This window comes from Flavobacteriaceae bacterium (assembly GCA_003443635.1).
Classification (GTDB): Bacteria; Bacteroidota; Bacteroidia; order Flavobacteriales; family Flavobacteriaceae; genus AU392.
Map to the genome: position 1 here is coordinate 2,941,244 of CP031964.1, position 57,671 is coordinate 2,998,914.

Annotated in this window: 52 protein-coding genes and 1 tRNA gene (1 of these 53 cut by a window edge); 22 read left to right on the forward strand and 31 right to left on the reverse strand. The window is 30.8% G+C overall.

All coding sequences use genetic code 11. From position 1 onward, the window contains the following. Positions 1 to 245: 245 nt before the first annotated feature. Positions 246 to 1,829 carry a SulP family inorganic anion transporter gene (locus D1817_13540; protein ID AXT20861.1) on the reverse strand — a complete coding sequence of 528 codons (1,584 nt, stop codon included), beginning with the start codon at positions 1,827 to 1,829 and terminating at the stop codon, positions 246 to 248. Positions 1,830 to 1,939: 110 nt separating this feature from the next. On the opposite strand from D1817_13540, the gene D1817_13545 reads away from it, so the two are divergent. The 5 genes from D1817_13545 to D1817_13565 all read left to right on the forward strand — a co-directional run bounded on the left by D1817_13545 (position 1,940) and on the right by D1817_13565 (position 6,898). Then, a complete protein-coding gene (locus D1817_13545; protein AXT20862.1) occupies positions 1,940 to 3,676 on the forward strand; it encodes a hypothetical protein in 1,737 nt (578 codons plus the stop codon). Between the two features lie 34 nt (positions 3,677 to 3,710). Next, entirely contained in the window at positions 3,711 to 4,304 is a 594-nt protein-coding gene (locus D1817_13550) for a phosphopantetheine-binding protein (protein AXT20863.1), read from the forward strand. 42 nt (positions 4,305 to 4,346) lie between these two features. After that, positions 4,347 to 4,691, forward strand: a complete 345-nt coding sequence (locus D1817_13555) for a VOC family protein (GenBank protein ID AXT20864.1) — start codon at positions 4,347 to 4,349, stop codon at positions 4,689 to 4,691. Positions 4,692 to 4,830: 139 nt separating this feature from the next. After that, positions 4,831 to 5,889, forward strand: a complete 1,059-nt coding sequence (locus D1817_13560; GenBank protein AXT20865.1) for a branched-chain amino acid aminotransferase — start codon at positions 4,831 to 4,833, stop codon at positions 5,887 to 5,889. Between the two features lie 205 nt (positions 5,890 to 6,094). Continuing rightward, positions 6,095 to 6,898: a hypothetical protein gene (locus tag D1817_13565; protein ID AXT20866.1), complete on the forward strand. Its 804-nt coding sequence runs from the start codon at positions 6,095 to 6,097 to the stop codon at positions 6,896 to 6,898. Here the strand turns inward: D1817_13565 and D1817_13570 are convergent. The 4 genes from D1817_13570 to D1817_13585 form a co-directional block, all read right to left on the reverse strand. Beyond that, positions 6,870 to 8,243 carry a hypothetical protein gene (locus tag D1817_13570; protein AXT20867.1) on the reverse strand — a complete coding sequence of 458 codons (1,374 nt, stop codon included), beginning with the start codon at positions 8,241 to 8,243 and terminating at the stop codon, positions 6,870 to 6,872. The genes D1817_13565 and D1817_13570 overlap by 29 nt on opposite strands. Before the next feature lie 12 nt (positions 8,244 to 8,255). Beyond that, complete coding sequence (locus D1817_13575) at positions 8,256 to 8,720, reverse strand: hypothetical protein (protein ID AXT20868.1); 465 nt, start codon at positions 8,718 to 8,720, stop codon at positions 8,256 to 8,258. Between the two features lie 192 nt (positions 8,721 to 8,912). After that, the gene (locus D1817_13580) at positions 8,913 to 10,091 is read right to left on the reverse strand and encodes a hypothetical protein (protein AXT20869.1); all 1,179 of its coding nucleotides are present in this window, start codon (positions 10,089 to 10,091) and stop codon (positions 8,913 to 8,915) included. Then, positions 10,088 to 10,468, reverse strand: a complete 381-nt coding sequence (locus D1817_13585) for a BlaI/MecI/CopY family transcriptional regulator (GenBank protein ID AXT20870.1) — start codon at positions 10,466 to 10,468, stop codon at positions 10,088 to 10,090. The genes D1817_13580 and D1817_13585 overlap by 4 nt, the downstream gene beginning before the upstream one ends. A gap of 91 nt (positions 10,469 to 10,559) precedes the next feature. Between D1817_13585 and D1817_13590 the strand changes: the two genes are divergently transcribed. Next, positions 10,560 to 11,597: a hypothetical protein gene (locus D1817_13590; GenBank protein AXT20871.1), complete on the forward strand. Its 1,038-nt coding sequence runs from the start codon at positions 10,560 to 10,562 to the stop codon at positions 11,595 to 11,597. A 12-nt stretch (positions 11,598 to 11,609) separates the two neighbouring features. Here the strand turns inward: D1817_13590 and rsmG are convergent, their stop codons facing one another. Continuing rightward, positions 11,610 to 12,239 carry a 16S rRNA (guanine(527)-N(7))-methyltransferase RsmG gene (gene rsmG, locus D1817_13595; GenBank protein ID AXT20872.1) on the reverse strand — a complete coding sequence of 210 codons (630 nt, stop codon included), beginning with the start codon at positions 12,237 to 12,239 and terminating at the stop codon, positions 11,610 to 11,612. A gap of 142 nt (positions 12,240 to 12,381) precedes the next feature. Here rsmG and D1817_13600 point away from each other — a divergent pair, with 142 nt between their 5' ends. Next, the gene (locus D1817_13600; protein ID AXT20873.1) at positions 12,382 to 13,482 is read left to right on the forward strand and encodes an acyl-CoA desaturase; all 1,101 of its coding nucleotides are present in this window, start codon (positions 12,382 to 12,384) and stop codon (positions 13,480 to 13,482) included. A gap of 12 nt (positions 13,483 to 13,494) precedes the next feature. After that, entirely contained in the window at positions 13,495 to 14,682 is a 1,188-nt protein-coding gene (locus D1817_13605) for a pyridoxal phosphate-dependent aminotransferase (protein ID AXT20874.1), read from the forward strand. A gap of 106 nt (positions 14,683 to 14,788) precedes the next feature. On the opposite strand, the gene D1817_13610 is transcribed toward D1817_13605, so the two are convergent. The 4 genes from D1817_13610 to trkA form a co-directional block, all read right to left on the reverse strand. Then, positions 14,789 to 15,049: a hypothetical protein gene (locus D1817_13610; GenBank protein ID AXT20875.1), complete on the reverse strand. Its 261-nt coding sequence runs from the start codon at positions 15,047 to 15,049 to the stop codon at positions 14,789 to 14,791. Positions 15,050 to 15,195: 146 nt separating this feature from the next. Beyond that, a complete protein-coding gene (locus D1817_13615; protein ID AXT20876.1) occupies positions 15,196 to 15,453 on the reverse strand; it encodes a hypothetical protein in 258 nt (85 codons plus the stop codon). A 174-nt stretch (positions 15,454 to 15,627) separates the two neighbouring features. After that, on the reverse strand, positions 15,628 to 17,121 hold the full coding sequence (locus tag D1817_13620) for a TrkH family potassium uptake protein (protein AXT20877.1): 1,494 nt from the start codon (positions 17,119 to 17,121) through the stop codon (positions 15,628 to 15,630). A gap of 11 nt (positions 17,122 to 17,132) precedes the next feature. Continuing rightward, a complete protein-coding gene (trkA, locus tag D1817_13625) occupies positions 17,133 to 18,482 on the reverse strand; it encodes a Trk system potassium transporter TrkA (protein ID AXT20878.1) in 1,350 nt (449 codons plus the stop codon). Between the two features lie 119 nt (positions 18,483 to 18,601). Between trkA and ubiE the strand changes: the two genes are divergently transcribed. After that, on the forward strand, positions 18,602 to 19,333 hold the full coding sequence (gene ubiE, locus D1817_13630) for a bifunctional demethylmenaquinone methyltransferase/2-methoxy-6-polyprenyl-1,4-benzoquinol methylase UbiE (protein ID AXT20879.1): 732 nt from the start codon (positions 18,602 to 18,604) through the stop codon (positions 19,331 to 19,333). A gap of 1 nt (position 19,334) precedes the next feature. Further along, a complete protein-coding gene (locus D1817_13635; protein AXT20880.1) occupies positions 19,335 to 20,051 on the forward strand; it encodes a PorT family protein in 717 nt (238 codons plus the stop codon). A gap of 2 nt (positions 20,052 to 20,053) precedes the next feature. On the opposite strand, the gene D1817_13640 is transcribed toward D1817_13635, so the two are convergent. Further along, positions 20,054 to 20,779, reverse strand: coding sequence for an RNA methyltransferase (locus tag D1817_13640; GenBank protein ID AXT20881.1), 726 nt, complete (start codon positions 20,777 to 20,779; stop codon positions 20,054 to 20,056). Between the two features lie 166 nt (positions 20,780 to 20,945). On the opposite strand from D1817_13640, the gene D1817_13645 reads away from it, so the two are divergent. The 5 genes from D1817_13645 (at position 20,946) to D1817_13665 (ending at position 28,552) form a co-directional block, all read left to right on the forward strand. Next, positions 20,946 to 23,489 (forward strand): outer membrane protein assembly factor, encoded by a 2,544-nt coding sequence (locus D1817_13645; protein ID AXT20882.1) that lies wholly within the window; start codon positions 20,946 to 20,948, stop codon positions 23,487 to 23,489. Positions 23,490 to 23,600: 111 nt separating this feature from the next. After that, complete coding sequence (locus D1817_13650) at positions 23,601 to 24,668, forward strand: class II fructose-bisphosphate aldolase (protein AXT20883.1); 1,068 nt, start codon at positions 23,601 to 23,603, stop codon at positions 24,666 to 24,668. Positions 24,669 to 24,861: 193 nt separating this feature from the next. Further along, positions 24,862 to 25,716 (forward strand): acetyl-CoA carboxylase, carboxyltransferase subunit beta, encoded by an 855-nt coding sequence (accD, locus tag D1817_13655; GenBank protein ID AXT20884.1) that lies wholly within the window; start codon positions 24,862 to 24,864, stop codon positions 25,714 to 25,716. 131 nt (positions 25,717 to 25,847) lie between these two features. Further along, complete coding sequence (locus tag D1817_13660) at positions 25,848 to 26,117, forward strand: 30S ribosomal protein S15 (GenBank protein ID AXT20885.1); 270 nt, start codon at positions 25,848 to 25,850, stop codon at positions 26,115 to 26,117. A gap of 179 nt (positions 26,118 to 26,296) precedes the next feature. Then, positions 26,297 to 28,552: a polyribonucleotide nucleotidyltransferase gene (locus D1817_13665; protein ID AXT20886.1), complete on the forward strand. Its 2,256-nt coding sequence runs from the start codon at positions 26,297 to 26,299 to the stop codon at positions 28,550 to 28,552. A gap of 73 nt (positions 28,553 to 28,625) precedes the next feature. Here the strand turns inward: D1817_13665 and D1817_13670 are convergent, their stop codons facing one another. Next, complete coding sequence (locus D1817_13670; protein ID AXT20887.1) at positions 28,626 to 29,324, reverse strand: hypothetical protein; 699 nt, start codon at positions 29,322 to 29,324, stop codon at positions 28,626 to 28,628. A gap of 118 nt (positions 29,325 to 29,442) precedes the next feature. On the opposite strand from D1817_13670, the gene D1817_13675 reads away from it, so the two are divergent. The 3 genes from D1817_13675 (at position 29,443) to D1817_13685 (ending at position 32,252) form a co-directional block, all read left to right on the forward strand. Beyond that, positions 29,443 to 30,405: a hypothetical protein gene (locus D1817_13675; GenBank protein AXT20888.1), complete on the forward strand. Its 963-nt coding sequence runs from the start codon at positions 29,443 to 29,445 to the stop codon at positions 30,403 to 30,405. Positions 30,406 to 30,518: 113 nt separating this feature from the next. Beyond that, positions 30,519 to 31,382, forward strand: coding sequence for a sigma-70 family RNA polymerase sigma factor (locus D1817_13680; GenBank protein ID AXT20889.1), 864 nt, complete (start codon positions 30,519 to 30,521; stop codon positions 31,380 to 31,382). A gap of 207 nt (positions 31,383 to 31,589) precedes the next feature. Continuing rightward, the gene (locus D1817_13685; GenBank protein ID AXT20890.1) at positions 31,590 to 32,252 is read left to right on the forward strand and encodes a ribulose-phosphate 3-epimerase; all 663 of its coding nucleotides are present in this window, start codon (positions 31,590 to 31,592) and stop codon (positions 32,250 to 32,252) included. On the opposite strand, the gene D1817_13690 is transcribed toward D1817_13685, so the two are convergent. The 17 genes from D1817_13690 to mraZ form a co-directional block, all read right to left on the reverse strand. After that, the gene (locus D1817_13690; protein AXT20891.1) at positions 32,249 to 33,103 is read right to left on the reverse strand and encodes a hypothetical protein; all 855 of its coding nucleotides are present in this window, start codon (positions 33,101 to 33,103) and stop codon (positions 32,249 to 32,251) included. The two genes, D1817_13685 and D1817_13690, sit on opposite strands and share 4 nt — an antisense overlap. A gap of 201 nt (positions 33,104 to 33,304) precedes the next feature. Next, positions 33,305 to 36,106, reverse strand: coding sequence for an insulinase family protein (locus D1817_13695; protein AXT20892.1), 2,802 nt, complete (start codon positions 36,104 to 36,106; stop codon positions 33,305 to 33,307). 309 nt (positions 36,107 to 36,415) lie between these two features. Further along, positions 36,416 to 36,492: transfer RNA gene (locus tag D1817_13700), tRNA-Arg, on the reverse strand. Between the two features lie 35 nt (positions 36,493 to 36,527). Beyond that, a complete protein-coding gene (locus tag D1817_13705) occupies positions 36,528 to 36,977 on the reverse strand; it encodes a GatB/YqeY domain-containing protein (protein AXT20893.1) in 450 nt (149 codons plus the stop codon). Positions 36,978 to 37,116: 139 nt separating this feature from the next. Next, positions 37,117 to 39,039 carry a cell division protein FtsZ gene (gene ftsZ / locus D1817_13710; GenBank protein AXT20894.1) on the reverse strand — a complete coding sequence of 641 codons (1,923 nt, stop codon included), beginning with the start codon at positions 39,037 to 39,039 and terminating at the stop codon, positions 37,117 to 37,119. Between the two features lie 74 nt (positions 39,040 to 39,113). Then, complete coding sequence (ftsA, locus tag D1817_13715) at positions 39,114 to 40,439, reverse strand: cell division protein FtsA (protein AXT21292.1); 1,326 nt, start codon at positions 40,437 to 40,439, stop codon at positions 39,114 to 39,116. A 4-nt stretch (positions 40,440 to 40,443) separates the two neighbouring features. After that, a complete protein-coding gene (locus tag D1817_13720; GenBank protein ID AXT20895.1) occupies positions 40,444 to 41,163 on the reverse strand; it encodes a hypothetical protein in 720 nt (239 codons plus the stop codon). Next, positions 41,153 to 42,505 carry a UDP-N-acetylmuramate--L-alanine ligase gene (locus D1817_13725; GenBank protein AXT21293.1) on the reverse strand — a complete coding sequence of 451 codons (1,353 nt, stop codon included), beginning with the start codon at positions 42,503 to 42,505 and terminating at the stop codon, positions 41,153 to 41,155. Before D1817_13725 ends, D1817_13720 begins: the two co-directional genes overlap by 11 nt. Then, the gene (gene murG / locus D1817_13730; protein AXT20896.1) at positions 42,505 to 43,596 is read right to left on the reverse strand and encodes an undecaprenyldiphospho-muramoylpentapeptide beta-N-acetylglucosaminyltransferase; all 1,092 of its coding nucleotides are present in this window, start codon (positions 43,594 to 43,596) and stop codon (positions 42,505 to 42,507) included. Before murG ends, D1817_13725 begins: the two co-directional genes overlap by 1 nt. Further along, a complete protein-coding gene (locus D1817_13735; GenBank protein AXT20897.1) occupies positions 43,596 to 44,795 on the reverse strand; it encodes a cell division protein FtsW in 1,200 nt (399 codons plus the stop codon). Before D1817_13735 ends, murG begins: the two co-directional genes overlap by 1 nt. A 12-nt stretch (positions 44,796 to 44,807) precedes the next feature. Next, complete coding sequence (gene murD, locus D1817_13740) at positions 44,808 to 46,142, reverse strand: UDP-N-acetylmuramoyl-L-alanine--D-glutamate ligase (GenBank protein AXT20898.1); 1,335 nt, start codon at positions 46,140 to 46,142, stop codon at positions 44,808 to 44,810. Continuing rightward, the gene (locus tag D1817_13745; protein AXT20899.1) at positions 46,143 to 47,375 is read right to left on the reverse strand and encodes a phospho-N-acetylmuramoyl-pentapeptide-transferase; all 1,233 of its coding nucleotides are present in this window, start codon (positions 47,373 to 47,375) and stop codon (positions 46,143 to 46,145) included. A gap of 1 nt (position 47,376) precedes the next feature. Next, the gene (locus D1817_13750) at positions 47,377 to 48,837 is read right to left on the reverse strand and encodes a UDP-N-acetylmuramoyl-L-alanyl-D-glutamate--2,6-diaminopimelate ligase (protein ID AXT20900.1); all 1,461 of its coding nucleotides are present in this window, start codon (positions 48,835 to 48,837) and stop codon (positions 47,377 to 47,379) included. Next, positions 48,834 to 50,783: a PASTA domain-containing protein gene (locus D1817_13755; protein AXT20901.1), complete on the reverse strand. Its 1,950-nt coding sequence runs from the start codon at positions 50,781 to 50,783 to the stop codon at positions 48,834 to 48,836. The genes D1817_13750 and D1817_13755 overlap by 4 nt, the downstream gene beginning before the upstream one ends. Positions 50,784 to 50,845: 62 nt before the next feature. Then, positions 50,846 to 51,163, reverse strand: a complete 318-nt coding sequence (locus tag D1817_13760; protein ID AXT20902.1) for an S-adenosyl-methyltransferase — start codon at positions 51,161 to 51,163, stop codon at positions 50,846 to 50,848. 5 nt (positions 51,164 to 51,168) lie between these two features. Next, complete coding sequence (rsmH, locus tag D1817_13765) at positions 51,169 to 52,077, reverse strand: 16S rRNA (cytosine(1402)-N(4))-methyltransferase RsmH (GenBank protein ID AXT20903.1); 909 nt, start codon at positions 52,075 to 52,077, stop codon at positions 51,169 to 51,171. Next, the gene (gene mraZ / locus D1817_13770) at positions 52,052 to 52,522 is read right to left on the reverse strand and encodes a division/cell wall cluster transcriptional repressor MraZ (protein AXT20904.1); all 471 of its coding nucleotides are present in this window, start codon (positions 52,520 to 52,522) and stop codon (positions 52,052 to 52,054) included. Before mraZ ends, rsmH begins: the two co-directional genes overlap by 26 nt. A 352-nt stretch (positions 52,523 to 52,874) precedes the next feature. Between mraZ and D1817_13775 the strand changes: the two genes are divergently transcribed. Both D1817_13775 and D1817_13780 read left to right on the forward strand, forming a co-directional pair. After that, complete coding sequence (locus D1817_13775; protein ID AXT20905.1) at positions 52,875 to 53,639, forward strand: alpha/beta hydrolase; 765 nt, start codon at positions 52,875 to 52,877, stop codon at positions 53,637 to 53,639. A gap of 12 nt (positions 53,640 to 53,651) precedes the next feature. Next, positions 53,652 to 54,248, forward strand: coding sequence for a YihA family ribosome biogenesis GTP-binding protein (locus D1817_13780; GenBank protein ID AXT20906.1), 597 nt, complete (start codon positions 53,652 to 53,654; stop codon positions 54,246 to 54,248). On the opposite strand, the gene D1817_13785 is transcribed toward D1817_13780, so the two are convergent. Beyond that, the gene (locus tag D1817_13785; GenBank protein AXT20907.1) at positions 54,240 to 55,913 is read right to left on the reverse strand and encodes an alkaline phosphatase family protein; all 1,674 of its coding nucleotides are present in this window, start codon (positions 55,911 to 55,913) and stop codon (positions 54,240 to 54,242) included. The two genes, D1817_13780 and D1817_13785, sit on opposite strands and share 9 nt — an antisense overlap. Positions 55,914 to 56,034: 121 nt before the next feature. Between D1817_13785 and D1817_13790 the strand changes: the two genes are divergently transcribed. Then, positions 56,035 to 56,772: an ABC transporter permease gene (locus tag D1817_13790; protein AXT20908.1), complete on the forward strand. Its 738-nt coding sequence runs from the start codon at positions 56,035 to 56,037 to the stop codon at positions 56,770 to 56,772. Next, complete coding sequence (locus D1817_13795; GenBank protein AXT20909.1) at positions 56,772 to 57,539, forward strand: ATP-binding cassette domain-containing protein; 768 nt, start codon at positions 56,772 to 56,774, stop codon at positions 57,537 to 57,539. The genes D1817_13790 and D1817_13795 overlap by 1 nt, the downstream gene beginning before the upstream one ends. Here the strand turns inward: D1817_13795 and D1817_13800 are convergent, their stop codons facing one another. Further along, positions 57,540 to 57,671, reverse strand: partial view of a DUF389 domain-containing protein gene (locus tag D1817_13800; GenBank protein ID AXT20910.1) — the 3' end only. It continues 1,338 nt past the right edge of the window; only the last 132 of its 1,470 coding nucleotides appear in the window; its start codon lies beyond the right edge, outside the window; it ends in the stop codon at positions 57,540 to 57,542.

A 57,671-nucleotide genomic window follows, 5' to 3' on the forward strand; every position in this document is an offset into this window, starting at 1 on the left:
TAAATTGATTTTCAATCTATTTCATTTGTCTGACATCAAAATTACTATAGTAAATTCTTTATCACAAACCAGGCATACATATCAATACAGTTTAGGCAGTCCCTGCTTTTTAACCAATTTTTTATCACATTAACTTGATTGCTTATAATATTTACAAAATAATTAGTTGAGTTTAAATTTGAAACATTAAGGTTAATTTTCTATGTCTATTCGTGTAATTAAACGCCTACGATGTATTTTATAAATCACTTTAATGCTTTTGCCATCACATGATAACGAGGGTCATCAATACTTTCTTCAATGACATTAGCTAATTTAGGAGAAGCTTTTACCATTAAAACTTGGCAATCTTCACTAAGGTGTTTTATATGTAATTCTTTACCGGCTGTTTCATATTTTTCAACCAAATTAAATAGCGCTTCTAATGCTGAATGATCACTTACACGAGATTCCATAAAATCAATTTCCACCTTTTCTGGATCATTTTTTACATCAAACTTACTATTAAATGCTTGAATACTGCCAAAAAATAAAGGGCCCCAAATTTCATAGACTTTAGTCCCGTCTTCTTTAATATACTTTCGAGCACGAATACGTTTTGCATTCTCCCAAGAGAATACCAGTGCACTAATAATCACCCCAGAAATTACGGCAATAGCTAAATCAAAAACAACAGTAAGAGCAGACACAGCTACTAATACAATTACATCTGTAAATGGGATTTTATTAAGTATTCTAAAGCTACTCCAAGCAAAAGTTCCAACTACGACCATAAACATCACTCCTACTAATGCAGCAATAGGTACTTGCTCAATTAAACCAGAAGCAAATAAAATAAATGCTAACAACGCTAAAGCTGCTACAATACCAGATAATCGGGTACGACCACCTCCTTTAATGTTAATAATAGACTGTCCGATCATTGCACAACCTCCCATACCTCCAAACAATCCAGTAATAATATTTGCGCCTCCTTGTGCCATACATTCTCGATTAGAATTCCCTCTGGTTTCGGTAAGCTCATCAATTAAATTAAGAGTCATTAAAGATTCGATCAATCCAATTGCTGCTAAGATTATTGCATAAGGTCCTATAAATATTAAAGTTTCCAAATTCAATGGAATTTTATTAAAGATGTCAAATTGAAATTGCGGCAAACCTCCTTTAAGCCCTTCTCCCCCTCCATCACGGATAAAACTCCCTACGGTAGCTACATCTATATTACTGAAAATCACGATTCCTGAAACTACTAATATTGCTACTAAGGCATCTGGTACTTTTTTAGTAAGCTTTGGTAATCCAAACATAATTCCCATTGTTAAACCTATCAATCCAAGCATTGTCCAAAGTTCTGCACCTTGCATCCAAACTTTTTCACCGTTATCTAAAACTTTAAATAGGTTTAACTGAGATAAAAATATCACAATTGCCAAACCATTAACAAAGCCCATCATTACGGGATGAGGAATCAATCTCACAAATTTTCCAAGTTTAAAAACACCTGCAAGCATTTGTATACCTCCCATTAAAATTACAGTTGCAAATAAATAATATAGACCTAAGCCTTCACCAAGAGCATTTCCTTCTGATACCAGGTTCACCATCACTACAGCTAGAGCTCCAGTCGCACCACTAATCATACCTGGACGTCCACCAAAAATTGAAGTAATTAAGCCAATCATAAAAGCAGCATACAACCCTACTAAAGGGTCTACACCAGCCACAAACGCAAAAGCTACAGCTTCAGGCACCAAAGCCAAAGCTACAGTTAATCCACTTAAAATGTCATTTTTAGCATTTGCTGCACGTTTTCTAATAAACTCAGTCATAATGATTTGTTTTAAGAAGCCGCAAAAATACAGTTATTCTAAAGACAAGCAAGTTCATATTATTATAAATTCATTAAGTTTGAAAGAAATTAAATTTAGCTTATACTTTTATGAAAAATATATTCCTTTTCGGTTTATTATTTATCGTTTCTTGTTCCTCTAAAGATACCACAAACGATATTGATTTCACAACTGTTTTTGAAACTTCTAATGGATTAGAAACCGCCACATACGAACAAACTATTACCTATTATAATAACTTGGCTAAAACTTATTCAGAGATACAAATACAAGCTATTGGTGAAACAGATTCTGGTAACCCATTACATATAGTCATTCTAAATCCTCATAGAGAATTTGATTTTGAAACTATAAGGAAGAACAAACGTATTCTTTTAATTAATAATGGTATACATGCAGGAGAGTCTGATGGTATTGATGCTACGATGATGCTTTATCGAGATATTGCACAGGGTAAGATAGAAGCTCCTAAAAATACGGTTTTAGTAACAATTCCTATTTATAATATTGGAGGAAGTCTGAATCGAAATTCTACTAGTCGTACTAATCAAAACGGACCTGTTTCCTATGGGTTTAGAGGAAATGCAAAGAACTATGATCTTAATCGTGATTTTATAAAAGCAGATACTAAAAATGCACGTACGTTTGCAAAAATATTTCATTTAGTACAACCTGATGTATTTATAGACAATCATGTAAGTAACGGTGCAGATTATCAATATGCTCTCACTCATTTATTCACACAACACAATAAGTTAGGAGGGCAATTAGGAGATTTTATAAATACAACGATTCATCCAGAGTTAGAGCAAAAATTAGAAGCAAAAGATTGGGATATCACACCTTACGTTAATGTATTTAATACAACTCCAGAAACTGGGTTTTCTCAATTTATGGACTATCCACGTTATTCTACTGGCTATGCTACACTATTTAATACTTTAGGAATGATGGTAGAAACACATATGTTAAAACCTTATAAACAACGTGTAGAAGGCACTTATGAGTTAATGAAAAGCATGATAGAGATTACTGAAGAACAATCTGAAATCATTGCAAAATTGCGAAAAACACCTTGGAAAGCTTATGCAGAAAAAGGCATTTATCCTCTAGATTGGGAAATTGATACTACAAAAAGTACAACTTTTGATTTCAAAGGTTTTGAAGGAAATAGAATCCCAAGTGAAATCACTGGGCAGCAGCGTCTAAAATTTGATCGCAATAAGCCTTTTACTAAGCCAGTAAAATATCAAAATCATTTTATATCTAATAAAGAAATATCTATCCCTAAAGGATATATTATTCCTCAAGGCTGGCATAATGTAATTGATTTATTAAAGCTTAATCAGGTAGATATGACTGTCTTAGAAACTGATACCATACTCATTGTTGAATCTTATAAAATAGATACGTATCAAACCAGAAGAGCACCTTATGAAGGCCATTATCAACATTTTAATACTACCGTAGAAAAAAAGGAAAAAGAAGCTTCTTTTAAGGCTGGAGATTATCTTATTATGACAGATCAATATGCGTTTCGTTATCTTATAGAAACTTTAGAACCTTCAGCACCAGATTCTTTTTTTAATTGGAATTTTTTTGATACTATTTTACAACAAAAAGAAGGATTTTCTCCTTATGTTTGGGAAGATAAAGCTAAAGAGTTACTCGATAATAATGCAGCCTTAAAACAAGAATTTGAAACAAAGAAATCATCAGATGCAGTTTTTTCAAACAATTGGTACGCACAACTCGATTGGTTACATAAACATAGTGACAATTACGAAAAAGCACATTTACAATATCCTATTTATCGTATTAGATAATTTTGTGATATTTTTATAAGGTATAAAATTAATTATGGGATTAGATTCAGTTGAGCTATTAATGTCAGTGGAAGATAAATTTGGAATTCAAATTCCTGATGCTGAAGCAGAAAATATTGCAACTGTTCAACAAATGGCTAATAGTGTATTTGAAAAAATAAAATTAAAACCAAATAAAAAATGTCTTTCTCAAATAGTTTTTTACAGAATAAGAAGAGCCTTTGAGAAATTTGATAGTTCTAAAAATGATATTACACTTGACACAAGGATGTGTGATTTATTAAGTGTTTCAAACCTAAAGAAAGACTGGGTTACTTTAGGTGTTAGAATTGGATTAAAAATACCTGACTTGGTAGATTTAGATTTCGATAAAACATTAAACAAGGAAGTCAAATTTCTCGGTTTTAAAATGTATGATAGAACTGAACCTATCGCCGAAAATACATTAAAGAAATTCACTCATTGGGTTATTTCTATGAATCAAGATGAATTGATAAATATTGAAAATATTTCAAGTAAGTATGAGATTGAGAGAATAATTTGTGGAATGATTGAAGATAAGATAGGTGTTCCAATAAGTGAGATAGAAATGCATCATTCTTTCACTTCAGATTTAGGGATTGATTAATGATTAATCCAAGTATTATTTTTAATAGATTTAATTTAGAAAATGATTAAAAATAACCATATAAACTATATTGAATTTAAAGCAACAGATCTTGAGAAAATAAAAGCATTTTATAATCAGGTCTTTGGTTGGGTGTTTACAGATTATGGCCCAACGTATTGTTCCTTCTCAGAAAGTGGTCTTGACGGTGGTTTTGAAAAAACAGATGATGTTATAACTAATGGGGCACTTGTTGTTTTATATCATGAAAATCTCATTCAAATAAAAAATAAAATTATAGAAGCTGGTGGATCTATTTCAGTAGATATCTTTTCTTTTCCAGGTGGTAAAAGATTTCATTTTACCGATCCTTCAGGTAATGAACTTGCGGTTTGGTCTGACCAGTAATTTTTTCAAATTTCTATATTATAAATTCTTATAATATTAGTATTTATAAATATTGAATATTCCTTTTTTATGTATCTTCGATTTCTCAAAATTTAAATTAAAAAGGTATCGTTTATCATACCTATATTACATCAAAAAAATGGATATAAAAATCACAAAAACAAAGCAATCAAAATTAAACGATATTGATTTTAATAACATTCCTTTTGGTCAATATACTTCTGATCATATGTTTGTAATGGACTATGCAGATGGACAATGGAGTGATTTTAGAATTGTACCTTATCAAGGGTTTACTATAGAGCCACAATCCAAGGCGTTACAGTATTGTCAATGTATTTTTGAAGGAATGAAAGCAACAATGGGTAATGATGGCATTCCAAAATTATTGCGCCCTGAATTAAATATTGAACGTTTTAACTTATCGGCAGAACGTATGTGTATGCCTACTATCCCTGATGAGCTGTTTTTACAGGCTTTAAAAGCAATTGTAGCAACAGATATTAATTGGATTCCTTCGGCAGAAGGAAGTGCTTTGTACGTACGTCCAACCATGTTTGCTACAGAGAATACTCTATCTGTAATTCCTTCTAGCACTTATACATTTTGCATATACACTGCTCCAGCACAGCCTTATTTCTCAAAACCAGTGAAATTAGTAACTGAACAAAAATATATACGTGCAGTTCCTGGAGGTACTGGAGAGGCTAAAACTGGTGGTAATTATGCAGGATCATTACTCGCTAGTGAACAGGCTAAGCTAAAAGGGTTTGACCAAATTATTTGGTTAGAAGGTCCAGATTTTAAGAAGATACAAGAAGTGGGTATGATGAATTTATTCTTTGTAATTAACGATACTGTTATCACTCCAAAACTTACTGGAGCTGTTTTAAAAGGAACTACACAAAGGTATTTTATCGATATCCTTAATGACAAGAAGATAAAATTAGAAGTTCGTGATATTTTTATGGATGAAATTGTTGATGCCTATAAAAATGGGAATTTAAAGGAAGCTTTTGGATCTGGTACGGCGGCAGTAGTTTCTCATATCTCTGAAATCACACATAACAACACGCATATGATATTTCCTAATGCCGGAAAAGAAGGTATAGGCAACATGCTATACAATGAAATAAGTGGATTACGATCCGGGAGAATTGAAGACACACGTAATTGGTTAACTTCTGTAGAAATATAAATACCTCTACACATGCTAATATGGTAAGTGTTCTAATTGTATTGTTTAAACAATCATTATAATTATCTTAAAATATATACCTACAATATCTCATATACAGAATATTATAAGTACATATTTTTGATTTTATTAAACATAGAATAGTTAGTATTTCAAGAGAGTTTTTATTTTAATATACTTCTAATAAGTCTATAAAAAGTTAAATATGAATGCGTATTATTTTGATATAGAAAAAATTGCTAAGTATTTAAGTAATATTCAAAAACACATTGCTTCAGTTTATAAATGGAGTGTTAACTTGGATGGTTTATTACGATTGGATGTAATTTCGATAGAAGAAGTGTATGAGTTAAATCAGTATACTTTATACGAAAAAGAAATAGCATTAAAATTTATTTTAGAAAAAAAATTACAAGAATATTATAATACAAATCCAAAGCAATTTGAAGCTTTATGTATGTGGATTATTCAAGAATGGGGAGGTATAAAAGGAGCTAAATCTCATATAACAATGCCTCGCGTATATGAATTTATAAAGGCAGAAAAGCCAAAGTATGAAGCTCTCCCTAGTGTTTCTAAAGTAGGAATGTTTATGTATCTCAATAAAAATATTATTTATGATACACGGGTAATTTATGCTTTAAATTGGATTATTTTATCTCAAAATGCAGGCACTCATTTTTTTCCAATCCCAGGAGGTAGAAACTCAAAAATGAACGCCTTCAATATGGAGGTTTTAATTAGACTCTCCAAAGCTAAAAATTATAAACCTCAAAAGCGTTCAAATTTAAATAAACGAAATTATATTGAGATAATAGATGAAGCGCTATTTATTAAAGAATCTGAAGCCTATTATGAAGCGATTAAATTAATAGCCGCAATAAATAAAATATTATGGAAAGATGAAAAAGCACAGTATCCATTTTATACAGAGATGCTATTATTTTCTTCTGCTGATATCGAAATTTTTCATGACATCACTAATACTGTAATTTTAAATTTTGAATAATTTTTGAATCGACCCAATAAATGTTTCCTCTACTGGTATAAAAAAAATAATTTCCGTCTGGTGATATCCCCGGAGCAAATTCACTTCCTGAGGTATTTATTTTTTCTCCCATGTTTTTTGCTTTAGTCCAAGATCCATTTGCATTTTTAAAGCTCACATATAAATCAGAATTTCCTTTACCTTCTGGTCTATTCGATGAAAAAATCACATAACCCTCATCAGGGGCAATTAGCGGATCATAATCTCTATGTTTCGTATTAACTGCATCACTCAGCGGAATTGCTTTTTGATATTTCCCATTTTTAAACTCAGAATAAACAATATTGCTTGAACGACTAGGCCCTGTAGAAAAAAACAATGTTCCTTTTTTAGATATTGTAGGAAACCAATCTGCATATTCTGTATTAACATCTTCGCCTAAATGAATAGGTTTTCCCCATTTTTCTCCTTTTCGTTTCACCATCCATAAGTCTATACCTTTTATCGAATCTCCTTCTTTTACAGGCCTATTAGAACTAAAATACATTGCAGAACCATCACTTGTGATAAACGGATCTATTTCTCTGTAATCTCCTAGAATATCAGCAGGTTCCGGTGTTGTCCATCTTTTATTTTTTAGCTTGGAGACCATAATAGTCCCTCCATGATACACACGAGATTCTACTGTATAATAAAATTCTTTTCCATCAGGCGAAAAAGTGGAACTATGTGTAGAATTTTCTGTAGAGACAAAATTATGCGCAAATATTTTAGGTTCTAATCCTGGTTTATCTTGACCTAAAAATTCTCCGCTAAATTCATAAGTTTTAATTTTATTTTTATCCGCACCTTTTGCAATAAGAAATTCTGCTATTTCGGTAGAGCCTTGTCGTATCGCTATTGCTAAAGGAGTATTACCGCTATCGTTTAAAACATCTACATCTGTTATGTCATTAACCAACTGCTTAACAAAGTCTAAATCACCATTTATTACTGCCCTATGTAAAGGGGAAGTTCCAACATTAATATTGGCATTTGCTGCTAAAAGCTTTTTAAATAATTCATCATTTCTAAATTGTACTGTAACAAACAATGGAGTATGGTTTTGATTATCACCAACATTAACATCTATACCACGTTTTATTAAAAAATCAAGTGTTTTTTCTTGCCTACATCCAATTGCATAATGTGCCAGTGTTCTTCCTCTTCTATCTTTTACATTAATATCTGTTGTTTTTAATAATGAATCCAGTTTGCTAATATTACCTTCACAAACAGCTCTTTGAACAATCCGATCCTGAGCTATCATAGTCAATGAAATCATGGCAAAAGTTACTACTGCTGAAATTTTAATTATTCTTAACATGTTTTATATATTTTAAGGGATCAATATAAATTCTACAGAAGTAGATAATTCTGAATTGACCGGTTTTCCATTTTTCTTAGCTGGAATAAATTTTAATAACTTAATGCTATATACAAGGTTATCTATTATAGGTTTATTTATTTCCAAGACTTCTTTATCAGGTATAAGTCTACGTGCAATTGCTGTGTTTGCAGGCTTGTTAGTTTTTCTCATACTAGTTTTTACATTTTCCACAGCTCCTGATTTGTTTACTGTCCAGGATACATTTACTATTCCAGCCCTATTTACATTCTCTTCACTTTTTGGGTAAATCATATAATGAGATATCACCCAACCCATATCGTTTTCACCTTCATATATAGCATCTGTATCAGGTATAACATTTTTCTTTTCAGAAGAAGAGCTACAGGCTAACATAATAGTTATAAGAATTAGAAGAAAACCTCCCTTTACTTTATTAGTTTGTTTTGTTGTCATGTCTATTATTTAATTATTATAATTCAAATCTACTATATTTTTAGTAATTCTACTAAAAATATAGTAGTAATTAACACTAATTAACTTTGAATCGATAATTAAATAATTACATGTCAACCAATTAATAATTATTTTAATAATTAATACTGAGCTACGAGGAAGCTTTGGTCAAACCTTTAAATATGAAGAATTTTATTTTTTTAGATCAAAAACAACAACACCATTTTCTCCGTTTTCTCCATATTTCTCTGCTGCTTTATCTCCTTTAATAATATTAATATTTCCTATATCTGACTGATTTAGATTCTTAAAAAAAGCATATGAAACTATGCGTTCATCATAACCATCTTTTAAAACATATAATGGTAGAATTCCTATATCTTCAGGCCCATTTCTTGTTAGTTTTATAAAAGGTTTGTTATCATTAATAGAAAATGTTATATCTCCTTTTAATTTATTTTCATCTCTTGTATCTTGTTCTCTCAGTTTAACAGGTTTTACATTATCGCTTGTTTCTAGAAAAGAACTAAATATCAATATTAAAAACATTAGTGGTAAAAAAAGTATTGCTTTTAAATACCTACTTTTTTTATTTACTTTATTTTTAGCCATCATTTTAAATCTCTTTTTTAAGCTTATATTATTACTTAAATAACTTCCTATCTGTAATGAAGCTCCAGTTCGAACTTGAAACAACAACTGTTGATAATCTAATTGATTATATCCTTTTTTAAGAACTTGTTTATCTGCCATATATTCATGCTCAGCCTTAATTCTTTTCCTGAAAAGCCATATAGCCGGATTAAACCAATACACAATAGTTAATATTTCTAGAATCAAAACATCAATAGAATGAAACTGATCTCTATGAAATTGTTCATGAATTATGAGGGCATCTAATTCATCATCTTTCATATTATGGTTTCCAATAAACAAAATATTAAAAAAAGTGAATGGAGATAGTTTTTTATGTACAGTAACTACTTGAAACCCCCAACGTGCATATTTATTTGACTTAAAGTAAAAATTAATCAAAGTAAATATTCCAATTAAAAAGCGAGAAGAGAAGAGAATAACTCCAGCAATGTATATGATTAAATATATACTAATTGAGTTTTTAGAGGTTATTGTTGAGATTCCTTCTTTAAAATTTAAGGATTCTTGTAATGCTTTAATTTCAATAGTTAGAAAATCTCCAGATATAAGAGAATTATTTATCGGAATGAATATAAAGCTGCAGGAAAATAATATACACGCAAAGCCAATAAACCTGTTTAACTGATGATTAGATCCATGCCTTATTACCCAATGATACAATGTATAAAGGATGATAAGGGATATACTGGATTTCAACAAAAAGCTTTCCATCATTTTTTGTTTTTATCTTCAATTTTATTTTTAAAATGTTCAATTAACTCTTCCATTTCTTTGGTTGACAGTTCTTCTTTACTACTAAACTCAGAAACCAAATTTTTAAAAGAATTAGAAAAATATTTTTTAATAAACGATTTCATAAATCCATTGGTATACTCTTCTCTTTTAATCAATGGATAATATTCATGAGTATTTGCTATTGGTTTTCTTCCAACAAACCCTTTTCTTTCCAATATTTTAAATATGGTGGCTACAGTTGTATATGCAGGTTTCGGTTCTTCATACTCCTTAACAACATCTCTAATCACTCCTTTTTTGATTGACCAAAGAATTTTCATTGCTTTTTCTTCTGCTTTAGTTAACTCTAAATCCATATTATTTTATTAATAAAATTCAAATCTACTAAATTCATAGTAGATTTACTAATTTAATAGTATGTTTGTAGAATAAATTTAATTTAAACAGATGAGACGTTTAAAATATTATTTTGTGTTTTTACAATTAATAGCATTTATTAATGTTGCTAAAGCTCAATCTATTTTAGGCTCATGGGTAAGGATAAAAATGGAAACTTATCAAGGAGGTATAACAACTCAATTAGAAGAAACCAATAAAAATTATTTAAAATTTCATTTTAAAGACGGTAAAAATTTATCTATATCTACTCATTATGCTACAAATAGTTCAAATAGTCCCAGCACACAATACAGGATAAAAAATAATATTCTAGAATTTGGTTTTGACAGGAAATATTTAATAGAAAAAATTGATGCAATTAATTTAGTTATAGTAGAGTTTGAAGATGGTGAATTAGCTCCAAATTCAATTAAATCTATTTTTATTAGAGAACAAAAATACTTAGATAAGCTTCCACTGGCCATAGAAGACATAATCATAGGTAAAAATGATACTTTATATATAGAATCTAAAAAATTATATCCGCAATTTAAAACAATTGACCCTGATTTTCATGCACATTTAAGTAATCAAATGAACAGTTATTATCCCGTAGGAGAGAATTACTTTTTTGCTACATTCAATATTCATCCAGATGGTGAAATTGATCAAATTAAAATACTTCATCATATAAATAAATCGACAGACAAAAAAGCGATGAAGGCAATTAAAGCTTCTGGTAAAATGTGGAGTTTACCTAAATTAAATGGCAAAAAAGTGACCATTATCAAATTCATTGAGGATCGTTATGTCAAAAAAAGAGGTAATGATATTTCTAAAATTAGTTTTAATAAGTTGTCACATGTTCAAAACTCAAAATACTCTCCTGAATATTTATATAATTTTCATTTCTTAGCACGTAATTTATTAAATAACGAATATAAAAAAGCTCTAGAATTCATCTCTAAATTAGAAGAGATCAAGCCTAATGAAGCTAATTTATATTATTTAAAATATCTATGTTACCTTGAATTAGGAGATGAACAAAAATCAAATGAAAATTTATTATTACTAAAAAAGTCTAAGCTTAGATATCTAGTAAAATAAGCTTAAACGTAATTACTTTTTATACTTTAGCGGTAAATGCACTACTTTTTTTGTGTCAAAAAAATCTTCTTCAAAATAATTGTTCAGATCATAAAGCGTAGCTTTGGGGAAATCTTGTAATTCTTCGGTTAAATCTCCTCCTTTTAAATATAAGATTCCATTTTTAAGTTCGTGATTACTCTTTTTAGTAATTTTTCGTTTTACCCAGTTTACAAAAGTTGGCATTGCAGTTACTGCTCGGCTTACAATAAAATCATAAGTATCGTTTACAGCTTCAACACGTGTATGCGATATTTTTATATTGGTCAACCCTAATGTTTCAGAAACAATCTTAACTACTTTTAATTTTTTATTAATACTATCCACTAAATGAAAATGACACTCTGGGAATAATATTGCCAATGGTATACCTGGGAATCCACCCCCAGTGCCTACATCCATAATTTTTGTTCCAGATTTAAATTGAAGTATTTTAGCTACCCCTAAAGAATGTAAAACATGTCTTAAGTATAGTTCTTCAATATCTTTTCGGGAGACAACATTAATTTTTGAATTCCAATCTAAATACAATTCATACAACCTCGAAAACTGATTTTGTTGTATTTTTGTTAAGTTTGGAAAGTATTTTAAGATAAGTTGCACAAGCGTTAAATTTTCGCAAAAATAGCGTTTTATATGTATAATATTTGTGTTCTACGAGAATACCGATTCATTATTTAATTATATTTGCTGCTTATTATAAAAATATAGTCAATTACGACGTTAGCTTAGTATAAACAAATTTATGAAAGAGCACGCAATATCATTTTCTAGAGTTGACTCCGCAAAGTTTTTCAGAACTCTTAATAAACGAGTGAACAACTATTTTAAAGATAATAACATTAAAAGAACAGGTAATTGGAAACTATGGATGAAAACTATAGTTATGTTTACTTTGTTTTTATCTCCATATTTTTTAATCTTAACTTTAAACTTACCAGGTTGGTCACAACTACTTTTAACAATTGTTATGGGCATTGGAATGGCTGGTGTTGGAATGAATGTAATGCATGACGGAAATCATGGATCTTATTCTAACAAAGAATGGATAAATCGTTTAATGGGGAGTAGTATATACATTCTTGCTGGAAATACTTACAATTGGAAAGTACAACACAATGTATTACACCATACTTATACTAATGTCCATGGACATGACGAAGATATGGATGCTGGTCGTATTTTACGTTTTACAGAACATTCTGAATGGAAATGGTATCACAAGTTCCAACATTATTATTCTTTTTTATTATATGGTTTATTAACTATAAACTGGGCAATTACTACCGATTGGCAGCAAATGAAACGCTATATGAAACGAAAATTATCGTATGGTAAATTCCCAAATCCAATAGCTAATTGGAGTAAATTAGTAATTTCTAAAATACTTTATGTTTCAGTTTGGATTGTTTTACCAATGCTTATATTAGAAATAAGCTGGTGGAAAGTTTTATTAGGCTTTTTTATTATGCATTATACAGCGGGATTGATTTTAAGTGTAGTATTTCAACTAGCTCATATAATTGAAGAAGCAGAAATGCCTTTACCAAACGCTGATGGTGCTTTAAAAAATACATGGGCTATACATCAATTAAAAACTACCGTTAATTTCTCTCCTCGTAATAAAATTGTAAATTATTTTACTGGAGGATTAAATCATCAAGTAGAACATCATATATTTCCACACATATCTCATATTCATTATGGAAAAATAGCAAAAATTGTAAAAGAAACTGCTAAAGAATTTAACTTACCATACAACGAATATAAAACAACTAGAAAGGCTATTATTGCACATTTCAAGCACTTAAGACTTATGGGTATGAAACCTACTTTGAGTGTGTAAAACACTTTTTATATGACTAATCAACTCTCTGATAGAATAAATAATTTATCTACTTCTCAAACTTTAGCAATGGCTGTTAAAGCCAGAGAATTAAGAACTGAAGGAAAAGATATTATTGGACTTAGTTTGGGTGAACCTGACTTTAATCCACCTTCATTTATCAAAGATGCTGCTATTACAGCAATAAATGAAAATTACAACTCATATACTCCTGTTGATGGGTATGCAGAATTAAAAGATGCCATTATCACTAAATTTAAACGGGATAATGATTTAACTTATAACCGTTCACAAATAGTAGTTTCTACTGGTGCTAAACAAGCTTTAGCGAATGTAGCTGCAGCAATGATTAATCCTGGTGATGAAGTATTATTACCTTGTCCATATTGGGTAAGCTATAGTGATATCGTTAGTTTTAATGAAGGTATTCCTGTTGAAGTTAAAACTTTAATTGATACAGATTTTAAAATTACCCCAGAACAATTAGAAGCAGCAATTACTCCAAAAACAAAAATGCTTTGGTTTAGCTCGCCATGCAATCCAAGTGGGTCTGTATATAGTAAATCGGAACTAAGAGCACTTGCAGATGTTTTACAAAAATACCCTGATGTATACGTAGTTTCAGATGAAATTTATGAGCATATTAATTTTATAGGAGGGCATTTTAGCATCGCACAATTTGATGATATGTATGACCGTACTGTAACTGTAAATGGTGTTTCTAAAGCTTTTGCTATGACGGGATGGCGTATTGGGTTTATTGGAGCTCCAGATTGGATAGCTCGTGCTTGTAATAAAATGCAAGGGCAAGTTACTAGTGGCGCGAATAGTATAGCACAGCGTGCTGTAATTTCTGCTATGGAAGCTTCACCTAGTAAAATACAATATATGATAGATGAATTTAAAATTCGTCGAGACTTAATACTAGGCTTATTAAAAGAGATTCCTGGGTTTAAAACAAATACCCCTGAAGGCGCATTTTATGTTTTTCCTGACATTTCTGATTATTTTGGAAAAACAATTAAAGGAAGAACAATTAATAATGCTAATGATTTCTCTATGTTTTTATTAGAAGAGGCTCATGTTGCAACTGTTACAGGTGAGGCGTTTGGGAACCCAAATTGTATTCGCATATCGTATGCAGCATCTCAAGATCAATTGATCGAAGCTATAAAACGTATTAAAGATATTTTTAATTAAAAAACACTCTTCTTCACAAAAAAGCCCACAATAGATTAAAAATTTATTGTGGTTTTTTTATCATTTAAATGTTTATAAATGAAGACTAATTCAATTACAAAAAATACTAAGGAAGTATTACTGATAGCAATGTCACTAATACTATACTAATTGCTATAAAAACAATGAATCTTATTTTTGTGCGTTGTTTTCTCTCTTCTATTAAACGTGCTTTAATTTGTCGCAAAACATGAGGTCTAGATTTAGGGAAATCATATTCAGGTTTTCCATTATATGAATAACCGCCTAAAAAAGTGTTTTTTCTTCTATGTTTTTTCAATAAATCTCTATTATTTTTTAAAACAATATTTGCCGATCCAAAACTCATAATTTCTAAATTTTAAAGATGTAACATTTAATTTTTAAGAATAGAATCCCTGTTGGCAAATTTGCCAATATATTCTATATATTATAAAAGTGATATAAATTCATTATATCACAGTTAAAGCTCTAAAGTGTAATTATATATACTATTTACAGAAGTATTATTAGTAATACTGTTGTAAAAACAGAAAGTTTTAAAATAGTCTCTATACTTGAAGTGATTTGGTACCTTTTACTTTTAATACTCTGTTTGGTACCGAATATTGATTTTGGGCTAGAATTGAAGAAATTTCCAGTAATTCCTTGTTTATAATTTGAATTTAATAGTCCTTCATTTTTAAATTCAAAAGCAACTTTTTTCTGCCTGGGTAATGGTTCAATTTCTTGAGCTGTTAATACTAATTCCATAATTATTTGTTTTTAATTGATTACACTTATATGACGCTCATTAAAACAAAATGTTACATGAAATCTATATTTATCCATTTAAAAATTAATTCTAAAATCTCGAGAAATATTATAAATACTGGTATTTTTGAAGATCAAAATTTCTTTTAAAACATGGAAAAATAATACAATAGACTATCTATTTCTCCAAAAAAATGGAGTTAAAAGTATTAAAACAGTAAACAATTCTAACCTACCTATAAGCATTAAAAAAGAGCTCCACCATTTCCCTATTGCTGGCATATTATAAAAGTTATCTACCGGTCCAAAATCGCCTAAAGCTGGTCCGACATTACCCAAACAAGATGCAGCAACTCCCACAGCCGATTCAAAATCTAATCCAATTATTGAAAACACTAAGGCTCCAACAATAAAAGATAGCATATATACTATAAAAAACGCTAAGATATTGAATACAATTTTTTCTGAAATTGCTTTTTTGTTATAACGTACCGGTAGTATAGCACTAGGATGAAGAGCGCGTTTAAATTCTAAAATACCATTTTTAACCATTAGTAAATGCCTTACTATCTTGACGCCTCCAGATGTGCTTCCGGCTGATCCTCCTAAAAACATAAGTCCAAAGAAAAAGACTACCATAAACGATGTCCATAAGGTATAATCTGCAGTTACAAACCCTGTAGTAGTAACAATAGATAAAACTTGAAATAAACTGTGTCTAAAAGCGCTCTCAGCCTCTCCCCATACCATAGGGTGAGATATAGAAGATACGGAAGGGTCTACATAAAAATAAATAATTATCGCAGCTATAATTGTAAAAGCCCCTATAAATTTCAAGTATAGTTTAAACTCTTCATCTTTGATAATACGCTTTACTTTTCCTTTGAATGCAAAATAACTTAATACAAAATTAGTTCCTGCTAAAAACATAAATATGACAACTATATACTGTATTACTGGTTGATTATTCCAGTGTGCTAAACTTGCATTTTTTGTTGAAAATCCCCCTGTAGATAATGTTGTCATCGAATGATTTAAAGCATCAAAAAATGACATTCCAGCTATATTAAGTAAAATTGTTTCTGCCGCAGTATAACCAAAATAAATTAACCACAAACGTTTTGCAGTATCAGTAATTCGAGGGTGTAATTTGTCTGCGCTAGGTCCTGGAGCTTCAGCAGCAAACAACTGCATTCCTCCTATTCCTAACAGAGGTAAAATTGCAACTGCTAATACAATAATTCCCATACCACCTATCCAATGCGTCAAACTCCTCCAAAACAAGACTCCTTTAGGCACAACTTCGATATCATTTAAAACAGTTGCTCCTGTCGTGGTATATCCAGAAATTGTTTCAAAAAAAGCATTGGTAAAATTTGGGATCGCTTCTGTAAAAATATATGGTAGAGTTCCTGAAAGTGCCATTACCAACCAACCAAACGCTACTACAATATAGCCTTCACGTTTGTTCATTTCTTTTTTATGATTCCTTGTAGAAACCATAGTTATTACACCTATTACTCCAACTAAAATCCCAGAAAACAATAAACTTATACTAACTCCATCTTTATAAATAGCACTGATTAGAGCACTTAATAGCATAAACCCTCCGTTACATAAAAGTAACAGCCCGAAAAAATGAAAAATAATTTTATAGTTAAGCTTCATTCAGAGTTTAATCAAAGGAATAATCGTTCAACTTTTTTAATAGAATCTGGTAAACAGCATACTACAACACAGTCACCCGCTTCAATTTTAAAATCACCCAATGCAATAAGTCCATTACCATCTCTAATTACACCACCAATAATTGCAGAACGCGGAAAATTGATTTCTTTTATAATTTTATTACAAATTTTAGATTTAGATTTCACTACAAATTCTAATAATTCGGCATTCATATTATTAAGCTTAGTCATTGCAACTACATCTCCTTTTCTAATGTATCTAAATATATTATTTGCAGCAAGTAATTTTTTATTAATTAAAGTATCGATCCCTATAGAATGGGATAATGCAAAATAATCCATATTCTCTACAAGAGCAATTGTTTTTTTAACTCCTTTAGATTTTGCAACTAAACATGACATAATATTAGTTTCAGAATTACCTGTAACCGAAATAAAGGCATCCATATCCTGAATATTTTCTTCATCTAATACTTCTACATTTCTTCCATCTCCATTAATTACTAAAGCGTTCGATAAATCATCAGCTAACTCAAAAGCTCTATCTTTATCTTTTTCAATAATTTTAATATTAAATTTATTGTTAAGTAATCCTCGGGCAGCTTTAAATCCAATTTTCCCTCCTCCTAAAACCATAACATTTTTGATCTCTGTGTTACTCTTACCCGTTAGTTTACACAGCTCTTCATCTCCTCCTTTTGAAGTGATAAAAACAACATGATCGCCTTCTCTTAAAATAGTATCTCCTCTGGGAATAATAGTATATTGAGTGCCATAACGTTGAATAGCAATAGGAACAAAATGGATCTCTGGAAATAATTTTGCAGCTTCTTTTACCGATTTATCTACAAACAAGGCCGTTCTAGATAAATTTAAACCGAGCATGGTTAAAGCTCCATTTTCAAATTCATAAGTATCATTAAATGCAGATTGACTTAATAACAATTCAATTTCTGACGCTGCTAAAGATTCTGGAGATATTAATTCATCGATACCAAACTTAGTAAATCCTACTTCGTCTTTTTGATTTATAAACTCTGTATTAGAAATCCTTGCAATAGTGCGTTTAGCTCCTAATTGTTTAGCTAGCACACATATGGTTATATTGGTTGTTTCAGATGATGTTACTGCAATTACTAGATCTGAAGATTTTACCCTAGCATCCTTTAAGTTTGCAATAGAGGTTGCATCTCCTTTTATAACTCGTATATCTAAATGATTATCGGCGTAAGTTAAATTGTCTTTTTTTGTATCTATTAAGGTAATTTCTTGCGATTCGTAAGACAATAATTTTGCTAAATGAAACCCTACTTCTCCAGCCCCAGCAATTATTATTTTCATTGGTAATTTTAATTATAAAGCATAGCAAATATACTTTATTTTTAGGGATTTGAATATGAATTCCATTTCTTTGCATCCAAATAAAAATAGATCTTTATAAATTATAGACTCATTTTTTAATGGCAGAAAAAGTAAAACCTTATAAGGACAGTAATTTATCTAAAAAAGAGCAAGTTACACAAATGTTCGATACTATATCGAAAAAATACGATGGTTTAAATCGTGTCATTTCTTTTGGAATAGATATAAAATGGCGTAAAAAAGTTGTAAAGCTTGTAGCTCAAAAAACTCCAAAAACTATTCTAGATATTGCTACTGGTACTGGGGATTTAGCAATAAATCTTACTGAGACCAATGCTAAAAAAATTATTGGATTAGATATAAGTCCAGGCATGTTAGATGTTGGTAAACGAAAAGTGAATGAAAAAGGTTTAGATAAAACTATTGAAATGGTTATAGGTGATTCTGAAAACCTTCCGTTCGAAGACAATACTTTTGATGCAATAACAGTAGCATTTGGTGTAAGGAATTTTGAAAATTTAGAAAAAGGATTAACTGAAATATTACGTGTATTAAAACCAAAAGGTATTTTTGTGATTTTAGAAACCTCCATTCCATCAAAAACACCATACAAACAAGGTTATAAAATTTATACTAAAGGAATTTTACCGTTAATAGGAAAACTGTTTTCTAAAGATAAAGTTGCCTATTCTTATTTATGCGAATCTGCATCTGTTTTTCCTTATGGGGAAGCGCTCAACAATATTTTACTTAAAATTGGGTTTATTAATGCGAAAGCATTACCTCAAACATTTGGTGTTGCTACTATTTATACATCATCTAAAGCATAATATGAAGAGAGTATTTGTAATCTTATTTTTCATCACAATAGGTCAAACCGTAAATGCTCAACTTTTTAGTAAAGAGCGTATTAGAAATAATATCGACGGATTAGATCAACAACTTCTATCTTGGGGATATTTCATTGGATTTAACTCACTCGATTTTAATTTTGATTATACTAGAGATATTAGAGATATCCAAGTATTAAAAACCACAGGGTTTAATGTTGGGCTTATTGGTGATTTACGTATTAACGAATATTTAAATTTAAGATTAGAACCAGGTTTAACAATTAGCACTAGGGAACTTAATTTTAGCCCTTCAAACTTTGCTGGATCAGAGTTTAGCAACAATGATTTAATACGAGAAGTACAGTCTACCTACATCTATATTCCTTTACTATTAAAAGTCTCTACAAAACGTTTAAATAATTTCAAACCGTTTGTTGTAGGTGGTTTTTCTACAGCTTTAAATTTGTCTAGTAATGAAGATAATTTAGACGATAATAGTTCTGGTCAATTCAGAACAAAAAAAAATGTACTATTTTATGAAATAGGTTTTGGTATTGATTTTTATTTACCTTGGTTTAAGTTTACGCCATCACTACGTGGTGTCTTTGGGATTAATGATGAGCTTGTTAGAGATTTAGATCCAAATAGTCCTTGGACAGGTAACTTAGATTCAATTAAAACTCGAGGTATTTTTATTAATTTTACTGTACAATAAAATTAACGTCTAAATTCACTCAATAAAACTGCAGCTGCATTAGCTACATTTAAACTTTCAGTTTCTTGAATATTACCAAATCTTGGTATAGTAATTCGTTTAGTTATTTGAGCTTCTATCATTTTGGATATGCCATTAGCTTCATTTCCTAGTACTAGTATTCCAGAGTTTGATAAATTTAAATTATACACATTATTTCCATCCATAAACGCTCCGAAAACGGTTGCTGTTTTTTGAGATGATAAAAAAGCTTCTAAATCCAAGTAATTTATATTCACTCGAGTAATAGACCCCATTGTAGCTTGAACTACTTTTGGGTTATAACAATCTACTGTACCAGTATTACAAATTAAATCTTTAACCCCAAACCAATCGCATAATCTAATAATCGTTCCTAAATTACCTGGATCCCTCACATTATCCAAAGCAACAATAAGATGGTTTTCATCTATAACAGTTTTTTTTGTAGGTATTTTAAATACAGCTAAAGCTGTATTTGGAGCTTTTAAAAAACTAATTTTTTTCAAGTCATTGTCAGAAATTTGTGTTCTTAAAACATCTGTAACATTAAATTCTAACGTAGTTGTATATAAGTGATCTAATTCAAATTTTGAATTTAGTAATTCTTGAATTGTTTTTTTTCCTTCTGCAACAAAGCGTTGATATTGTATACGGTACTTTTTTTGCTTTAATTGCGTTATAAGTTTTATTTGGTTTTTACTTAACATATAAGCCAAAGTATCGTTTTCGTTTTAAAGCACACAAAAAAAATGAAAAAAATTATGCGAAACCTAATTTTGATTAATAATATCAACATATTTTTAAAAGGAAATAATGTACTTTTGAGTTTTAAACCTGTACTGCTTTTCAAAATTTAATTTACCTGTTTAATAGTTGAAACAAACATTTACAAAAATATCAGTTTTTACAATAATTTTAATTATTGTCACTTCCTGTAGTGTTGTAAAGCGTGTTAAGAATACAGATCATTTATTAACTAAAAGTAGTGTCTCAATTAATGGAAAAAAAGTAAAAAACGAGGAGATAAATAGTCTCATACTTCAAAAACCAAATAACAAGCTTCTAACTTATCCTCTCCGTCTCCATATTTACAATTTAGCACGAGAAAATCGTGATTCTCTTTTTGAAATCTGGTTAGATAAAAAACCTAAACGAAGAGCACGCATAACCGACACTACTTCTAAAGAAGAAATAGAAAAAATAAAAAAATCTGCATTAGGATTTAATGGTTGGCTAAGAAAAACTGGTGAGGCTCCAGTAATTATAGATTCTTCAAAAATTAAACGATCATTAAGTCGGTTAGAAGGTTATCATTTAAGAAAAGGATGGTTTCATGCCGAGGCTTCTTATAAAATAACTGTAGATCCAAAAAAGAAAAAACGAGCATCTATAGCTTATGAGGTAGAAACAGGAGACCCTACATTTATAGATACTGTTACCACAAATATATCTTCTCCGATTATTGATTCTCTATATCAAAAAACAAAAAACAATAGTAAATTAATAAGTGGTAAGCAATGGAGTGCCGCTGACCTTGAAGAAGAACGAGATCGCTTGGTTAATGAATTTAGAAACTCAGGAGTTTATCATTTCTCACAAGATTACATACAAATTGATACAGATACAATTGATTCTGTTGTAAAAGCACCTGTAGAAATAGAAATTAAAGATAGAGTGATTAGAAATGAAGACTCAGTTACTCGAGTTCCTTTTAAAACTTATAAAATAAAAGATATAAATATTATTACTGATGATTCTTTTGAAAATAGAAGTAAAAAATTTCAAGATTCAGTGATTTATGATAATTACACTCTTTATAGTTACGGTAAATTGCGATTTCGACCTAAAGCAATAACTGATGCTATATTCATTTCTAAAGATTCTGTTTTTAAAGATAGTGATCGCGCAAGTACTTATCGCTTTTTAAATCAATTAAACACTTTTCAATATCCGAACATAACCTATAATGAGAATGTTCAAGACACCACATTAACAGCTAATATTTATCTAACACCAAGGAAAAAATACAAATTAGGATTTGAACCTACTATATCTCAAAACGACATTCAATCATTAGGATTCGCTTTTAATGCATCACTATCTATACTCAATGTCTTTAGAGGAGCCGAAACTTTACAACTTTCGGCATTAGGTAATATTGGAGCTTCAAAAGATGGGTCTGGGGTAGATGATCAATTTTTTGATATTAATGAAGTGGGTATTAATGCACAATTACGAATTCCTAGGTTTTTCTTTCCAATAAATACTGGCAAAATAATTCCTAAAAACTTCTCCCCTAGCACAAATATTACTCTTGCTTTTACAAGTCAAACTAATATAGGGTTGGATAGACAAACTTTTAATGGTGTTTTTAATTATAATTGGAAACCTAGATCAGTAGTTAAAAATAGTTTCGATCTTTTTAATATTCAATTTGTTCGAAATCTAAACCCTGATAATTATTTTAACGTCTTTCAAAATTCGTTTAGTCGCCTTGAAGATATAGCTTTAAACACATTTAACACACCTGCAGAATTTATTAATGTAGATATAGATGGAAATCGTACTTTAATACAAGAAAGAACTGTAGATTTTATTACTCTTGCTTCTCAGGATCTAAATTTTCAAAATTCAAATCCAAATGATTTTCAAATCGTAAATAACATAAGAGAACGAAGAGAGCGATTAATTGAAAACAATCTAATTCTAGCTTCTAGTTTCGAGTATTCAAAAGATAATCGAGAAAGTACAACTGATGAAAATTTTTCTATTTTTAAAACACGCTTAGAGTTGTCAGGTAATGTTATTTCTGCTGTCTCTGATTTATTTGGGTTTAACGGAAACGATATTTTTGGAGTTGAATACTCTCAATATGCAAGAGCAGAACTTGACTATATAAAGCGCTGGAGCTTGGGAGGCAACAACGTTCTAGCGATTAGAAACTATGTTGGCCTCGCTATTCCATATGGTAATTCTACTAGTATCCCTTTTACCAGAAGTTTTTTTGCTGGAGGTGTTAACGACAATAGAGCTTGGACTGCTTTTGATTTAGGCCCTGGAAGCTCTAGTAGTAATGATGAGTTTAATGAAGCAAATTTTAAACTTGCTTTTAGTATTGAAAACCGTTTTAACTTATTTGGAAGTTTAAAAGGGGCACTTTTTGTTGATGCTGGCAATATATTTAATGTATTGGATGAAGTAGACGATCCTGCATCAACATTTACTAATTTTAAAGATCTGGAAGATATTGCAATTGGTAGCGGGTTTGGCCTTAGATATGATTTTGGTTTTTTTATTTTAAGAGGCGATGTTGGTTTTAAAACTTATGATCCTTCCTTTGGAGATAGCAATCGCTGGTTTAACGAATATAATTTTGGAAATGCTGTTTACAATATCGGAATTAATTATCCATTTTAAAACAATTACATTTTCATTAATTTATCTTCTTCAATTTACAAAAAATCATAATCGTACTATTTAAAATTTGATTATTTTTACGCCCTTAATTATATTACAAAAACAAAAAAAATGGAGCATAATATAAAAGGAGGAGTCGCTACTGGCAGAGAGGTTCAAGCTATTTTTAAACTTGCTAAAGAAAAGAATTTTGCACTACCAGCAGTAAATGTAGTAGGTTCTGATAGTGTAAACGGTGTTTTAGAAACTGCAAGAGATTTAAATGCTCCCGTAATTATACAATTTTCAAATGGTGGAGGTCAATTTAATGCTGGTAAAGGCCTAAGTAATGAAGGAGAAAAAGCAGCAATTGCTGGTTGCATAGCTGGAGCGAAACATGTACACTTATTAGCTGAAGCTTATGATGTACCTGTAATACTACACACAGATCATTGTGCAAAAAAATTATTACCTTGGATAGATGGTCTTTTAGATGCTAGCGAAGTTCATTTTGCTCAAACAGGTAAGCCTTTGTATAGCTCACATATGATCGATTTATCTGAAGAGCCTATTGAAGAGAATATTGAAATTTGCAAACAATATTTAACCCGTATGGCAAAAATGGGAATGACTTTAGAAATCGAGTTAGGGATCACCGGAGGCGAAGAAGATGGTGTAGATAATACAGATGTTGATGATTCTAAATTATATACTCAACCTGAAGAAGTTGCTTATGCTTACGAAGAATTAAGTAAAGTAAGTGATCAATTTACTATAGCTGCGGCTTTTGGTAATGTACATGGAGTTTATAAACCAGGAAATGTAAAATTAACACCAAAAATTCTTAAAAATTCTCAAGAATATATTTCAAAAAAATATGGAGTAGGTCATAATCATATTGATTTTGTATTTCATGGAGGTTCTGGGTCTTCCGTTGAAGAAATTCGTGAAGCTATAGGTTATGGCGTAATTAAAATGAACATCGATACTGATATGCAGTTTGCATTTACTGAAGGCGTTAGGGATTACATATTAGAAAAGAAAGATTATTTATATACTCAAATTGGAAACCCTGAAGGTGAAGATATTCCTAACAAAAAATATTATGATCCAAGAAAATGGCTGCGAGAAGGTGAAAAAACATTCGTCATACGTTTAAAGAAAGCTTTTCAAGATCTTAATAATATAGATACTTTATAAAATAATTTGAGTGTTTTGCTAAAATTAAAAACAAAACATTAATTTTGACACTAGGTTTTTAGCTGTTTTTTCTTGTGTTAAGTTTATTGTAATACTTTAAAAATAATAGCTTTGACCTTTTACGCTAACTAAAACTAATTTATAACTTATTATACTATTAAAGTAAGTTATAGAATTTAAAATATCAAACTATATGTCTTGGTTTAAGAGAAAAGATAAAGGTATTCATACTCCAACTGAAGCAAAAAAAGATACTCCAAAAGGATTATGGTATAAATCTCCAACTGGTAAAATAGTCGGAACAGAAGAATTAGAAAAAAACTTTTATGTCAGCCCTGAAGATGGTTATCATGTAAGAATAGGAAGTAAAGAATATTTTGAAATTCTTTTTGACGATGATTTTAAAGAACTCAATCCAAATCTTACTTCTAAAGATCCATTAAAGTTTAAAGACAATAAAAAATACACAGATCGTCTTAAAGATGCTCAGGAAAAAACAAATTTAAAGGATGCTGTACGTACAGCAGTAGGTAAATCTAAAGGTAAAGATTTAGTGATTGCTTGTATGGATTTTAGATTTATTGGAGGATCAATGGGTAGCGTTGTTGGGGAAAAGATTTCTCGAGCAGCAGAATATTCTTTAAAAAAGAAAATTCCATTTATGATTATTTCTAAATCTGGTGGTGCTCGTATGATGGAAGCGGCATTATCATTAATGCAATTGGCTAAAACATCAGCCAGATTAGGTCAATTAGCAGATGCTAAAATCCCTTATATTTCTTTAGCCACAGACCCAACTACTGGAGGGACAACAGCTTCTTTCGCTATGCTAGGCGATATTAATATTAGTGAACCTGGTGCTTTAATAGGTTTTGCAGGCCCACGAGTTGTACGTGATACTACAGGTAAGGAATTACCTGAAGGATTCCAAACATCAGAGTTTGTACTAGAGCATGGCTTTTTGGATTTTATTACATTACGTAAAAATTTAAAGGATAAAGTAAATCAATATATTGATTTGATTACAAATCAACCCTTAAGAGTATAATAAAAAAAGCGACTATATCTAGTCGCTTTTTTTATTTCAAACTCTAACTTGTAAGTTACTAAAAATTACTATATTTGCCGCTTGAAAGAAAAACTTTCATATACATAACAATCATTTACAATAATATTAGAATGTATTTAACAAAAGAAGATAAAGAGAAGATCTTTAAAAAACATGGTAAAGATGCAAAAAATACTGGTTCTGCAGAAGGACAGATTGCATTGTTTACAGAACGTATTAATCACTTAACAGAACACTTAAAACAAAATCGTAAAGATTATAATACTGAGCGTTCTTTAGTAAAATTAGTGGGAAAGCGTCGTGCGCTTTTAGATTATTTAACTAAGAAAGATATCTTAAGATATCGTGCAATAGTAAAAGAATTAGGATTAAGAAAATAATAAAAAGAGGCTTTATGCCTCTTTTTTGTTTCAATATAAAACTCTAGCGGGAGAGTTTAAATTACGCATGTATAATTAAGCAGATTCTGAGCTTATTCAGAATATATAGTTTTTCATTGGTCATACAACAACTACACAACAACACAACGACCATTGTTTAATTAGAATTAAAATTATTTATGATTCCAAAAGTTTTTAGAGAGGTCATAGACCTAGGTGATGGAAGAGAAATTTCTATCGAAACCGGAAAATTAGCAAAACAGGCACATGGTTCTGTTGTTGTTCAATCTGGAAAGTGTATGCTATTATGTACAGTTGTTTCCAATTACAAACAAGCTGATGTAGATTTTTTACCTTTAACGGTAGATTATCGCGAAAAATTTGCAGCAGCTGGACGTTATCCTGGAGGATTCTTTAAAAGAGAAGCTAGGCCAAGTGATGGAGAAGTACTAACAATGCGTTTAGTAGATCGTGTTTTACGACCATTATTCCCAAAAGATTATCATTCTGAAACACAAGTAATGATACAATTAATGTCTCATGATGATGATGTAATGCCAGATGCCATGGCTGGATTAGCCGCTTCTGCTGCAATTCAATTATCAGATTTCCCTTTTGAGTGTGCTATTTCTGAAGCACGTGTAGGTCGTATTAATGGTGAGTTTATAATTAACCCAACTAGAGCGCAATTAGAAGAATCTGATATCGATATGATGATTGGAGCATCTGCTGATTCTGTGATGATGGTTGAAGGTGAAATGGATGAAATTTCCGAAGAGGAAATGACAGAAGCCATTAAATTTGCTCACGAAGCGATTAAAGTACAATGTGCTGCACAGTTGAAATTAGCTGAAGCCTTTGGTAAAAAAGAAGTTCGTGAATACGAACCAGAAAGAGAGGATGAAGACCTAGCTAAAAAAATTCATGATATGGCATACGACAAAGTATATGCTGTAGCTAAAGCAGGTTCTGCAAAACATGAAAGAGGGGCTGCATTTGCAGAAATAAAAGAAGAAATTAAAGCTACTTTTTCCGAAGAAGAGTTAGAAGATTTTGGTGGGCTGGTATCTAAGTATTATAGTAAAGCTGAAAAAGCTGCTGTTCGTGATTTAACTTTAAACGAAGGACTTCGTTTAGATGGTCGTAAAACTGATGACATTAGACCCATTTGGTGTGAAGTAGATTACTTACCATCTACTCATGGTTCATCTATATTTACTCGTGGGGAAACTCAAGCATTGGCAACTGTTACTTTAGGAACATCCAGAGAAGCAAATCAAGTAGATATGCCATCTTATGAAGGTGAAGAAACATTTTATTTACATTATAATTTCCCTCCTTTTTCAACTGGAGAAGCTAGACCAATAAGAGGTACATCACGTAGAGAAGTAGGTCATGGTAATTTAGCACAACGTGCTCTAAAAGGAATGATTCCTGAAGATTGCCCATATACTGTTCGTGTAGTTTCTGAAGTATTAGAAAGTAACGGATCGTCATCTATGGCAACTGTTTGTTCTGGTACTATGGCACTTATGGATGCTGGTGTTCAATTAAAGAAACCAGTTTCTGGAATAGCTATGGGGTTAATTTCTGATGCAGAGTCTGGAAAATATGCTGTATTATCTGATATTTTAGGTGATGAAGATCATTTAGGAGACATGGATTTTAAAGTAACTGGTACAGCTGACGGTATTACCGCTTGCCAAATGGATATTAAAGTAAAAGGATTGTCATATGAAATTCTTGTAAATGCTTTAAAACAAGCACGTGATGGACGTTTACATATATTGGGTAAATTAACAGATACCATAGCAGCTCCTAATGCAGATGTGAAATCTCATGCTCCAAAAATGGTAACTGCACGTATCGCTAATGATTATATTGGTGCTTTAATTGGTCCTGGAGGAAAAGTAATTCAAGAGCTTCAAAAAGAAACTGGATGTACAATAGTAATTAATGAAGATCCAGTTACAGAAGAAGGTATCGTTGAAATTTTAGGAACTAATCAAGATGGTATTGATGCTGTATTAGCCAAAATTGATTCAATTACATTTAAACCAGAAAAAGGTAGTGTATATGAAGTTAAAGTAATTAAAATGCTTGATTTTGGTGCTGTAGTAGAATATGTTGAAGCTCCAGGAAATGAAGTATTATTACATGTAAGTGAATTAGCTTGGGAGCGCACTGATAATGTAACCGATGTAGTTAATTTAGGAGATGTACTTGATGTTAAATATTTTGGTATAGATCCAAAAACACGTAAAGAAAAAGTATCTCGTAAAGCAATTTTACCAAAACCTGAAGGTTATGTTGCAAGGCCTCCAAGAGATAATAACAGGAATGGTGGACGTGATAATCGTGGCAATAGAGATAATCGTGGACGTGATAATCGTCGCGATGATAGAAAACCAAGAGAAGAAAGAAAAGAAGATTAACTTTTTTTCACTTATATTTTATATTATAATACAAAAAACCCTAATAGAATATTATTCTGATAGGGTTTTTTTATTACCCTTTAAAATTCCAATTGATAATTGGAAATGAGCGTTTATCATTTTTATTCCAAAGGCCTAATTGAATACCTCTATGGTTTTTTGCTTTATTAAAAACTCCTATTTGAACCCCTACTCCTTTAGTTTCAATTTCATTAAATCCTCCTAATTGCAATCCATTAAAATAATTAACTGTATTTCCAAAACCAATTAAAATACCATTAGATTTATATGCCTCATTACCAAGAGTGCTAATTATTAGTCCATTTGCTCTCTCTATATGATTAGAAATTCCAGCTATAGCTATCCCATCATTCTTTCTGCTATAATGTAAAAAGCCTGTAATTGTAATTCCATGAGAATCTATAAGTTCAAAAGAACCCGTAGTTAAATTAAAGCCATATATTTTTTGATTTACAGTTCCTGTTCTTATAAGAAATTCATAATCTTTATCTGATGTTGATAAAGGTGAACGTGGTGCCAAAAAATAAAATGGTGATAATAGAAATACTTCAGTATGTAAACCAAACGTCCTTCTTGTATTTCCATAATTAGTTTCGTTAATGAGATCAGTTGGAAAAGCACTTAAAGATATTCCAGCTATATCTGTGTTTTTAGCATATGAAATCCAAACAGGAAAACGAAATTTTTGTTCTTGACCATAAAAATCGGTATAAGAAAACATAATTGTAATAATTAAAATGATTTTTTTCATAATTGATTATTTTAAATTCAATTCAAATTTATTGTTATAATCACATCTTAATATATATAAATCATGAAAAGTAAAATATTTTTTTGTGATTTTCACAAATTATAAGTACTTTTAATATATGTTTCAAAATACTTTACTTCAAGAACTACAGAAGGCTTTACCAACTAACACCTCATTAATAGATGCTGTAGCCACAGCACTAGATATAAGTTATGATGCCGCACATAGACGTACAAGTTTAAAGAGTAAATTTTCGTTAGATGAAAGTATCATACTATCTAAATACTACAATCTCTCTCTAGACAAACTATTTGAAACTTCGTCCAAAAACTATGTAGCCCTAGAAAAAACTAAGCTTATAGAAAATGAATTGGATTTAGAACAGTATTTCAAGCATTCTCATCAGTCATTACAATTGCTTCTTAAGGATGTGGATAGCCATATTTTATATTCAGCGAAAGACATCCCTTTGTTTTACACTATTGGTGATGACTTGTTAAGTAGATTTAAAATATATGTATGGTTAAAATTATTAGACAGTAATTTTAAATCAGATAATTTTGAACAATTTGCACCTAGTGTATCATTAATACAATCAGGCAAGATATTAGGTAATTTATATGACGGCTTAAATATTACTGAAATTTGGGACATTACGACTATAAATAGCACCTTAAAACAAATCCATTTTTATTTCTATGCCGGACAAATATCTACTGATTGTGCTTTGCTATTATGCGAATCGTTACATCAATTAATTAATAAAATAACATGTAAAATAAAAACTTCACCTTACCAATTATACTATAATGAACTCTTATTAATGAATAATAATGTCCTAGTCACAACTCCAAGACAAGAGTTACTTTATGTCCCGTTTTCATTTTTATCTTACTTTTTAACTGGCGATAAACTAACTTGTAAACAAGCCAAAAATTATTTTGACAAACAGTTATTACATTCTAAATTATTAAATACTGCGGGCGAGAAAGAACAACAAATATTCTTCAATAAAATACACAATAAAATTAGTGCTTTAGAACAACTTATTAAGGCAACACAAGTTTTGGATTTTGAGTAACTTTAAAATAAAAAAATTAATAATTTATTTTTTTTGTAACATTAATTACTATTATTACGTATAACTATATGACAGGGCAGTGTAGCCTAAAAAATTTAGAAGGAGAATATTAAATGAGACAACTCAAAATCACCAAACAGGTTACCAATAGGGAAACCGCATCATTAGACAAATACCTACAAGAAATTGGAAAAGTTGATTTAATTACTGCTGATGAAGAAGTAGAATTAGCACAACGTATTAAAGCTGGCGATCAAATTGCTTTAGAAAAATTAACTAAAGCTAATTTACGTTTCGTTGTATCTGTTGCTAAGCAATATCAGAACCAAGGGCTAACTTTACCTGATTTAATTAATGAAGGTAATTTAGGGCTAATTAAAGCTGCACAACGTTTTGATGAAACTCGAGGTTTTAAATTTATATCTTATGCTGTATGGTGGATTCGACAATCTATCTTACAAGCATTAGCAGAGCAATCTCGTATTGTTAGATTGCCATTAAATAAAATTGGTTCTATTAATAAAATTAATAAAACTTATGCGTTTTTAGAGCAGTCTCATGAGCGTCCGCCAAGTGCTGAAGAAATTGCAAAAGAATTAGACATGACGATTAATGACGTTAAAGAATCTATGAAAAATTCTGGACGTCATGTTTCTATGGATGCGCCTTTAGTAGAGGGTGAAGATTCTAATCTTTATGATGTACTTCGCAGTGGAGAGTCTCCAAACCCTGATAGAGATTTATTACACGAATCATTACGAACAGAGATTGAACGTGCTCTAGAAACACTAACACCTCGTGAAGCAGATGTTATCCGTCTTTATTTTGGCTTAGGAAACCAACATCCTATGACTCTAGAAGAGATTGGAGAAACGTTTGATTTAACTCGTGAACGTGTTCGTCAAATTAAAGAAAAAGCAATTCGTAGATTAAAACATACGTCTCGAAGTAAAATATTAAAAACATATTTAGGTTAGGTTAAACTATACTCAACTATCACATGTTAGTTTTGAGTTCTATTTACGACTAAATAAACACTACAAACAGTTACATAACTGTTCGTTTTTTGATTGATGAAAGAACCCTCGGCTGATTACCGGGGGTTCACTTTTTTACAATGCTTAGTAAATCTCTTATCAAAGAACCTTTTCTTTTATATATCTTTGCCAAAACTTAACAAGAATATGAGTTCTAAACTAATAGCACCTTCAATTTTAGCAGCAGATTTTGGAAACCTCCAACGTGATGTAGAAATGGTTAATCAAAGTAATGCAGACTGGTTTCACATAGACATTATGGATGGCGTTTTCGTACCAAACATTTCTTATGGAATGCCGGTTTTAAAAGCAATTGCTCAGCATGCAAAAAAAACGATTGATGTACATTTAATGATCGTAGATCCTGATCGTTACATTAAAACATTTGCAGGTTTAGGCAGTAATATACTTACTGTACATTATGAAGCTTGTACACATTTACATAGAACACTTCAAGCCATTAAAGCTGAAGGTATGAAAGCTGGTGTAGCTCTAAACCCTCATACTAATATAAATGTTTTAGAAGATACTATTAACGATATTGATTTAGTTTGTTTAATGAGTGTCAACCCTGGTTTTGGAGGACAAAGCTTTATTGAAAATACTTATAATAAAGTTGAACAATTAAAAGCACTAATTAATCGTAAAGGCGCAACTACTTTAATAGAAATTGATGGAGGTGTTACTAATAAAAATGCAAAACAGCTAACTAATGCTGGTGCAGATGTACTCGTAGCTGGAAGTTATGTATTTAAAAGCAATGATCAAATTGAGACTATAAAAGATTTAAAATTAATAGCAAATAGTTAATAGCCTGCAAAATTAAAATTAAGCATCTGTTTTATTTTAGCATAAATTTCTGGAAATTGTGAGCGTAATTCTGAAGATGATTCAATAAAGCTCTCAATCACAACAGCTACAAATTCAAATTGATTAGTATAAGCATAAGCTCTAAAAAAAGTTGAATCAATTAATTCACGTCTTAAGCCATCATTATTTGCTAATAATTCAGTAAGTTCTTTAAAAGAATCTTCAAAAATAGTGGAACTCACATCTCTTTCTTTTATACTATTGAGATGTATAGCATGTGCAAACTCATGTATTCCAAGATTTAATTTATCGTTTTCAACATCATAACCTTCAATAAAATGATCCCAAGATAGTACCAAGATCTCTAACTTAGGGTTAAATTCTCCTTTATGATATTCTTGACTCGTATTAGAAAAAAAATCGCTTGGATAAATAAATATTTTATCAATTATTCCTATATAAAAATCACGAAATCCAAAAGTTAGCATAACAGCAGTAGCAGCTATTAAAATTTTTTTTTCATCATCAATAATAACATTATCTCTTCCAATAAATGTTTTATCTTTTATAAATTGAACAACTCTATGTTCAAAATATTTTTTCTCTTTGTCTGAAAGCTTTTTATAAAATGAAAACTGTTGTTGTAAAATTTGTAACTGATAAGGTTTTAGTTTTTTTTTATAAAGATATATATGATTATATAATGGCTTTTTATATTTCATTACATAAGCCATTTCAATTAATTTAATCGTATAATAGATAAACATTAACCCTATAACTGTAAAGAAAACCCCTAATATGATTTTACTTCCAAAAGTATATTCTTCTAAAACAGTAGTAATTAATAGCATTATAATAAAGTATAGATTTACAAACCTTAGTTAAATACAAATTAATAAAGATTCTTTCTTATAATTTAAAAAAAACGTGATACCGCATTAAAATTGGTATCAATAGTAATATGTAATATATCTATAATGCAAAAGCGAGTGGTTATTAAAATAACCACTCGCTTAAATTAATTTATAGAGTTATACTATAATTATTTTATTTTATTGTTTTGGCTTAATTACAATTTCATATTTCTCTCCATCTTTTAATAAAGCTTTAGTGAAATTTTGAAGATCTGAAGCTTTAATAGAATTCACAATATTTTCGAAATTTTTAGCCTCATTCATATTATATCCTTCTCGGAAATAATTTCTTAACAACGTCATATCATAACGATTATAATCTTGTTGTTGTTTTCTATCTTTAATAGTAGTCGCTAATACTTTATCTAAGTCTGATTGATTGATTTCACCATTAGCTATCTTTTCAATTTCTTTATGCACAATAGTTACTAGGTTTTCTATTTTATCTGGGTTACCATCAAAAAATACAGATAATGAAGCTTCAGTTGTTGGTCTTTTAGTCATGTTAGCAAATGCGCTTGCTCCATATGTACCTCCTTCATCTTCTCTTAACGTTTCTGTATATCTCAATTGTAATACTCTACCTAATGTTCGAGCTATAAATACATTTTTTAAGCTGTAATCCATATCGTTCTTATACGATATTCTAACTGTACTCTTAGGGTCTTCCATTTTTAAGAATACATCTTTATCTATATTACTACTAATCCAATCTGTAGAATTATCTTTCCAATTCTCTTTAGTATTGTTAGTTGGAATACTAGCGATATATTTTTCTAATAAAGGTTTTAATTGTTCTTTTTGAACATCACCTACAATAAAGAATTCAAAATCTGCTGCATTACCAAATCTATCCTTGTAAATAGATCGTACTTTTTCGAAAGAAATATCTTTAACAAAATTAGCATCGAACAATCTTTGCTTTGGATTGTTTTTACCATATAATGTGGTTGTTACACTATCTTGAATTTTCACATTAATGTTTTTACTTCTAGCAACTAATGCATTGTCAATATTCCCCATTAATACTTTATAACTATCATTATCAAAACGAGGTTTTACAAAACGTAAATGAGTCATTTGTAATAAAGTTTCAACATCTTTAGTTGTTGAATTCCCTGTGATACTCTCCGTTAATTCTCCAAGAGCAAGTCTAGTTGTTGCCGTTTTTCCAGCTAAAACTTTTGGTAAATCTGCACGAGAATAATCTCCTAAGCCTGAAAAATCAGCAACAGTCCCAACAAAATTAGCTGATGGAATACTAGCATCATCAATTAATGAAAGTCCGCCATAACTAATAGCATTTAATTGTACTTGGTCTTTATTTTTATTTACAAATTTATAATGTACTTTCACACCATTACTCAATGTAAATGTAGTAGCTCCTATAGCAGATTCTTCTTTTTCTGATATAATGCTTCCATTTTTAATAGTTAATCCTGACACTAAGGTTTTCCCACTAAATCCATCTTCATAAGCTGTTAGTGATGCATCATTTTCAGATGCTGATATAATCGCTAGAGCATCTTCTTTAGTTAAGTTTTTCTTACCTTCTACTCCAGTAACTGTTAATGTTCTATTATTTTTTGTATATAAATTTTTTATTGTTTCATGTAACTCATTTTTTGTAATTGCTCCAAAAATTTGTTTTACAATCTCATATTCTTTTACGACATCTGTCAAGTTATCATTTTCTAAATAATTTAGCTGAATAGTTCTAATAATAGCTTGATGAGGAGCATCATCCTTTCTAGCAATTTGATTTTCGTAAAATGTACTAAATTGTAATACAGCTCTTTTTATTTCTTCAGATGTAAATCCAAATTTGACAGCTCTATTAACTTCAGCAAAAACATCCTTAAATGCTTGATGTTGCATATCTGGTTTTGGGGAAATCCTTATAGAAAACGAATTTGAAGCTCTTGACAAGCCGCCATACCCTACAAATGCATTTAAAAATGATGCATCTGGTTTTTGAGAAATTTCTCTAAGGCGTGTAGAAATTAAATTTGTCGCTATCCCATTTAATAACGATGTTTTCAAATCTCCTATGGTTTCATTTTCTAAAGATTTAGGATGTCTAATTCCAAAACTAATTTGAGATGTTGTCACTTCTTTATCTTTAGCCATCGAGTATACTAACTCGTTATTATCTTCAATCTCTACTGTAAATCTTTCTTTCGGATTTTTAACTGCTGGAATACCTGAAAATAATTTTTTGATTTTTTGTTCTACTTCATCAATATTAATATCTCCTACTATAGCTATGGCTTGTAAATCTGTTCTATACCAATCGTGATAAAAATCACGTAACACTTTATAATCGAAGTTTTGAATAATATCCATCTCACCAATAGGTAAGCGTTCTGCATATTTAGAATTATTAAACGTAGTTCCTATATTATGTTGGAACACTCTTGCTGCTCCACTCTGACGCGTACGCCATTCTTCATTTACAACACCTCGTTCTGCGTCAATTTCAGAATCTGTAAGTAATAAATAATTAGACCAATCATGGAGTATTAACAAACCTGTGTCTATTAATTCTGGTGTAGTTGGTATATTATTTACATTATATACTGTTTCATCAAAAGATGTGTAAGCATTTATATCACGACCAAAAACAAGTCCGTGTTTTTCCATAGTATTTAAAATACCCTTTCCTTCAAAATTTTTTGTTCCATTAAATGCCATGTGCTCTAAAAAGTGAGCCAACCCTTTTTGGTCATCATTCTCTAAAACCGAACCTACATTTTGAATAATGTAATAACTAGCTACATCTTTTGTTACATCTGTACTTTTTAAATAATAGGTCATACCATTAGGTAGTACGCCTTTTTTGATCTCTTGATCAACAGGTAGTGGTTGGTTTAAATTAATGGTCTGTGCATTAATTACGATGCACATTAATAAAAATAGGGTTAGTGTTATTCTTTTCATTGTTTTCTTAATTATTCTGATTAAAATTTATATGTATGTCAACTAACAATAAGATTTGTTACAAAAAAATTATATAGTTTAATTTATAGCATGCAATATATTATATTTAAGAGGATTCGTACAAATTATTCAGAATTTAATTTAGTATATAAATCGATATCACAAATTGCTCTACAAATGTAGAATTAATTTTTAATTATTCAAACATAAAATAATTTAAAAAATGTTAAAATAATACTTCTAAAAATAATGTATTGAAAATAAAAAGTTCAACTATAAAATTAAATTAATTTTATAGTTGAACTTTTTTAGTGACCACGGAGGGATTCAAACCCCCGACCGCTGGAGCCGAAATCCAGTGCTCTATTCAGCTGAGCTACGTGGCCTTTAATATCTAGCTTTTGCTAAAACTTTATATTTTTTATGATAATTTATTTTTCACTATTGTAGAAATAGTTTTTCCATCTGCTCTTCCTGCTAATTCATTACTTACTACACCCATTACTTTACCCATATCTTTCATTCCGTTAGCACCAACTTTAGCAATAGTAGACACAACTACCTTTTCTATTTCTAATTCACTTAACGCCTCTGGCAAAAATTGACTTATAATTTCAACTTCTGCTAATTCAGGAGCTGCTAAATCTTCACGACCTTGTCCTAAGAATATGGCAGCACTATCTTTACGTTGTTTTACCTGTTTTTGAAGAATTTTTAGCTCTTGATCTTCAGTTAACTCTTCTGATGCTCCTCCTTCAGTTTTAGCTAATAAAATAGCTGACTTTATTGCTCTTAAAGCAGTTAAAGCTGTTTGATCTTTAGCTTTCATTGCAGTTTTTAAAGCCTTCATTAATTCACTTTGTAAACTCATTTCTTTCTTAATTTAGTTATGCGAAGGTAATAAAAAAAAGAAGTGTTTAAAACACACTTCTTTAAGCAAAAAGAAACCCGAAAAACGAGGGGGAATTTCGGGTTATATTGCGATTAGAGGACAAAAAAATGGATTAAAATCAATCTACATTATCGTGTAAAAATGAATTATTATTTCGTAGTTGTATATCATCATTATCATCTAACCCTACAGATAATCTTGAAGTATCATTAGTCTCCGACGAATGTTTTGCATCTTCAAGATCTACTCCTTGACGTTTATACGCTGGTACTTTTTCAATATCATCAATTTTAGCATTGTTAAATTTATAATTAAACTCTTTCATTCTTAAACGCCTCTCATCTGCACGTTCTTTTAAAATAACAGCTATTGGACTATTCATTGGATCTAACTCTTCTTCCACCTTCTCTTCTACAACTTGCTGTTCTACAACTTTTTTCTCAAAAACAATTTCTTCTTCAACATCTAAAGTCAACTCTGCTGACTCTTCTTGTTCATTTATTTTAGAATCTTTAATAATATAATCATCTAAAGCATATCGTGTTTCACCTGTTTCATTAGCTTCAGTAATAGTTATTAATTCTACATAATCTTTAACAGGAAGGTCTTTAATTTCATCATCTAATTCAAACATTATTGGCTCAACTTCAGGTTTAGATTCGGGCTCAATTGTTTTTTTAGATGGAGAAATTGGTAAATCAAAAGTTAAAATCGTTTGCTCTTCAGGCGTTTCTTCTATTTCTTCTTCATTACGAGAAGGAATTTCATTAATTATAAAATCATCTTCCTTAATTGCTTCTTGATTAAATATAATTTCTTCATACTGAACTTCTATATTCTTAATAGCATCAGTCATTTTAACCAAGTCCATTTCGTTTACTATATCTTCTTGTTCTTCTATAAGTTTATGAATTACTTTATCTTCTTTTTTGGTTAAAAGAATGTCAGGGGTAATTATGGTTGGTTCTTTTTCTGTTGACAAATCTTGATCACTAGATCTATCATCAGTTAATGAGTGTACTACTTTTTTTGCTTCTGTATTAGCAATTTCATCTTGTTGCTCAACATCAAAACCCGTGGCAATTATAGTTACAGAAATAGATTCATCTAAAGCATCATCTTCACCAACTCCCATAATAATATTTGCTCCATAACCAGCTTCACTTTGAATATGATCATTAATTTCTCCAATTTCATCAATAGTGATTTCTTGTGAGCCTGAAACAATGAGAAGTAATACGTTTTTTGCTCCAGTAATTTTGTTATCATTTAATAGTGGTGAATCTAAAGCTTTCATAATTGCTTCTTGAGCTCGATTAGATCCAGATGCTGTTGACGACCCCATTATAGCTGTACCACTATTACTTAATACTGTTTTTGCATCACGTAAATCTATATTTTGTGTATAATGATGAGTAATAACTTCTGCTATACCTCGCGAAGCTGTTGAAAGTACTTCGTCTGCCTTAGAAAAACCAGCTTTAAATCCAAGGTTACCGTATACTTCTCTTAATTTATTATTGTTAATTACTACCAGTGAATCTACATGAGTTCTAAGTGTTTCTACACCTACTTGTGCTTGTGCATTTCTTATTTTACCTTCAAATTGAAATGGCATTGTAACAATCCCTACAGTTAAGATGTCCATTTCTTTCGCCATTTTAGCAATAACAGGAGCTGCACCAGTACCAGTTCCTCCCCCCATTCCTGCTGTAATAAACACCATTTTTGTATTGGTATCTAACATGCGTTTTATTTCTTCTAAACTTTCAAGAGCTGCTTGCTCACCAATCTCTGGGTTTGCACCTGCTCCTAGCCCCTCTGTCAAGTTAACTCCTAATTGAATTTTGTTAGGCACTCCGCTATTTTGTAATGCTTGAGAATCTGTATTACAGATTACAAAATCAACACCTTTAATTCCCTGTTGAAACATGTGGTTAATTGCATTACTCCCTCCCCCACCTACACCAATTACTTTGATGACATTAGATTGATTTTTAGGCAAATCGAAGGTAATCCCAAAATCGTTATTACTACTCATAAGTTCGTATTTTACTGGTTTGTTTTTATATATTTTTAAAAATTGCCTTTGACAATTAAAGTTCCTTGTGTTATTTATTCTGCGTTATCTAAAAAATCTTTAACTCGCTCTGTAAGCTTATCTAAAAATGATTTTCTTTCTTTTACAGGTTTTACTAGTTTTTCTTCTTGAATCAAATGGGCTTCATCTTCATTTTTAATTTCATCTTCAGTAATATCTTCTTCTTGAGCTTTCTTGTATTGACGTTTAATGTCATCCATTACTAATCCTACAGCTGTAGCGTATAAAGGACTTGTTACTTCTTCATCACTATTTCCTGCCAAATGCTCATTAGGATATCCAACTCTAGTATCCATTCCTGTAATATATTCTACTAATTGTTTTAAATGTTTTAATTGACTTCCTCCTCCTGTAAGTACAATACCCGCAATTAGTTTTTTCTTTTGCTCTTCGTGTCCATAGTTTTTAATTTCAACATATACTTGTTCTATAATCTCTACTACACGAGCATGAATAATTTTAGATAAGTTTTTTAAAGTAATTTCCTTAGGTTCTCGACCTCTTAATCCTGGTATAGAGACAATCTCATTATCTTTATTTTCTCCAGGCCATGCAGAGCCAAATTTTATCTTTAATAATTCGGCTTGCTTTTCAATAATTGAACAGCCTTCTTTTATATCTTCAGTAATTACATTCCCTCCAAATGGAATTACTGCCGTATGACGAATAATTCCATCTCTAAATATGGCTAAGTCTGTCGTTCCTCCTCCAATATCAATCAATGCAACTCCCGCTTCTTTTTCTTCTTGACTCAATACCGCATTAGCAGATGCCAAAGGTTCCAAAGTAATTCCTTCTAAATTCAATCCAGCACTTTTTACACAGCGACCAATATTTCTAATTGAAGATACTTGTCCAACTACTACATGAAAATTAGCTTCTAATCTTCCTCCATACATCCCTATTGGTTCTTTAATTTCTGCCTGGCCATCAACTTTATATTCTTGTGGTAAAACATGAATTATTTCTTCTCCAGGAAGCATTACCAATTTATGTACTTGATTAATTAAACGATCTATATCCTCTTCATCAATTACTAATTCTGAATTTGATCTTGTGATGTAATCGCTATGTTGTAAACTTCTAATATGCTGTCCTGCAATACCAACTGTAACACCTTCAATTTTTTGGTCAGATGCCGCTTCAGCTTCTTGTACTGCTTGTTGAATGGATTGAATAGTTTGTGTAATATTATTAACAACACCACGATGTACCCCTAAGCTTTTAGATTTTCCTATACCAAGAATTTCTGCTTTAGAATATTCGTTCTTTCGTCCAATCATTGCCACAATTTTTGTGGTTCCTATATCTAATCCTACTGAAATATTATTACTTTCCATTAGTTTACTTTTTAGTGCATACAACTTGATTTTCAAATTGCAAATTCACTTTACTGTATTTATTTAGCGATTTATCTTTTTTAGCTTTTTGATAAAATGCTTTCAGGTTATTTATTTTTTTATCCAAATTATTTAAATCCCCTATAAGAATTTCAAAATCATAAACTCTCATTTTTAATTTTATATCAAGGTTTTGTGCTTGATAAATCTCTACAACATGTGTTTTTAAAAATTCATCTTTATAAATTTTATCAGCAATAGCATATACATTTTTCAAATTATCTTTTTTCACAAACCCTGTAATTAAAGGTGTTCTAGCTGCATAATTATTAGATAATGGCATTACTAAACCGTCTTCATCTATATAATACGATGTATTTGCATTAACTCTTGCTATAGGTTTTCTTTGAACAACATCTGCTTTAATCTCCCCATTAACAGAAAGGTAGACTTGAGCAGTTTTTATCATTGGATTAGATTTTAGGGCAAGTTCCAATCTATTCAAATCTAAAATATCTTTAGGCACCTTCGTAGCACTCTCTTTATTTTGTATTAACAATTTATTAACCGTTTCATGAGTGACAAACAAGTTCTCTTCTCCAAAAAAGTTAATTTCAACATCAGATATAGTTCGCATATCATTTCGTTTTGAAGAAAAGGCAAACAAGAACACCATCACTCCCAATAACAACAATGCTTTTATATAGTTCCAATTAACTCGCAATACTCAACTGTTTTTTAATAAATTCTACTTCTGCTCCTATATCTCCTGCACCAAGCGTTAAAACAACTTTGGCACTATTATTTTGTATTTCAGAAACCATTTCTGGTTTTGTAATTAATTTTTTATTGAGATTATTTATCTTATTTAGTAACCATTGCGAGTTTATCCCTTTTATAGGTAATTCTCTTGCTGGGTAAATATCCAATAAACGCACTGAGTCAAATTGTGATAAACTCTGTGCAAACTCATTTGCAAAATCTCTAGTACGACTATATAAATGAGGTTGAAAAATCACTAAAACCTCTTGATTAGGATACATTTCTCTAACTGCTTGGTGAACCGCATTAATTTCTTCAGGGTGATGTGCATAATCATCAATAAACACCAAATCATTTGATTTGATTTGATAGGTAAATCGACGCTTAACACCTTTATAAGATGCTAATGCTTTAGCAAGGCTATAAGGGGAACAGCCAAATTCTATAGCCATTGCTAAAGCTATTAATGCATTCGACAAATTATGTCTACCCGGTAGGTTAAATTTGAAGTTTTCAATATGTTGATTAGGTGTTTTTACATCAAACACATAAGTTCCTTTTTCTACTCTAATATTTGTTGCTGTATAGTCTGCATCTTCATTTACAGCATAAGTTATCCCTTCTATTGACAATCCTTTTTTAACAAACAGCTTTCCATTAGGTTTTAATCGTTTTGAAAATGCTACAAATGATGCTTCCATAGCTTCAGTTCCGCCATAAATATCAAGATGATCTGCATCCATTGATGTAATACAAGCATAATCTGGTGATAAGGTTAAAAATGAACGATCAAATTCATCAGCCTCAACTACAGACACCTTATTACCTTGAAGGATTAAATTTGAATTATAATTTTCTGAAATCCCTCCTAAAAAGGCAGTCATCTCAACATTACACTCTTTTAATAAATGTCCTAGTATACTTGTTGTTGTTGTTTTTCCATGTGTTCCTGCTACTGCCAAACAAATGGTATGTTCAGTAATCAATCCTAATATTTCTGATCTTTTTAATACATGAAATTTATTATTTCTAAAATAATTAAGTTCGCAATGCGTTTCTGATACTGCTGGAGTATAGATTACTAATGTGTTTTTTGAATTTAGATATCCTTCTGGAATATTATTGACATCATCTTCAAAATGAATTTTAACATCAAGGTGTTCCAATTCATCAGTAATTTCTGTTCGTACTTTATCATACCCCGCTACAGATTTGTTATTTGAAACAAAATAACGTGCAAGCGCACTCATACCTATACCTCCGATACCTATAAAATACACATTATGAATATTATTTAAATTCATTAACATAACAGTTTTTCTACTTCGTCCACAATATCTTTTGTTGCATTTATTAATGCCAGCTTTTTAATATTTTCACTTAACTCCTGTTGTTTATCTTTAGAGTTCACTAATTGCATAAATTTGTTTTCAAAATCTACCTCTAAATCTTCCTCTTTTATTAAAATTGCTCCTTTTTCCTCTACAATAGCATTAGCATTTTTGGTTTGATGATCTTCAGCAACATTTGGTGATGGTATAAAAATTACTGGCTTCCCTACGATACACAATTCTGAAACAGAGCTAGCTCCAGCGCGAGAAATAATTAAATCCGAAGCACCATAAGCCATATTCATTTCATTTAAAAAAGCATGAACTTGTACATTTTCTAACTTATTATATTTCTTATACTCGTCATAGTATAGTTTACCACATTGCCAAATCAGTTCAATATTTTGAGTTTGAAAGAATTCAAGTTTATCTTCTATTAGTTCATTTATTCGCCTTGCTCCTAAGCTTCCACCTAGAACCAATAATGTTAATTTGCTATGCTTTAATTTATAATGATCTTTTGCTTCTACACATTTTTCTTCTATACATAAAAGATCTTGACGAACAGGATTTCCTGTTTTAATTAATTTTTCTTTAGGAAAAAAACGTTCTAATCCATCATAAGCCACACAAATTTTTTTAGCTTTTTTAGACAAAATTTTATTTGTAATACCTGGGTACGAATTTTGTTCCTGTATTAAGCTTGGAACATTTCGAAAAACTGCCATTTGCAACAATGGTCCGCTTGCAAATCCTCCTGTGCCTATAGCTACATCTGGATTAAATGTTTTTAATAACCTTCTAGATTTAATTAAGCTACTTAATACTTTAAATGGAAATGATAAGTTTTTTAATGTTAGTTTACGTTGAATTCCAGAAATCCATAAACCTTCAATTTTATATCCAGCTTGTGGTACTTTTTCCATTTCCATTTTATCAAGTGCGCCAACAAATAAAAATTCTGTATCTGGGTAACGAAGTTTTATTTCGTTAGCTATAGAGATAGCTGGGTAAATATGCCCCCCGGTACCACCTCCTGATAATATGACTTTATATTTACTCATTAAATCGTTTCACTTAATATTTCGAGAGGATTATCTGTATCCTCATTTATTATTTGCTCCTTTATTTCTTGTCGTTTTACACTTACGCTTAAAATAATTCCTATTGCTAGACAGGTCATCCATATAGAAGTACCTCCACTACTTATTAATGGTAGAGTTTGTCCAGTTACAGGAAAAATTTCTACTGCTACTCCCATATTTACTAAAGCTTGAAATATGATAGGCAAGCCAACACCTATAGCCAATAGTTTACCAAAAATGGTATCTGCTTTTTGAGAGACAATTAAAATTCTGAATAACAACCAAAGGTATAGTACCATTAAAATCAACCCTCCTAGCAATCCATACTCCTCTATAATAATTGCAAAAATAAAATCGGATGACGATTGTGGCAGGAAGTTCTTCTGAGTACTTTTTCCTGGACCAACCCCAGTCATCCTACCCGAAGCAATTGCAATTTTGGCTTTCTCGATTTGATAATCTTCTTCGGTATCTTCTCCATTTATAAAATTCTCTACTCTACTTGCCCAAGTATCAATACGATTAGGCATCGCCTCAGGGAATGCTTTAGCAGCCAAAACAAACACGATAAAAACTCCAATCCCGCTTAGAAGAATTAAACTTAGATATCTTTTTGGATATCCTCCCAAAAAAGCCAATACCATAACCATAACAAAAATTAAGGCACTTGTCGAAAAGTTTGCCGGAAGTATTAATGCTAACACTAAAAATACTGGAAACCAAAGCGGTAAAATACTTTCACTAAAAGTGATTTTTTTATCTTTTATTTTAGATAAGTACCGTGCAACGTATATCATTAATACAACAGAAGCTAATGTTGAAGGCTGAAATGTAAAGCCTACAAAAGGAATTTGTATCCAACGTTTAGCATTTGTTAGACTCTCTGAAGTATCAGTTTGAAACATAGTTAATGCTAATAGCACTAACACAACAGGAATCATAACCATTGACAACCCTCTAAAATAACGATAAGGAATACGATGCACCCCATACATTATCGTAAACCCTAAAAACAAATGCATAAAATGCTTAACAAAATAACTAAACGTATTTCCGTCTCCAGCATATGCTAAATTACTAGCCGCACTATATACAGGTAAAAAAGAAAATACGGCCAATAATGTTGCAATTGCCCATATTAATCGATCCCCTTTTATGTTTTTAAAAAACGTTTGCACGACCTTTACTATTTATAATTTTCTTACAGCGGTTTTAAATTGCCGCCCTCTATCTTCATAATTTTCAAATAAATCAAAACTAGCACAAGCTGGTGACAATAAGACATTATCTCCAGCTTCTGCAATTTTATAAGCTATTTTAACTGCTTCGTTCATATATTCGGTTTCTACAATAACATCTACCATATTACCAAAGCTTTCAAACAACTTTTGATTATCAACTCCTAAACAGATAATCGCCTTAACTTTTTCGTTCACAAATCGAAACAGTTCTCTATAATTATTTCCCTTATCTTCACCACCAACAATCCAAACCGTAGGGGCATCCATACTTTCTAAAGCAAAATATGTAGCATTTACATTAGTAGCTTTTGAGTCGTTTATATACTGTACTTTATTAATACGAAGTACATTTTCTAGGCGATGCTCAACACCTTCAAAGTTTTCTAAACTTTCTCTTATTGTTTCTTTTCTTATTTTTAATAAATGCGCCACTGTTGATGCTGCCATAGCATTTTTAACATTGTGGGAACCTTGTAAAGCAATAGTCTCTGTAGGCATAATTATTTGATTATTATCTATAGTTATTAGTATATTATTTTCTTTTATATATGCGCCATTTTCAATCTCTTTTGTTAATGAAAATGGCAATAATTTTGACTGAACTGGATTCTCTTTTATGTATTTATTAATCACTTCATCATCCGCATCATAGATAAGATAATCGTCTTTAGTTTGATTTTTTGTAATTCTAAATTTTGAAGCAATATAATTTTCAAACAGATATTCATATCTGTCCAAATGATCAGGTGTAATATTGGTAATAATTGCAATATGCGGTTTAAAAGCTTCTATTCCATCTAATTGAAAACTGCTTAATTCTAAAACATAGTTTTTAAAACTAAACTCATGCACTTGTTTTGCAAAACTATCTCCAATATTCCCAGCTACCCCTACATCTAAGTTTCCATTTTTTAAAATATGATGCGTTAATGCTGTAGTAGTAGTTTTTCCATTACTCCCTGTAATTCCTATTAAAGTGGCATCTGTATATTTTGCTGCAAATTCAATTTCAGAAATTACTGGCACCCTGTTTTCAATTAGTTTTTGCACTAATGTTACTTTATCTGGAATTCCTGGGCTTTTCATCACAATGTCTGCATTCAAGATTTTAGCTTCTGTATGCTTCTCTTCTTCCCATTCAATCTCATTATGTATAAGAACGTTTTTATAATTTTCTTTAATTTTTCCTTTATCGGAAACAAAAACTTCAAATCCTTCTCGCTTACCTAAAAGTGCTGTTCCAACACCACTTTCTCCACCTCCAAGAATTACTATTTTTTTCATTTATCGTATTTTCAATGTCACTACAGATAGAATTGCCAATAAGATTCCTATAATCCAAAATCGAGTTACAATTTTACTTTCGTGATATCCTGATTTTTGATAATGATGATGTAATGGAGACATTTTAAAAATACGTCTTCCTTCTCCATATTTCTTTCGTGTATATTTAAAGTACCCTACTTGAAGTACAACCGATAAGTTTTCTGCTAAAAATATTCCGCATAACAACGGGATTAACCATTCTTTACGAACAGCAATTGCTATTACTGCAATAATACCACCTATAGTCAAACTTCCAGTATCTCCCATGAATACCTGAGCCGGATATGTATTATACCACAAAAATCCAATTAAAGCACCTACAAAAGCTGCTATATAAATTGAAATTTCTTCAACTCTCGGGATATACATAATATTTAAATAATCTGAAAAAATGATATTACCTGATACCCAAGCAAAAACCCCAAGAGTAAGAGCAATAATAACTGAAGTTCCAGCAGCTAAACCATCTATCCCATCGGTAAGATTAGCTCCATTAGACACTGCTGTAATTAAAAATATAACAAATGGAATGAATATAATCCAAGCATATTTACCCCAATTAGGGTTTATCCAAGTAATTAAACTCGCATAATCAAATTCATTTTTCTTTACAAATGGAATGGTTGTTTTTGTAGATTTTATTTCTGGTTGGAGTTTTATAGATTCTACTCTATCCGCTTCTACAATTTCTGTTTGTGATTGTAATGGTTGTTCTTTTATAGTCACTCCATTATGAAAATATAATGTTGTTCCTACTATAAGCCCAAGACCAACCTGTCCTAATACTTTAAACTTACCTTTTAATCCTTCTTTATCGTTTTTGAATTTTTTAATATAATCATCTATAAATCCAATAATTCCCATCCATACGGTAGTAACCAAAAGCAATATAATATAGATATTATCTAATTTCGCAAATAAAAGCACTGGAATTAATGTCGCTAAAATGATAATAACTCCACCCATTGTCGGTGTTCCAGCTTTTTCTTTTTGTCCCTCTAAACCTAGATCTCTAATTGTTTCACCTACTTGTTGTTTTCTTAAAAAATTAATAATTCGTTTTCCATAGATTGTAGAAATCAGCAATGAAAAAATCATTGCCATAGCAGCTCTAAAAGATATATACCTAAATAGAGATGCTCCAGGAAATTCAAATTGTTTTTCTAAATATTCAAACAAATAGTACAGCATATTATTTTTGTAATTGTTTTAAAAACTCTTCTACTATTTTATAATCATCAAAATTCGTCCTTACCCCATTTATTTCTTGATAAGTTTCATGTCCTTTACCAGCAATTAATATGATGTCTTTAGAGTTTGCTAATTGACAAGCTGTTTTTATTGCTTGCTTGCGATCTAAAATTGACATTGTTTTTTTAAAGTATTGCGGTTCTACACCAGCTTCCATTTCTTCAATTATAACTTCTGGTTTTTCTGTTCTGGGATTATCACTTGTAAAAATCACTTTAGTGCTTAAAGTTGAAGCAATATTGGCCATTACTGGTCGCTTTGCTTTATCCCTATCTCCACCACAACCAACTACTGTGATTAATTTCTCATTTTTAGTTCGTATGCTATTTATTGTTTCTAACACATTTTTAAGAGCGTCAGGTGTATGCGCATAATCTATTATTGCTGTCACTTCGTTAGACATTAAATATTGAAAACGCCCACTAACACTTTCTAAATCACTTATCAAGCGTAATATTTCCACATTTTCTAATCCTAATAAATCTGCTGTACCATAGATAGCGAGTAAATTATATGCATTAAAATTTCCAATAAGTTTTGTCCATAGTTCATTATCATTAATCTTTAATAATAATCCACTAAGCTGATTTTCTAAAATTTGAGCTCGATAATCAGCATAACTTTTTAATGCATAGGTGTATTTTTTTGATGCTGTATTTTGCAACATAAACAGGCCATTTTTATCATCAACATTAACTAATGAAAATGCTGATTTTGGAAGATTATCAAAAAACCTCTTCTTAACATCACGATATTCTGCAAACGTATTATGATAATCTAAATGGTCATGAGATAAATTAGAAAAAATACCACCTGTAAAGTGCAATCCTTTTGTTCTATTTTGATGAATTCCATGAGAACTTACTTCCATAAAACAAAACTCAACACCCTCATCATTCATCTCTTTTAAATATTTGTTTATTGTAATCGGATCTGGGGTTGTATGTGTGGCATCATAAATTTTATCATCTACAGCAATTTTTACAGTTGAAAGTAATCCAACTTTATAACCTGCTTTTTTAAATAGTCGATAAAGTAAACTTGCAATAGTTGTTTTCCCATTAGTTCCTGTTACACCAACAAGTTTTAGGTTTTTTGATGGTACTCCATAATAATTTGAAGCCATAATTGCCAATGCTTTACTTGAATTATCTACTGCTACATAGGTAACATTATCTTCAATTATATCAGGCATGCTTTCACAAATTACAGCTATTGCTCCCTGCCGTATGGCTTTATTTATATAATCATGACCATTTACTACTGTTCCATTAACTGCAACAAACACATCATTCTGTCTTATATTCCTTGAATCAAAATGCATTTCACTTACTTCAAGGTTTGTGCTTCCAACTATGGCATTAAGTGTAACCTTATACAATATGTCTTTTAACAATATCACAGCAAGTTTAATATTACGGTTTGGTTTTTCTTTAACTTCACTCCTTGAGCAACAGATTGCGTTTTCACTTTTCCGCTACCTATCATTTTTACTTTTACCCCCATGTTTTCCAATAAAGTAATAGCATCCATAGCTGGTAAGCCTTTTAAGTTTGGCATTATGGTTTTATAGGTTTGAGCAGTTTTATAGTAAGATTCATAATCTCCTACAACAGCCATATCTTTCTCTTCTAAATTTTCTACAGCATCAATTACAGGGGTATCTGTATATATTTTTTGTGCGATTTTTTTAAATACTGGCGCAGCCACTACATTCCCATAATATCCAATTTTCTTATCAGGTTTATGAATTACTACAATACAAGAATATTTAGGATTTTCTGCTGGAAAATAACCTGCAAAAGATGATATATATAAACCTGGTTCTTTCCAATACTCTGTTTGACAAGTACCAGTTTTACCAGCCATTGAAAAATTGGGAGAATAAATATTATGAGCTGTCCCATGTTTTTTTTCAACAACATTTTTCATCATTTGTTGTACTTTTTTAGCTGTTTCTATACTACAAACTGATGGGTTTATTATCTCCTTTTCAAAAGGCACAATGGTTTTATCAAATTCTTTTACTTCTCTTAAAAAACGAGGCTTCACCATTTCACCATCATTTGCAATAGCATTGTAAAACGTCAATGTTTGCAATGGAGTTAATTGTACACCATATCCAAAAGCCATCCAAGGCAAGGCAATACCACTCCATTCTTTCTTAACAGAAGGATGAGGAATAAAGGGTTCTCCTTCTCCAATAATTGGTAAATCCAATTGATTATTTAACCCCATTTTATAGAGTCTATCTACAAATTTTGAAGGTTTATTATTATAATTATTATGAATCAATTTTACTAAACCCGTGTTTGATGAAACTTCAAATGCTCGAGAGGCCGAAATTTTCCCATAACCTCCATTTCTTGAATCTCTCACATTTCTACCGTAGAATGTAAGTATCCCTTTTTCGGTATCCACAACATCACTAGTATCAATAACTTTATCTTCCAATGCTGCAACCATGGCCATCAATTTAAATGTTGAGCCTGGTTCGTGACTTTCTCCTACTGCATAATTTAAACGCTCATAATAAGTCCCTTTTGAAGTACGTCCAAGATTAGAAATTGCTTTAATCTCTCCTGTTTTTGTTTCCATAACAATCACACTCCCATGTTCAGCACTGAACTTTTCTAACTGTTCTAATAATGCATGATGTGCAATATCCTGTATATTAACATCTATAGTAGTATATATATCATATCCATCTTGAGGTTCTACCTGATTATTATCTCCTATAGGTTTCCACTGTCCTTTCCCTATTTTTTGTTTTAAACGCTTTCCATCCGTTCCTCTTAAATATTTCATTCCAAAAGCGCCGTCAATGCCCGGACGAGTTATATTACCATCTTCATCTGTACGCTCATAACCTATAGTACGTTGAGCGATACCACCCATTGGATGTTCACGTTTTGTTTTTTGTTCAACAATTAACCCGCCTTTAAAAGCTCCTAAATTCAATAAAGGAAATTTTCTAAACCTTAAATAATCACCATACCCTAAATTTCGAGCTAGTAAAAAATATCGATTTTTATTTGTTCTTGCTTTCCTAATATTTTGTTGATAATAACTTGACGTTCTACCGTGATATTTAGCTAAAGAATCACTTAATCCTTTTATATATTTTTCGAAGTTTTTCTCTGAAGATGTCAAGGCATCTATTCTAATATCGTATTTAGGAACTGACGTTGCCAATAAACTCCCATCAGCAGAATACACATTACCTCTATTTGCAGGAATAGTTACATTTTGCACAGTTCTCTTCTCTGCTAGTTCACGATACTCATCTCCCTGTACGAATTGAATTTTCGCCAATTTAAAGACTACCAAAAGAGCGAAGATGAACATACATCCTGCTACAAAATACAATCGGTTTAATATGTTCTTTTCGGTTACAGCCAAGACGAACTTTAATTTTGTGATTTTACTTTTATTTTCTTCGGAGGTATATCAGAAGGCGACAACCCCTTGTCTGCCATTTTTCTAATTACCGTAGTTTCCATTTTTAATTTCATTAATGTAGAGCGACCATCTATCATTGCCGATCGCAACTCTTTCACTTCTTCGTTAAGTCTTGCTATTTCATGTACTTTACTATCTGCACTATGTGAGCTAGCAATCATTATGATTGCCAAAAAAGAAATAAACAAAATGAATCTCCAATTTTTAAACGAGTCATCGCTTATTAAAAAAGTTCCTCTGAGTACATTATAAATGTTTTTCTTCATTGTTTTTAGATACGCTCTGCAATTCTCAACTTAGCGCTTCGAGCTCTATTATTTACATCAATTTCTTCCTGTGTTGGAACAATAAGTTTTCCTATTTTTTTATACGGAACGCTTACATTTCCATACACATCTTTTTCTGGTTCACCTTCAAACATTCCGCTTCTCATATATCGTTTCACCAATCTATCTTCCAAAGAATGATATGATATCACACTTAAACGTCCTTCAGAAACTAACAATTCTGATGTTTGTTCCAAAAATGCTTTTAAAACCTCAATCTCTTGGTTTACCTCTATTCTAATAGCTTGGTAGATTTGGGCCAAAATTTTATTTTCCCTTCTCGGAGGGAGGTATCTTTTAATTACCTGCTTTAGTTGCTCGGTAGTTTTAATTTCTTCATTTTTTCGCTCTGCAACAATTGTTCTAGCCAAAAGTGGAGCTTGTCGCAACTCTCCATATTGCCAAAACACTTGACGCAATTGCTCCTCCTCATAATCATTAACGACATTAAAAGCAGACAAAGTATCCTCTTGATTCATTCTCATATCTAAATCTGCTTCAAAGCGTGTTGAAAATCCACGATCAGGAACATCAAATTGATGTGAAGACACTCCAAAATCAGCCAAAATTCCATTTACAGATTTTACACCATGAAATCTTAAAAATCGTTTAATATGTCTGAAATTTTCATTTATCAGTACAAATCGATCATCATCAATTTTATTTAAAAGAGCATCTTTATCTTGATCAAACGCAAACAACTTTCCTTCAGAACCTAAACGACTTAAAATTTCCTTGCTATGCCCGCCACCTCCAAATGTAACGTCAACGTACACTCCATTTTTAATAATATTTAAACCATCTACGGTTTCTTTAAGCAATACTGGATTATGATATTTCATTGTAATCATCATCTTGTCCCATTACTTCTTCAGCTAAATCTGCAAAATCTAAAGTTGCATCATTTATAGCTTGCTCATATTTGTTCTTATCCCAGATTTCAAGAATATCTATTGAAGAAGCTACTACCACATCTTTAGATATCTCTGAAAATGCAATTAAATCTTTCGGCACTAGTAAACGCCCAGAAGCATCAACCTCAACAAATTTCACTCCAGCCGTAAAACGACGGATAAAATCATTATTTTTCTTTTTAAATCGATTTAGCTTATTCACTTTCTGCATTAGCTTTTCCCATTCCTCCATTGGATATAACTCTAAACAAGGCTGAAATACTGCTCGTTTTAATACAAACCCATTTTGCATTACAGGAGACAACTGCTTCTTTAATGCAGAAGGAAGCATTAACCTCCCTTTAGCATCAGCTTTGCATTCATATGTTCCTATAAGTGAATTCACTCTCTAAAAATTTGTGTATTGTAACTGAATTCAAATCTAATAAAAATTATTGCACTTTTTACCACTTTTTACCACTTTGTTAATAAATTTATTGGAAAGACACAAAAAAACTCAGTAAAAACAACCTTATATAGGTTTTAATATTTAACATTCAATAATTTAACTCTCTTTATTTTTTAATTAACAGAACTCTTATACATAGATTTATTTTGATAAAATGAATAAAAATAAGTTGCAAAAAAAGAGAGTAAAAAAGATTGATTTGAGGATAAAAAATCGTTTTATTATGAAGCTATATTTTAACTTAAATAAAATGTGTAGATTTGCTTCGATTGAAACGACTAACTGATATATGGCGCATATTTTAAAAAAAGAAGGAGAATATAATTACATTGAAGCTGGGGAAGGCACGCCAATAATTATACTCCACGGATTAATGGGTGGCCTTAGTAATTTTAGTGCTGTTACCGATTTTTTTAGCACTAAAGGCTATAGAGTTATTATTCCAGAACTCCCTTTATATAATTTATCTTTATTAAAAACTAACGTCAAAAGCTTTGCTAAATATCTTAATGAATTTATTGAGTTTAAACAATTAAACGATGTCATTTTATTAGGAAACTCTTTGGGCGGACATATTGGGCTATATCACACTAAACATTATAGTGAAAAAGTAAAAGCTCTTGTAATCACAGGAAGTTCAGGCTTATATGAAAGCGCTATGGGTAGTAGTTATCCTAAAAGAAGTGATTACGAAGTCATTAAAAAGAAAGCACAAGATGTTTTTTACGATCCCGAAATTGCTACTAAGGAAATTGTAGACGAAGTTTATGAAACTGTTAATGACAGAAATAAATTAATAAGAACATTAACTATTGCAAAGAGTGCTATTAGACACAATATGTCTAAAGATCTTCCGAATATGCAAACACCTACTTGTATTATTTGGGGGAAAAATGATGTTGTAACTCCTCCTGAAGTTGCTGAAGAATTTAATCAATTACTCCCTGATTCCGATTTGTTTTGGATCGATAAATGTGGTCACGCAGCAATGATGGAGCATCCAGATACATTTAACCAAATTTTATTTGATTGGTTAAATAAGAGGAAGTTTTAAGTTTCTTAAATTATGCAAATTAAATCTGCAGAATTTGTAGTTAGTAATCAAGACGTTACTAAATGCCCTAGTAACAATATGCCTGAATATGCCTTTATTGGAAGGAGTAATGTAGGCAAGTCTTCTCTTATAAATATGCTTACCAGCCGCAAAAGTTTAGCAAAAACTTCCGGTAAACCAGGAAAGACACAACTTATCAACCATTTTTTAATTAACAAGAATTGGTTTTTAGTTGATCTACCAGGATATGGATATGCAAGAGTATCAAAATCATCAAAAAAAACATTTCAAAAATTTATCACTTCATATTTTGAGAAACGAGAACAATTAGTTTCTGCTTTTGTTTTGATAGATATTAGACATAAACCTCAACCCATTGATTTAAATTTTATGGAGTGGTTAGGCACAAATGGAGTTCCTTTTTCAATTATTTTCACCAAAGCAGATAAGTTAAAGCCTAAAGTTATTGAAAATTATATTGAATCTTATAAAGCTATTCTTCTTGAAACTTGGGAAGAAATGCCAAATCACTTTATTACTTCATCTTCCAAAATTATAGGTAAGGAAGAATTGTTAAATTATATAGAGTCAATTAACAACTCACTTTAATTTATCTAAAACTCGCATTATAGGCTTGCCTGTATTCGCATTAGGGAAACTAATTCCTAATAAAGCAGACATTGTAGGAGCTATATCTATAATTCTAGTTTTTTCCATTGTCTCTCCTGTTTTAATTCCTTTTCCAAAAAACAAAAGTGGCACATGAGTATCGTAATTAAAACCTGTACCATGGGAAGAACCTGTTGCTCTACCAGAACTAATATAAGCTGAGTTATTTACATACAGTACATCTCCTGAACGCTTTTGATTAAACCCATTTTGAAGTACTAATTCTATGCCACTAATAAAACTAGTGTTTATCATTGTTGTCGCTGTATATGCTTTGTCAACATTTTCATAATTAATAATCTCATTTACTATTGCTTCTTGTACATCTTCTAAATTTAATTTTAATTCCGACACCTTAGCTCTATTCAAGAATATTTGATTATAGCCTGCGCTAAAATTTTCTATTAAATCTGATGTTCCATATGCTTTTTGCATAAAAGCACTCAATTTTTCGGACATTGCTCTACTATCAACATAACCAGATGGAATTTTTATACTTTGCAAATATGACGGTACATTTACCGCACCGTGGTCGGCAGTTAAAAATACCGTATACTCACCCTTGCCTATTTTAGCATCTAAAAAATTAAATAAACGCTCTAAATCTTTATCTAACCGTATATATGCATCTTCTACTTCTTTAGAGTTCACTCCAAAATTATGCCCCACGTAATCTGTACTAGAATAACTTATAGTTAAAACATCTGTAATATTATCTAATCCTAGTTGCTCTCCTTCTATTGCAGCTAAAGTAAAATCTGTAGTTAAACTATTCCCATAGGGTGTTGTTTTTAAAATATCGAAACCATCGTTATCATCTTTCAAGGCCGCTAAATCATAAGGAAATGTAGCTTCTTTTTTTCCTTTAAACCCTCCTTCAAAATTATTTAAATCACTTCCACTTTCAATATAAGTTTCAATATCTAATAACGTGTTCCAAGGTTTTAAATAAGATTCTGTAGTTTTAGAATTATTAAAATCATTTACCCATTTAGGCAGTTCTTTCATATAAAATGTACTCGAAATCCATTTCCCTTCATCTCTTCCATGAAACCAATACGCTGCATTAGCTGTATGACCAGCTGCTAAAATCGCGCCTCGATCTTTAATAGCAATTCCAATAGACTTGCCCTTCATTTGTGTAAACAATCTGTTTTCATCTGCAAAAGTGGTTGTTTTCATCCTATGTGGAGACATTTGTCCAGCTCTACTTTGTGACCCTACAGAATTAACTGAATCATCACCTGCACAATAAACATTTGCTTTTATTTCTTTATCATACCAACTATTTCCTATTACACCATGATATTTTGGTGTTGTGCCTGTATAAATTGAAGCATGCCCTGGTCCTGTTGCCGTTGGAATATAGTTATAATGATTGTTTTTTAAATTAAATCCTTCATTAATCATACGCTTAAAACCTCCATTCCCATATTTATTATAAAAACGTGTTAAATAATCATAACGCATTTGATCCACAACTATTCCAACGACTAATTTAGGGCGAGAGTTATCATTCTCCCTTGAAGCACTCGCTGAATTATTGTGATTTTCACAAGACAAACAGGTTAATAAAACTATAAAGATCAACAATGGCTTTTTCATTCAAAAAGTTTTAAAAAATGTGTTTCCAAAAATACTCTTTTTTTTAAACTGGCTTCTTATTTTAAATAATCATTAAAATACTGAGAGTAATTTTATAATTTAGCCATAACTTAGATTTACTATGACGTATCTACATAATATTGGTCTTTATTTTTTAATGATAAAGCAAATCTTTCGAAAGCCAGTAAAATGGTCTGTAATGAAACCTCTTATTTTAAAAGATATTGATGATTTAGTGATTAGCTCTATTGGTATTGTCGCATTTATTTCATTTTTTGTAGGTGGTGTAATTGCCATTCAAACAGCTTTAAACATGTCAAGTCCAGTAATACCCGACAATCTCGTAGGATTTGCTACACGACAATCTATTGTATTAGAATTTGCACCAACATTTGTCTCCATAGTTATGGCAGGGAAAGTAGGATCTTTTATAACATCTAGTATTGGCACGATGCGTGTTACCGAACAAATTGATGTATTAGATGTAATGGGAGTTAATTCTATAAACTATCTGGTTTTCCCAAAACTTATTTCGTTAATGCTTTATCCTTTTTTAATATCTATAGGCATGTTCCTAGGTATTATCGGTGGTTTTACTGCTTGTTATTTTGGCGGTTTTGTGTCTACCCAAGATTATATTATTGGTGTACAATTAGACTTTATTCCATTTCATATTACATATGCTTTTATAAAAACATTCATTTTTGCTTTTGTTTTAGCAACCATTCCTTCTTTTCATGGTTATTATATGACAGGTGGCGCTTTAGAAGTAGGAAAAGCAAGTACTACTGCTTTTGTTTGGACTAGTGTTGTTATTATTCTTTTAAATTATGTATTAACCCAAATGTTATTAAGCTAATGATTGAAGTTAAAGATTTAAAAAAGTCATTCGGTAATACTCAAGTTTTAAAAGGGATAAGTGCTTCTTTTGAAATGGGAAAAACCAATCTTATTATTGGGCAAAGTGGTTCTGGAAAGACAGTGTTTTTAAAATGTTTACTAGGTCTTTTTGAATATGAACAAGGGAGTATTTCATACAACGGAAAAGTATTTTCAAGTTTATCTAGTGATGAAAAGCGAGAATTACGCTCAGATATAGGTATGGTATTTCAAGGCAGTGCTTTATTTGATTCTATGACTATAGCAAAAAACGTAATGTTTCCTTTACAAATGTTTACAAAACAGAGTAAAAGTGAAATGGAAGATCGCGTAAATTTTGTTTTAAAGCGTGTTAATTTAGATGGCGCTCATAATAAATATCCATCCGAAGCTTCTGGCGGAATGCAAAAACGTGCTGCAATTGCAAGAGCTATCGTAAATAATCCAAAATATTTATTTTGTGATGAACCTAATTCTGGATTAGACCCAAAAACTGCAATTGTTATTGATAACTTAATACAAGAAATCACAGATGAGTATCAAATAACTACTGTTATCAATTCTCATGATATGAACTCTGTAATGGAGATAGGTGAAAAAATTGTGTTTTTAAAAGATGGATTAAAAGCCTGGGAAGGCTCTAATAAAACCATTTTCAAAACAGATAATGAATCTGTTACTAATTTTGTGTACTCCTCTGAGTTATTTAAAAAAGTACGTCGAATGTACTTAGAAGAAAATCAATAATTAATTTCGCTTAATTACTATGGTATCTTCTTTAACCTCTTGTTTTAACCAGTCACTTAACTCCTTTTCTTTAACCAATTTAAGACTATCGTTTAATGATGCATTCCACTTTACATTAGCAACGCTCATTGT

Bases quoted from the DNA above. Each gene is read 5' to 3' on its own strand.
- D1817_13540 (AXT20861.1), bottom strand. From the start codon at position 1,829: ATGACTGAGTTTATTAGAAAACGTGCAGCAAATGCTAAAAATGACATT.
- D1817_13545 (AXT20862.1), top strand. From the start codon at position 1,940: ATGAAAAATATATTCCTTTTCGGTTTATTATTTATCGTTTCTTGTTCC.
- D1817_13550 (AXT20863.1), top strand. From the start codon at position 3,711: ATGGGATTAGATTCAGTTGAGCTATTAATGTCAGTGGAAGATAAATTT.
- D1817_13555 (AXT20864.1), top strand. From the start codon at position 4,347: ATGATTAAAAATAACCATATAAACTATATTGAATTTAAAGCAACAGAT.
- D1817_13560 (AXT20865.1), top strand. From the start codon at position 4,831: ATGGATATAAAAATCACAAAAACAAAGCAATCAAAATTAAACGATATT.
- D1817_13565 (AXT20866.1), top strand. From the start codon at position 6,095: ATGAATGCGTATTATTTTGATATAGAAAAAATTGCTAAGTATTTAAGT.
- D1817_13570 (AXT20867.1), bottom strand. From the start codon at position 8,243: ATGTTAAGAATAATTAAAATTTCAGCAGTAGTAACTTTTGCCATGATT.
- D1817_13575 (AXT20868.1), bottom strand. From the start codon at position 8,720: ATGACAACAAAACAAACTAATAAAGTAAAGGGAGGTTTTCTTCTAATT.
- D1817_13580 (AXT20869.1), bottom strand. From the start codon at position 10,091: ATGATGGAAAGCTTTTTGTTGAAATCCAGTATATCCCTTATCATCCTT.
- D1817_13585 (AXT20870.1), bottom strand. From the start codon at position 10,468: ATGGATTTAGAGTTAACTAAAGCAGAAGAAAAAGCAATGAAAATTCTT.
- D1817_13590 (AXT20871.1), top strand. From the start codon at position 10,560: ATGAGACGTTTAAAATATTATTTTGTGTTTTTACAATTAATAGCATTT.
- D1817_13600 (AXT20873.1), top strand. From the start codon at position 12,382: ATGAAAGAGCACGCAATATCATTTTCTAGAGTTGACTCCGCAAAGTTT.
- D1817_13605 (AXT20874.1), top strand. From the start codon at position 13,495: ATGACTAATCAACTCTCTGATAGAATAAATAATTTATCTACTTCTCAA.
- D1817_13610 (AXT20875.1), bottom strand. From the start codon at position 15,049: ATGAGTTTTGGATCGGCAAATATTGTTTTAAAAAATAATAGAGATTTA.
- D1817_13615 (AXT20876.1), bottom strand. From the start codon at position 15,453: ATGGAATTAGTATTAACAGCTCAAGAAATTGAACCATTACCCAGGCAG.
- D1817_13620 (AXT20877.1), bottom strand. From the start codon at position 17,121: ATGAAGCTTAACTATAAAATTATTTTTCATTTTTTCGGGCTGTTACTT.
- trkA (AXT20878.1), bottom strand. From the start codon at position 18,482: ATGAAAATAATAATTGCTGGGGCTGGAGAAGTAGGGTTTCATTTAGCA.
- ubiE (AXT20879.1), top strand. From the start codon at position 18,602: ATGGCAGAAAAAGTAAAACCTTATAAGGACAGTAATTTATCTAAAAAA.
- D1817_13635 (AXT20880.1), top strand. From the start codon at position 19,335: ATGAAGAGAGTATTTGTAATCTTATTTTTCATCACAATAGGTCAAACC.
- D1817_13640 (AXT20881.1), bottom strand. From the start codon at position 20,779: ATGTTAAGTAAAAACCAAATAAAACTTATAACGCAATTAAAGCAAAAA.
- D1817_13650 (AXT20883.1), top strand. From the start codon at position 23,601: ATGGAGCATAATATAAAAGGAGGAGTCGCTACTGGCAGAGAGGTTCAA.
- accD (AXT20884.1), top strand. From the start codon at position 24,862: ATGTCTTGGTTTAAGAGAAAAGATAAAGGTATTCATACTCCAACTGAA.
- D1817_13660 (AXT20885.1), top strand. From the start codon at position 25,848: ATGTATTTAACAAAAGAAGATAAAGAGAAGATCTTTAAAAAACATGGT.
- D1817_13665 (AXT20886.1), top strand. From the start codon at position 26,297: ATGATTCCAAAAGTTTTTAGAGAGGTCATAGACCTAGGTGATGGAAGA.
- D1817_13670 (AXT20887.1), bottom strand. From the start codon at position 29,324: ATGAAAAAAATCATTTTAATTATTACAATTATGTTTTCTTATACCGAT.
- D1817_13675 (AXT20888.1), top strand. From the start codon at position 29,443: ATGTTTCAAAATACTTTACTTCAAGAACTACAGAAGGCTTTACCAACT.
- D1817_13680 (AXT20889.1), top strand. From the start codon at position 30,519: ATGAGACAACTCAAAATCACCAAACAGGTTACCAATAGGGAAACCGCA.
- D1817_13685 (AXT20890.1), top strand. From the start codon at position 31,590: ATGAGTTCTAAACTAATAGCACCTTCAATTTTAGCAGCAGATTTTGGA.
- D1817_13690 (AXT20891.1), bottom strand. From the start codon at position 33,103: ATGCTATTAATTACTACTGTTTTAGAAGAATATACTTTTGGAAGTAAA.
- D1817_13695 (AXT20892.1), bottom strand. From the start codon at position 36,106: ATGAAAAGAATAACACTAACCCTATTTTTATTAATGTGCATCGTAATT.
- D1817_13705 (AXT20893.1), bottom strand. From the start codon at position 36,977: ATGAGTTTACAAAGTGAATTAATGAAGGCTTTAAAAACTGCAATGAAA.
- ftsZ (AXT20894.1), bottom strand. From the start codon at position 39,039: ATGAGTAGTAATAACGATTTTGGGATTACCTTCGATTTGCCTAAAAAT.
- ftsA (AXT21292.1), bottom strand. From the start codon at position 40,439: ATGGAAAGTAATAATATTTCAGTAGGATTAGATATAGGAACCACAAAA.
- D1817_13725 (AXT21293.1), bottom strand. From the start codon at position 42,505: ATGAATTTAAATAATATTCATAATGTGTATTTTATAGGTATCGGAGGT.
- murG (AXT20896.1), bottom strand. From the start codon at position 43,596: ATGAGTAAATATAAAGTCATATTATCAGGAGGTGGTACCGGGGGGCAT.
- murD (AXT20898.1), bottom strand. From the start codon at position 46,142: ATGAAAAAAATAGTAATTCTTGGAGGTGGAGAAAGTGGTGTTGGAACA.
- D1817_13745 (AXT20899.1), bottom strand. From the start codon at position 47,375: ATGCTGTACTATTTGTTTGAATATTTAGAAAAACAATTTGAATTTCCT.
- D1817_13755 (AXT20901.1), bottom strand. From the start codon at position 50,783: ATGTTCATCTTCGCTCTTTTGGTAGTCTTTAAATTGGCGAAAATTCAA.
- D1817_13760 (AXT20902.1), bottom strand. From the start codon at position 51,163: ATGAAGAAAAACATTTATAATGTACTCAGAGGAACTTTTTTAATAAGC.
- rsmH (AXT20903.1), bottom strand. From the start codon at position 52,077: ATGATGATTACAATGAAATATCATAATCCAGTATTGCTTAAAGAAACC.
- D1817_13775 (AXT20905.1), top strand. From the start codon at position 52,875: ATGGCGCATATTTTAAAAAAAGAAGGAGAATATAATTACATTGAAGCT.
- D1817_13780 (AXT20906.1), top strand. From the start codon at position 53,652: ATGCAAATTAAATCTGCAGAATTTGTAGTTAGTAATCAAGACGTTACT.
- D1817_13785 (AXT20907.1), bottom strand. From the start codon at position 55,913: ATGAAAAAGCCATTGTTGATCTTTATAGTTTTATTAACCTGTTTGTCT.
- D1817_13790 (AXT20908.1), top strand. From the start codon at position 56,035: ATGACGTATCTACATAATATTGGTCTTTATTTTTTAATGATAAAGCAA.
- D1817_13795 (AXT20909.1), top strand. From the start codon at position 56,772: ATGATTGAAGTTAAAGATTTAAAAAAGTCATTCGGTAATACTCAAGTT.